At 72.5% G+C, this 56,430-nt stretch carries 48 protein-coding genes; 20 read left to right on the forward strand and 28 right to left on the reverse strand.

Translation table 11 applies throughout. The features are described 5' to 3' along the window. Nucleotides 1-109: 109 nt before the first annotated feature. Nucleotides 110-2,047: a multicopper oxidase family protein gene (locus tag ACWDVG_RS21210; protein WP_451700863.1), complete on the forward strand. Its 1,938-nt coding sequence runs from the start codon at nt 110-112 to the stop codon at nt 2,045-2,047. Between the two features lie 70 nt (nt 2,048-2,117). Here ACWDVG_RS21210 and ACWDVG_RS21215 read toward each other — a convergent pair whose 3' ends face one another. The 3 genes from ACWDVG_RS21215 to ACWDVG_RS21225 all read right to left on the reverse strand — a co-directional run bounded on the left by ACWDVG_RS21215 (nt 2,118) and on the right by ACWDVG_RS21225 (nt 4,106). Then, entirely contained in the window at nt 2,118-2,519 is a 402-nt protein-coding gene (locus ACWDVG_RS21215) for a GNAT family N-acetyltransferase (RefSeq protein ID WP_451700864.1), read from the reverse strand. Next, a complete protein-coding gene (purB, locus tag ACWDVG_RS21220) occupies nt 2,503-3,774 on the reverse strand; it encodes an adenylosuccinate lyase (protein ID WP_451700865.1) in 1,272 nt (423 codons plus the stop codon). Before purB ends, ACWDVG_RS21215 begins: the two co-directional genes overlap by 17 nt. A 68-nt stretch (nt 3,775-3,842) precedes the next feature. Then, on the reverse strand, nt 3,843-4,106 hold the full coding sequence (locus ACWDVG_RS21225) for a hypothetical protein (RefSeq protein WP_451700866.1): 264 nt from the start codon (nt 4,104-4,106) through the stop codon (nt 3,843-3,845). A 284-nt stretch (nt 4,107-4,390) separates the two neighbouring features. On the opposite strand from ACWDVG_RS21225, the gene ACWDVG_RS21230 reads away from it, so the two are divergent. Next, on the forward strand, nt 4,391-5,566 hold the full coding sequence (locus tag ACWDVG_RS21230; protein ID WP_451700867.1) for a glycosyltransferase: 1,176 nt from the start codon (nt 4,391-4,393) through the stop codon (nt 5,564-5,566). 237 nt (nt 5,567-5,803) lie between these two features. Here the strand turns inward: ACWDVG_RS21230 and ACWDVG_RS21235 are convergent, their stop codons facing one another. Both ACWDVG_RS21235 and rfbA read right to left on the reverse strand, forming a co-directional pair. After that, on the reverse strand, nt 5,804-6,880 hold the full coding sequence (locus tag ACWDVG_RS21235) for a nucleotide disphospho-sugar-binding domain-containing protein (protein WP_451700868.1): 1,077 nt from the start codon (nt 6,878-6,880) through the stop codon (nt 5,804-5,806). A gap of 80 nt (nt 6,881-6,960) precedes the next feature. Further along, nucleotides 6,961-7,830, reverse strand: coding sequence for a glucose-1-phosphate thymidylyltransferase RfbA (gene rfbA, locus ACWDVG_RS21240; RefSeq protein WP_451700869.1), 870 nt, complete (start codon nt 7,828-7,830; stop codon nt 6,961-6,963). A gap of 200 nt (nt 7,831-8,030) precedes the next feature. Between rfbA and ACWDVG_RS21245 the strand changes: the two genes are divergently transcribed. Then, complete coding sequence (locus tag ACWDVG_RS21245) at nt 8,031-9,029, forward strand: Gfo/Idh/MocA family protein (RefSeq protein WP_451700870.1); 999 nt, start codon at nt 8,031-8,033, stop codon at nt 9,027-9,029. Nucleotides 9,030-9,115: 86 nt separating this feature from the next. Here the strand turns inward: ACWDVG_RS21245 and ACWDVG_RS21250 are convergent, their stop codons facing one another. From ACWDVG_RS21250 to ACWDVG_RS21260, 3 genes are read right to left on the reverse strand one after another with little or no spacing between them, the layout of a single operon-like run. After that, nucleotides 9,116-9,721 (reverse strand): dTDP-4-dehydrorhamnose 3,5-epimerase family protein, encoded by a 606-nt coding sequence (locus ACWDVG_RS21250; protein WP_451700871.1) that lies wholly within the window; start codon nt 9,719-9,721, stop codon nt 9,116-9,118. 19 nt (nt 9,722-9,740) lie between these two features. Continuing rightward, nucleotides 9,741-10,418, reverse strand: a complete 678-nt coding sequence (locus tag ACWDVG_RS21255) for a sulfotransferase family protein (protein ID WP_451700872.1) — start codon at nt 10,416-10,418, stop codon at nt 9,741-9,743. An 18-nt stretch (nt 10,419-10,436) separates the two neighbouring features. Beyond that, nucleotides 10,437-10,883 carry a carboxymuconolactone decarboxylase family protein gene (locus tag ACWDVG_RS21260; protein ID WP_451700874.1) on the reverse strand — a complete coding sequence of 149 codons (447 nt, stop codon included), beginning with the start codon at nt 10,881-10,883 and terminating at the stop codon, nt 10,437-10,439. A gap of 170 nt (nt 10,884-11,053) precedes the next feature. On the opposite strand from ACWDVG_RS21260, the gene ACWDVG_RS21265 reads away from it, so the two are divergent. The 5 genes from ACWDVG_RS21265 to ACWDVG_RS21285 are packed head-to-tail and all read left to right on the forward strand — an operon-like array spanning nt 11,054 to nt 16,425. Further along, nucleotides 11,054-12,469 (forward strand): amidase, encoded by a 1,416-nt coding sequence (locus ACWDVG_RS21265; RefSeq protein ID WP_451700876.1) that lies wholly within the window; start codon nt 11,054-11,056, stop codon nt 12,467-12,469. A 2-nt stretch (nt 12,470-12,471) separates the two neighbouring features. Then, entirely contained in the window at nt 12,472-12,654 is a 183-nt protein-coding gene (locus tag ACWDVG_RS21270) for a hypothetical protein (RefSeq protein WP_451700877.1), read from the forward strand. A gap of 2 nt (nt 12,655-12,656) precedes the next feature. Next, nucleotides 12,657-14,162, forward strand: a complete 1,506-nt coding sequence (locus ACWDVG_RS21275; protein ID WP_451700878.1) for a glutamine synthetase family protein — start codon at nt 12,657-12,659, stop codon at nt 14,160-14,162. Nucleotides 14,163-14,206: 44 nt separating this feature from the next. Further along, on the forward strand, nt 14,207-14,542 hold the full coding sequence (locus tag ACWDVG_RS21280; RefSeq protein WP_451700879.1) for a 4Fe-4S dicluster-binding protein: 336 nt from the start codon (nt 14,207-14,209) through the stop codon (nt 14,540-14,542). Further along, the gene (locus ACWDVG_RS21285; RefSeq protein ID WP_451700880.1) at nt 14,539-16,425 is read left to right on the forward strand and encodes a hypothetical protein; all 1,887 of its coding nucleotides are present in this window, start codon (nt 14,539-14,541) and stop codon (nt 16,423-16,425) included. Before ACWDVG_RS21280 ends, ACWDVG_RS21285 begins: the two co-directional genes overlap by 4 nt. Before the next feature lie 68 nt (nt 16,426-16,493). Here ACWDVG_RS21285 and ACWDVG_RS21290 read toward each other — a convergent pair whose 3' ends face one another. The 6 genes from ACWDVG_RS21290 to ACWDVG_RS21315 form a co-directional block, all read right to left on the reverse strand. Beyond that, nucleotides 16,494-17,255, reverse strand: coding sequence for an antibiotic biosynthesis monooxygenase (locus ACWDVG_RS21290; protein WP_451700881.1), 762 nt, complete (start codon nt 17,253-17,255; stop codon nt 16,494-16,496). Between the two features lie 95 nt (nt 17,256-17,350). Next, nucleotides 17,351-18,826 carry an FAD-dependent monooxygenase gene (locus tag ACWDVG_RS21295; RefSeq protein WP_451700882.1) on the reverse strand — a complete coding sequence of 492 codons (1,476 nt, stop codon included), beginning with the start codon at nt 18,824-18,826 and terminating at the stop codon, nt 17,351-17,353. Next, nucleotides 18,813-20,003, reverse strand: coding sequence for an FAD-dependent monooxygenase (locus ACWDVG_RS21300; RefSeq protein ID WP_451700883.1), 1,191 nt, complete (start codon nt 20,001-20,003; stop codon nt 18,813-18,815). The genes ACWDVG_RS21295 and ACWDVG_RS21300 overlap by 14 nt, the downstream gene beginning before the upstream one ends. Continuing rightward, nucleotides 20,000-20,959 (reverse strand): aromatase/cyclase, encoded by a 960-nt coding sequence (locus ACWDVG_RS21305; RefSeq protein WP_451700884.1) that lies wholly within the window; start codon nt 20,957-20,959, stop codon nt 20,000-20,002. Before ACWDVG_RS21305 ends, ACWDVG_RS21300 begins: the two co-directional genes overlap by 4 nt. A 31-nt stretch (nt 20,960-20,990) precedes the next feature. Then, nucleotides 20,991-22,484 (reverse strand): FAD-dependent monooxygenase, encoded by a 1,494-nt coding sequence (locus tag ACWDVG_RS21310; protein WP_451700885.1) that lies wholly within the window; start codon nt 22,482-22,484, stop codon nt 20,991-20,993. A gap of 68 nt (nt 22,485-22,552) precedes the next feature. Beyond that, the gene (locus tag ACWDVG_RS21315; RefSeq protein ID WP_451700886.1) at nt 22,553-23,584 is read right to left on the reverse strand and encodes a methyltransferase; all 1,032 of its coding nucleotides are present in this window, start codon (nt 23,582-23,584) and stop codon (nt 22,553-22,555) included. 231 nt (nt 23,585-23,815) lie between these two features. On the opposite strand from ACWDVG_RS21315, the gene fabG reads away from it, so the two are divergent. Together fabG and ACWDVG_RS21325 are read left to right on the forward strand one after the other, a co-directional pair. Beyond that, nucleotides 23,816-24,601 (forward strand): 3-oxoacyl-ACP reductase FabG, encoded by a 786-nt coding sequence (fabG, locus tag ACWDVG_RS21320; RefSeq protein ID WP_451700887.1) that lies wholly within the window; start codon nt 23,816-23,818, stop codon nt 24,599-24,601. Nucleotides 24,602-24,653: 52 nt separating this feature from the next. Next, nucleotides 24,654-25,271 (forward strand): mycothiol-dependent nitroreductase Rv2466c family protein, encoded by a 618-nt coding sequence (locus ACWDVG_RS21325; RefSeq protein WP_451700888.1) that lies wholly within the window; start codon nt 24,654-24,656, stop codon nt 25,269-25,271. Between the two features lie 8 nt (nt 25,272-25,279). On the opposite strand, the gene ACWDVG_RS21330 is transcribed toward ACWDVG_RS21325, so the two are convergent. From ACWDVG_RS21330 to ACWDVG_RS21340, 3 genes are all read right to left on the reverse strand, one after another. Then, nucleotides 25,280-26,158, reverse strand: a complete 879-nt coding sequence (locus tag ACWDVG_RS21330) for an NmrA/HSCARG family protein (protein ID WP_451700890.1) — start codon at nt 26,156-26,158, stop codon at nt 25,280-25,282. Between the two features lie 93 nt (nt 26,159-26,251). Then, nucleotides 26,252-26,521 (reverse strand): acyl carrier protein, encoded by a 270-nt coding sequence (locus ACWDVG_RS21335; RefSeq protein ID WP_451700892.1) that lies wholly within the window; start codon nt 26,519-26,521, stop codon nt 26,252-26,254. Between the two features lie 36 nt (nt 26,522-26,557). After that, complete coding sequence (locus tag ACWDVG_RS21340; protein WP_451700893.1) at nt 26,558-27,328, reverse strand: SDR family oxidoreductase; 771 nt, start codon at nt 27,326-27,328, stop codon at nt 26,558-26,560. A gap of 179 nt (nt 27,329-27,507) precedes the next feature. Here ACWDVG_RS21340 and ACWDVG_RS21345 point away from each other — a divergent pair, with 179 nt between their 5' ends. The 3 genes from ACWDVG_RS21345 to hemG all read left to right on the forward strand — a co-directional run bounded on the left by ACWDVG_RS21345 (nt 27,508) and on the right by hemG (nt 32,096). Then, nucleotides 27,508-28,974, forward strand: a complete 1,467-nt coding sequence (locus ACWDVG_RS21345; RefSeq protein WP_451700895.1) for an FAD-dependent monooxygenase — start codon at nt 27,508-27,510, stop codon at nt 28,972-28,974. Nucleotides 28,975-29,018: 44 nt separating this feature from the next. Beyond that, a complete protein-coding gene (locus ACWDVG_RS21350) occupies nt 29,019-30,482 on the forward strand; it encodes an FAD-dependent monooxygenase (protein WP_451700897.1) in 1,464 nt (487 codons plus the stop codon). 129 nt (nt 30,483-30,611) lie between these two features. Next, complete coding sequence (gene hemG / locus ACWDVG_RS21355; protein ID WP_451700898.1) at nt 30,612-32,096, forward strand: protoporphyrinogen oxidase; 1,485 nt, start codon at nt 30,612-30,614, stop codon at nt 32,094-32,096. 189 nt (nt 32,097-32,285) lie between these two features. On the opposite strand, the gene ACWDVG_RS21360 is transcribed toward hemG, so the two are convergent. The 9 genes from ACWDVG_RS21360 to ACWDVG_RS21400 all read right to left on the reverse strand — a co-directional run bounded on the left by ACWDVG_RS21360 (nt 32,286) and on the right by ACWDVG_RS21400 (nt 43,861). Further along, nucleotides 32,286-34,037: an FAD-dependent monooxygenase gene (locus tag ACWDVG_RS21360; RefSeq protein ID WP_451700899.1), complete on the reverse strand. Its 1,752-nt coding sequence runs from the start codon at nt 34,035-34,037 to the stop codon at nt 32,286-32,288. Nucleotides 34,038-34,177: 140 nt separating this feature from the next. After that, nucleotides 34,178-34,639: a pyridoxamine 5'-phosphate oxidase family protein gene (locus ACWDVG_RS21365; protein ID WP_451700900.1), complete on the reverse strand. Its 462-nt coding sequence runs from the start codon at nt 34,637-34,639 to the stop codon at nt 34,178-34,180. Further along, entirely contained in the window at nt 34,636-35,781 is a 1,146-nt protein-coding gene (locus ACWDVG_RS21370; protein WP_451700902.1) for a threonine aldolase family protein, read from the reverse strand. The genes ACWDVG_RS21365 and ACWDVG_RS21370 overlap by 4 nt, the downstream gene beginning before the upstream one ends. Before the next feature lie 4 nt (nt 35,782-35,785). Then, nucleotides 35,786-37,210, reverse strand: coding sequence for an aldehyde dehydrogenase family protein (locus tag ACWDVG_RS21375; protein ID WP_451700903.1), 1,425 nt, complete (start codon nt 37,208-37,210; stop codon nt 35,786-35,788). Continuing rightward, nucleotides 37,207-38,310: a hypothetical protein gene (locus tag ACWDVG_RS21380; protein WP_451700904.1), complete on the reverse strand. Its 1,104-nt coding sequence runs from the start codon at nt 38,308-38,310 to the stop codon at nt 37,207-37,209. Before ACWDVG_RS21380 ends, ACWDVG_RS21375 begins: the two co-directional genes overlap by 4 nt. Further along, complete coding sequence (locus ACWDVG_RS21385; RefSeq protein WP_451700905.1) at nt 38,249-40,090, reverse strand: asparagine synthetase B family protein; 1,842 nt, start codon at nt 40,088-40,090, stop codon at nt 38,249-38,251. The genes ACWDVG_RS21380 and ACWDVG_RS21385 overlap by 62 nt, the downstream gene beginning before the upstream one ends. Beyond that, nucleotides 40,078-41,091, reverse strand: a complete 1,014-nt coding sequence (locus ACWDVG_RS21390) for an alpha/beta hydrolase-fold protein (protein WP_451700906.1) — start codon at nt 41,089-41,091, stop codon at nt 40,078-40,080. Before ACWDVG_RS21390 ends, ACWDVG_RS21385 begins: the two co-directional genes overlap by 13 nt. Then, complete coding sequence (locus ACWDVG_RS21395; RefSeq protein WP_451700907.1) at nt 41,088-42,494, reverse strand: MBL fold metallo-hydrolase; 1,407 nt, start codon at nt 42,492-42,494, stop codon at nt 41,088-41,090. The genes ACWDVG_RS21390 and ACWDVG_RS21395 overlap by 4 nt, the downstream gene beginning before the upstream one ends. Continuing rightward, nucleotides 42,494-43,861: a formylglycine-generating enzyme family protein gene (locus tag ACWDVG_RS21400; protein ID WP_451700908.1), complete on the reverse strand. Its 1,368-nt coding sequence runs from the start codon at nt 43,859-43,861 to the stop codon at nt 42,494-42,496. The genes ACWDVG_RS21395 and ACWDVG_RS21400 overlap by 1 nt, the downstream gene beginning before the upstream one ends. A gap of 333 nt (nt 43,862-44,194) precedes the next feature. Between ACWDVG_RS21400 and ACWDVG_RS21405 the strand changes: the two genes are divergently transcribed. Next, a complete protein-coding gene (locus ACWDVG_RS21405; RefSeq protein WP_451700909.1) occupies nt 44,195-44,998 on the forward strand; it encodes a phytanoyl-CoA dioxygenase family protein in 804 nt (267 codons plus the stop codon). Nucleotides 44,999-45,033: 35 nt separating this feature from the next. Here ACWDVG_RS21405 and ACWDVG_RS21410 read toward each other — a convergent pair whose 3' ends face one another. Further along, nucleotides 45,034-46,281: an ATP-grasp domain-containing protein gene (locus tag ACWDVG_RS21410; protein ID WP_451700910.1), complete on the reverse strand. Its 1,248-nt coding sequence runs from the start codon at nt 46,279-46,281 to the stop codon at nt 45,034-45,036. A 201-nt stretch (nt 46,282-46,482) separates the two neighbouring features. Here ACWDVG_RS21410 and ACWDVG_RS21415 point away from each other — a divergent pair, with 201 nt between their 5' ends. Both ACWDVG_RS21415 and ACWDVG_RS21420 read left to right on the forward strand, forming a co-directional pair. Beyond that, the gene (locus ACWDVG_RS21415) at nt 46,483-47,628 is read left to right on the forward strand and encodes an MFS transporter (RefSeq protein WP_451700911.1); all 1,146 of its coding nucleotides are present in this window, start codon (nt 46,483-46,485) and stop codon (nt 47,626-47,628) included. Between the two features lie 65 nt (nt 47,629-47,693). Beyond that, nucleotides 47,694-49,043 carry an activator-dependent family glycosyltransferase gene (locus ACWDVG_RS21420; protein ID WP_451700912.1) on the forward strand — a complete coding sequence of 450 codons (1,350 nt, stop codon included), beginning with the start codon at nt 47,694-47,696 and terminating at the stop codon, nt 49,041-49,043. Nucleotides 49,044-49,171: 128 nt separating this feature from the next. Here ACWDVG_RS21420 and ACWDVG_RS21425 read toward each other — a convergent pair whose 3' ends face one another. Then, the gene (locus ACWDVG_RS21425; protein ID WP_451700913.1) at nt 49,172-50,716 is read right to left on the reverse strand and encodes an alpha/beta fold hydrolase; all 1,545 of its coding nucleotides are present in this window, start codon (nt 50,714-50,716) and stop codon (nt 49,172-49,174) included. A gap of 164 nt (nt 50,717-50,880) precedes the next feature. On the opposite strand from ACWDVG_RS21425, the gene ACWDVG_RS21430 reads away from it, so the two are divergent. The 4 genes from ACWDVG_RS21430 (at nt 50,881) to ACWDVG_RS21445 (ending at nt 56,322) form a co-directional block, all read left to right on the forward strand. Further along, entirely contained in the window at nt 50,881-51,237 is a 357-nt protein-coding gene (locus tag ACWDVG_RS21430; RefSeq protein WP_451700914.1) for a VOC family protein, read from the forward strand. A 227-nt stretch (nt 51,238-51,464) separates the two neighbouring features. Next, complete coding sequence (locus ACWDVG_RS21435) at nt 51,465-53,840, forward strand: ATP-binding cassette domain-containing protein (RefSeq protein WP_451700915.1); 2,376 nt, start codon at nt 51,465-51,467, stop codon at nt 53,838-53,840. 128 nt (nt 53,841-53,968) lie between these two features. Beyond that, entirely contained in the window at nt 53,969-54,949 is a 981-nt protein-coding gene (gene rfbB, locus ACWDVG_RS21440) for a dTDP-glucose 4,6-dehydratase (protein WP_451700916.1), read from the forward strand. After that, complete coding sequence (locus ACWDVG_RS21445; protein WP_451700917.1) at nt 54,946-56,322, forward strand: NDP-hexose 2,3-dehydratase family protein; 1,377 nt, start codon at nt 54,946-54,948, stop codon at nt 56,320-56,322. The genes rfbB and ACWDVG_RS21445 overlap by 4 nt, the downstream gene beginning before the upstream one ends. Nucleotides 56,323-56,430 lie beyond the last annotated feature (108 nt).

Below are 56,430 nucleotides of genomic sequence, written 5' to 3' on the forward strand. Positions count from 1 at the left end.
CGAGCGAGAAGGCACCCTTGACCTGCGGAAGGATCTTCGCGGCGCCCTGTTCGACGGTGTGGAGCGGAGTTCGAGCCTCCACGGAGCGGGGTTCCCTACCGTCGGGCGAATGGAACCCACATATGACGACAATTCGGACCTGGCCGGGCTCAACCGACGTGCACTGCTCCGCGCCGGTACGGTCACCGGTCTCGGCCTCCTCGCCGCCTCCGTCCCGCTCCTCGGCAGGACCCCCGCCTCGGCCGCGCCGCCCGCGCCCGGCGGCCCCGAGCCCTCGGCCCCCGAGCTGAGGCTCACCAAGTTCAAGGACCCGCTGCGGATACCGCCGGTGCTCAGGCCCCGCGACAAGGGCGACCACGACGAGCTCACCGTGCGCCTGGTCACCGCCGACGTCACGCTGCACTCGGAGCTGCCGCCGGTGCCGATGTGGACGTACGAGGGCAGCTACCCCGGACCGACGATCGCCACGACCGCGGGCCGCCCGCTCCGGGTCACCTGGGAGAACCGGCTGACCGGCGGCCTCCCCGTCCGGGCCGTCGACTTCGGCGCCCCCAAGCCCTCCCCCGACCCGCTCTCCAACTACCCGGGCACCGCGGGCTGCCAGGAGGTGCCCGGCGTCGCCGACCTGCCGCCGTGGGTCGCCGTCCACCTGCACGGCATGCTCACCGGCGGCGGCAACGACGGCTGGATGGAGAACCTCATCGGGCCCGGCGACGTCCAGCTCAGCGCCTACCCGAACAAGCAGGCCGCGACGACGCTCTGGTACCACGACCACACCCACCACGTGAGCCGCTTCACCGTCTACGCCGGGCTCGCCGGCCTCTTCACCTCGCGCACCGAGGAGGAGCGGGCGCTCGGCCTGCCCGAAGGCGACCGGGACGTGCCGCTGGTCCTCAGCGACCGGAACTTCGACACGGACGACGCCGGCAACCTCCTGGGGCGCTCCGTGCACAAGGTGGAGATGGTCGGCCCCCAGCGGCTGATGCGCGCGCACGCCGCCCCGTACACCCTCGTCAACGGCGTGGTCTGGCCGTACCTGGAGGTCAAGCCGCGCGCGTACCGCTTCCGGATCGTCAACGCCGCGAACTCCCGCATGTACCGGCTGATGCTGCTCGCGGACGGCGTGCCGGTGCCCGGCGCGCTCCAGGTGATCGCCACCGACCACGGGCTGCTGGACCGGCCGGTCGCCGTCGAGGGCGCGCTCAACCTCTCCCCCGGCGAACGGGCCGAGGTCGTCGTCGACTTCAGCGCCTTCCGGGGCCGGACCCTCAAGCTCGTCAACACCTTCCAGGGCGTCGCGCCCGGCGCCTCCGACCGGAAGAACGACCTGCTGGAACCGGACGTCATGCAGTTCCGGGTCGCCGACCGGCGCCCGGACGCCGCGTACGCCCCGCCCGCCGTCCTCTCCTCCACGTTCCGCCGCGTCGGCCACGAGGAGCTGCCGCACGCGCACGCGCCCCGCTGGGTGCTCATCGCCGGGCCCAGCACCTCGAACGTGCCCGAGATGTGGGAGATGGAGGAGGTCGACCCGGCCGGACTCACCTTCCCCACGACCGGAATCGTGCAGATCACGGACGCCCAGGGGCGGCTGCGCACCCTGCGCAGGACGGCCTCGGCGTACGACGAGGGGCGGGCGTTCACCGTCGCCCACGGCAGCGTGGAGATCTGGAACTACCTCAACCTCACCGGCGCCCCGCACCCCATGCACATCCACCTGGCCCACTTCCAGGTGCTCTCGCGCGACCAGTACGACGTCACCGGCTTCGACCGCACGGTCCGCGGCACGGCCAGGCCGGTGGCCTTCAAGGCGTCGGTGCCGCTCGACGCGCACGAGACCGGCGAGAAGGACGTCGTCCGGGTGGGCACCGCCGGCCAGATCGTCCCCGGCCCGAACGGCACCCCGGGCGAGCTCGTCAGCGTCGCGGTCCGCTTCCCCGTCGTCGGCCGGGGCGTCCACCACTGCCACATGCTGGAACACGAACAGCACATGATGCGGCCCCTGGTGGTGAGCCCCCCGGCCCACCTGCACGCGGGCGGCCACCACTGACCCGCCCGTGAGAACGCCGAAGTGCCCGCGCCGAGGGGGGCGGCGCGGGCACTCGGGGTGTCCGCTCGGGTCAGGGGTTGAGGACCCAGGCGGAGTCGTGGGCGGTGAAGCCGATGTGCGGGTAGTACGCGGTGGCGGCGGGGGCCGAGAGCAGGACGATCTTGGCCTGCGGGGCCTCCTTGCGGGTCGCGTCGATCAGCTCCCGGCCGATGCCGGAGCGCTGGTGGGCGCGGACGACGGCGATGTCGGAGAGGTACGTGACGTACGCGAAGTCCGAGACGCTGCGGGCGATGCCGACGAGCTCGCCGTCGACGCGGGCGGTGACGACGAGGTTCGCGTTGCGGACCATCGCGGCCATGCGCTCGGTCTCGTCGACGGGCCGGCGCTCGCCGAGGCCGGACTCGCGGTAGACCCTCAGCACCTCGTCGAGGTCGAGGTCGGGACCGTTCTCCCGCTCAATGATCCAGCTCACGAAGGCGCTCCAATCGCTTGTAGATGACGTCATGGTGTACCAGGAAGCGCTCGGGTCCCGGTGGATCGGTGACCACGCCCTCGGTCCGCAGGAGCGTGAAGAAGTCCTCACCGTTCGCGGCGTCCTGGATCATCCGGTACGTCCGCTCGCGCTCGTGCCCGCTCTCCAGCAGGTCGGCGAGGACCGCCGAGCTGTAGGCGAGCCCGCCCGTGTGGTCGATCGCGGCGCGCATCCGGTCGGGGTGCACCTCCAGGCCGGCGACGAGGTCGGCCGCCGCGGTCACCTGGTAGTGCGCGACGGTGAACGCGTCGGGCAGGACGACCCGTTCGACCGACGAGTGGGACAGGTCCCGCTCGTGCCAGAGCGCCACGTTCTCCAGCATCGTGCCCGCGTAGCCGCGCAGCAGCCGGGCGAGGCCGGAGAGGCGCTCGCTGGTGGTCGGGTTCCGCTTGTGCGGCATGGCGCTCGACCCCTGGTAGGCGGCCGTGCGGGGCTCCTCCACCTCGCGGACCTCGCTGCGGGAGAGCAGCCGGACCTCGACGGCGATCTGCTCGACGCAGGCGCCGAGGACGGCTATCGCCTGGACGAGCTGGGCGTGCCGGTCGCGGGCCACGACCTGGCTGGGCGCCGGCTCCACGCCGAGGCCGAGGGTGTCGCAGACGTGCTTCTCGACGAAGGGGTCGATGAGCGCGTACGTGCCCACGGAGCCGGAGATCGTGCCGACGGCGACCTGGGCGCGGGCCTCTTCGAGGCGCTGGACCGAGCGGTCGATCGCGAAGGCGAAGCCGGCGAGCTTGTGGCCGAAGGTGGTGGGCTCGGCGTGCATGCCGTGGGTGCGGCCGATGCACGCCGTGTCCCAGTGCTCGACGGCCTTCTCGACCAGCACCGTGCGCAGCCGGCGCGCGGCGCCGGTCAGCAGGTCGCAGGCGCGGGCGAGGGTGTGCCCGAGGGAGGTGTCCACGAGGTCGTAGCTCGTCATGCCGAGGTGCACCCAGCGGGCGGAGTCGTCCGGCATGTCCTCGCAGAAGGCCGCGAGGAAGGAGAGGATCTCGTGGTCCCGCTCCCGCTCCAGCTCCGCGACGCGTGCCGCCGCCGGCACCCGGGCCCGCCGGATGTCCGCGAGGGCCGCCTCGGGGACCCTGCCGAGCAGCGCCTGCGCCTCGGAGGCCAGGACCTCCACCTCGGCCCAGGTGGTGTAGCGGGCCTGGTCGGACCAGAGTTCCGCCATCTCGGGCAGTGAATAACGGGCTATCACGAGCGTCCTACCTCCTCGGGGGGGATGGCCGCCGGCCCTCGCCGGGCGCGACGGCACGGCAGCGGTTCTCAGGCGACCTTGCGGACGATCTCCACGGAGCCGCCGTCGACCAGGGTCTTGATGCCCGCGTCGCCGCCGACGATGTCCATGTCCATGTCGTGCAGGCGGCCGAGGACCTCCTGGATGACCTTGTCCGTCTGCGTCTCCGCGGTGCCCTCCCAGACGAGGTCGGGGAAGACGGTCAGGTGCACCTTGTCGTTGCCCTGCGTGAAGATGTTGACTTCCATGATGTCCCGGAGAGCCATACGGGCGTTGTAGATGAGGTTGTTCATGACAGCCACCGTCTTTCGATATCCGCTTGTGCGCTGAAGGGCTTTTTCGCCGCACGTCCCGACCGATGATGGTCAGGGGCCGTGGGCGGTGACATCTTCGATGTTGCCATGCGGGACGGGCCGGTGAACCGGCCCCGGTGTTCACCCCGTTCAACTGCGCGGAATCCTCATTCGAACAACCCCTCGCTATTTCTCGTCGTTTGACAGGAAAACGCGGCGCTGGGGAACATCGAAAGCGTTCTCAATACGTCAGGCCGCGACTCACGAAAAGCATCCGGAGTGCCATGAAAATCCTGTTCGTCACCACAGGCAGCCAGGCCACCTACTACGCCGCCGCCCCGCTGGCGACGGCCGCGCGGAACGCGGGGCACCAGGTCATGCTGGCCGCCCACGAGCCGTGGGTGGAAACGGCTGAAGCCATCGGAATTCCCACGTTCTGCTTCACGGTCGACCCGATCCGCCACTTCATGCGGATCACGAACCCGGGCCGCGGCCTGCGGTTCCCCCGTGAGCTCGGCGACGAGGAGATGTTCGGCCAGGGCCGCGGCTTCGCCCGGATGGGCCTCGCGGGCGTCGAGTCCCTGCTCGGACTGGCCAAGGACTGGACCCCCGACGTGGTCGTCGGCAGCTCCCAGAGCTACGCGGCGATGCTGCTCGCCGCCCACCTCAAGGTCCCGTACGTCCGCCACGTCGAGTACCTGGGCATCCCGCTCACCGGCATCGACCCGGGCGCCGAGGCGGAGCTCCGCCCGGAGCTGGAGAAGCTGGGCGTGGACGGGCTCCTCAAGCCCGACCTGCTGCTCGACTCCACCCCGCCGTCGCTGCGTCCGTCGCACGACCCGGACGCGCAGTCGCTGCGCTGGATCCCGAGCAACCCGCAGCGTCGCCTGGAGCGGTGGATGTACACCCGCCCCGAGGGCCGTCGCCGCGTGCTGATCACGTCGGGCTTCCGCAGCCTGATGTTCCGCGACCCGGGCTGGTCGATGCCGCTGCTCGTCAACGAGCTGAACAAGCAGAACGCCGAGGTCCTGATCGCGGCGTCGCCGGGTGCCGCCGAGCGCTTCGGCTCGGAGCTGGGCGACGCGCGCGTCGGCTGGATCCCGATGGACGTCGCCGCCGCCACCTGTGACCTGGCGGTCCACCACGGTGGTGCCACCACGGCCACGACGCTGATGACCAACGGCGTGCCGCAGCTGATCATCCCGGAGAACCCGCCGGAGTTCCCGCCGAACTACCACCGCGAGGCCATCGCCAAGGCGATCAGCGACTTCGGTGCCGGCAAGACCCTGTGGCCGGTGGCCCAGGCCCCGGACAAGGCGCCGGGCGAGACCATCGCCGCCGCCTGCCGCGAGCTGCTCGACGAGCCCAGCTACACCGAGCGCACGCAGTTCCTGGCCAAGGAGATCTCGACCCTGCCGACGCCGGCCGAGATCATCCCCAAGCTGGAGGCCCTCCGCTAAACCCCCCGGCGGGTACGCCCTCCAGAACCACGCGCATCGCCCTGAGACCGACGGTCTCGGGGCGATGCGCGTTGTGGCGCACGGGGACGGGGGGCGGGGCCGGTGTACGGGGAGGTGTGCGGGGGCGGACGGGCGGCGGGGCCTGCGGTGCCGGGTCGCGCGGACGCGGCGGGGCACGCGGAACCGCCCCCGTACGGCGGTCCGTACGGGGGCGGCGGGCGGGGCGGCGCCGCGGGGTCAGCCCGCGACGAGGGCCTCAAGGTCGCGCAGGACCTCGCCGGGGGTGGGCAGCGCGGCGGCCTCGGCGGCCAGGGCGCGCGTCCGCTCGGCGTACCGGGTGTCGGCGAGGATCTCGCGGCAGCCGGCGGCGATGACCTCGTCGGGGTCCCGGCCCTCCTCCGGCCGGTGCTTGTCGACCATGATCGCGGCGCCCGCGCTCGCGACGGCCTCCGCGACGGCCTTGCCGTAGCCGTTGTCGGGGATGATCAGCTGCGGCACGCCCGAGTTGACCAGCGTCATCGCTGTGGTGGCGCCGCCGTGGTGGACGGCCAGGTCGCAGGTGGGGGCGACGACGTCGAGGGGGATCCAGCCGATGCGTACGTCGCCGAGCTCCGCGCCGTACTTCTCGGCGGCCTCGGGGAGCGCGGCGATGAGCACCTCGGCGCCCGTGGCGGTCAGCTCGTCGACGAGCCGGCGCAGCGAGCTGCCGGGGGTGTCGAGCATGAGGTTGCGGGTGCCGGCTGTGATGAGGGCGCGCTTGCGGCCCTCGGGCCGGGTGTACATCCAGGGCTCGACGCGGCGCTGGCTGACCCGCGGGACCCAGCGCATCGCGCGCGCGGCGGGGGCGCCCTCGGGGCGGATGGACGGCGGGCAGAGGTCGATGAAGAGGTCGGGCTCGGGGAGCTCGGTCAGGCCCAGGCGCGCCAGCTCGGGCCCGAGTTCGGCGACGGCGGCGCGGTCCCGGCGGGCCATGGGGGCGATGTGCCAGATGTGGCGGACGTACGGGACCTTCAGGCGGGCGGCGAGCACGCGCGGCACGTGGGAGAGGCCGCCGACGACGAGGTCGGGGGTCCAGGTCTCGGTGAGGGCGAGGAGGGCGTCGAGGCGGGCGGTGGCCGTCATGGACTCCTGGCCGTACCGCATGCGCTCGGGGGTGATGCAGACCGCGGGGAGGCCGACGGAGGCCGCGGCCGCCATGAGCGGCTCGTCGGCGGCGACCATGATCTGGTGGCCCGCGTTCCGGGCGGCGGCGGCGAGCGGGGCGACGCCGAAGACGGCCGCCTGACTGCCGCCGACGGTGAAGAGGATCTTCATGACGAGGGGCTTCTTCCGGTGAGAGGGTGGATTCCTTGGTTCCGCGTCGAGCTCGCGTCGAGCTCGCGTCGACTGCGGTCTCAGCCCGCCTGCGCCATTTCCATGATGTATTGGCCGTAGGCCGAGTTCGCGAGGCGGCTGCCGAGGCGGTAGCAGGCGTCGCGGTCGATGTAGCCCATGCGCCAGGCGATCTCCTCGAGACAGGCGATGCGCACGCCCTGGCGGTGCTCCAGGACCTGGACGTAGTCGCCGGCCTCCATGAGGGCGTCGTGGGTGCCGGTGTCGAGCCAGACGAAGCCTCGGCCGAGCGGGATGAGCGTGGCCTCGCCGCGCTCCAGGTAGACCCGGTTGAGGTCGGTGATCTCCAGCTCGCCGCGCTCGGAGGGCTTCAGCTCGCGGGCGTAGTCGACGACCTTGTTGTCGTAGAGGTAGAGCCCGGTGATGGCCATGTTCGTCTGCGGCTTGGCGGGCTTCTCCTCCAGCGCTATGAGACGTCCCTGGTCGTCGAGGGTGCCGACGCCGTAGCGCTCGGGGTCGCGGACCGGGTAGCCGAAGAGGACGCAGCCCTCGATGTCCTGGCCGGCGCGCTGGAGCATGGGGCCGAACTCGTAGCCGTGGAAGATGTTGTCGCCGAGGACGAGGGCGACGGAGTCGTCGCCGATGTGGTCGGCGGAGACGAGGAAGGCGTCGGCGAGACCGCGGGGCTTGTCCTGCTCCGCGTAGGTCAGGTTGATGCCGAGCCAGGAGCCGTCGCCGAGGAGGCGGCGGAACATCTCCTGGTCCTCGGGGGTGGTGATGATCTCGATGTCCCTGATCCCGGCCAGCATGAGGGCCGACAGCGGGTAATAAATCATCGGCTTGTCGTAAACCGGGAGCATTTGCTTCGAGACACCCAGCGTGATCGGATGGAGCCTCGTACCATTGCCGCCGGCCAGGATGATGCCCTTCACCGTCGCGCCTCCTCCGTTTTATTCGTGTCAATGTGAGCGGATGCCCGCACTTTATAGCGGGAGATCGAGCGGCCGAAAGTCGCGTTCGATTGCGTACCGGCCGTGCTATGGCGGGGTGTTGACAAACAAAGTGCCGCCTATCCACCCTGGCATCATCCCGATTCAGGCATGCGCATTCCTCTTGTCCTTTAGGTGGACCTGTGAACATCGAAGATCTGACACCCGACCTGGAATCCGAGCGGAGGGCCGGTATCGGCATCATCGGGTGCGCCGACATCGCCGTGCGCCGGGCGATCCCGGCGATTCGGAAGTCTCCGTTCGATCTCGTGGCGGTCGCGAGCCGTTCTCTGGCGAAGGCCGAGTCCGTCGCCGCCACCGCCGGGTGCGCGGCCGTCGAGGGGTACGAGCGGCTCCTCGAACTGCCGGGCATCGACGCCGTCTACGTCCCGCTGCCGAACAGCGAGCACGCCGAGTGGGCGCGCCGGGCGCTGGAGGCGGGCAAGCACGTCCTCATCGAGAAGCCGGCGGTGCCGAGCGCCGGGACCGCCCGCGGGCTCGTCGAGCTCGCCGAGGAGCGCGGTCTCCTCATCATGGAGAACTTCGCCTTCCTCCGGCACCCGCAGCACGACCGGGCGCAGGCCCTGCTCGCCGAGGGCGCCATCGGTGAACTCCGTGCCTTCAACGGCGTGTTCGGCATTCCGCCCACCGACCCGAACGGCATCAAGTACCAGGCGGAGCTGGGCGGCGGCGCGCTGTGGGAGGTCGGCTGCTATCCGGTGCGCGCGGCCCAGGCCTACCTGGGCGGCGGGACCGAGGTGCTGGGCGCGGCCCTGGAGTTCGACGAGAAGCTCGGCGTCGACGTCTCCGGTGTGGCGCTGCTGCGCGACGCCTCCGGCGTGACCGCGAACTGTTCCTTCGGGCTCTCGCACAGCTACCGCTCGACGTACGACCTCTGGGGCAGCGAGGGGCGGCTCACGCTCGAATGGGCCTTCACGCCCTCGCGCGACGCCCGGCCGGTGCTGCGCCTGGAGCAGCGGGACCGGGAGACGCGGATCATCGCGCCGGCCTCGGACCAGTTCCTCGGCGTCTTCAGCGCCTTCCACGACGCGATCCGCGACGCCGCGGCGCGCCCGGCGCACCACCGGGAGCTGGTGCGGCAGGCCGATCTGATGGCCCGGATCCGCGCGCACGCCGGGTGAGTCCGGCCCGTGCCACGGCGTACGAGAACGGCAGCCGGTGTCCGAGGACACCGGCTGCCGTTCTCGTGCGCGCGACGCGCGCGGGTTCAGTTGTTCTGCAGGACCCCGAAGGGACGCGGCTGGCACTGCTCGTAGGTGGGCAGCAGGCCCAGCGCGGCCGCCTCGGCCAGGGTGGGGGCGACGGCGTCCTTGTCCGAGCGGATCGGCGGCTCCTTCAGCTCCCACGGCAGGCCGATCTCCGGGTCGAGCGCGTCGACGTCGATCATCGTGCCCGGCACGTACTCCTGCGAGCAGAGGTAGCTCATGCACGTGTCGTCGGTGAGCGCCAGGAAGGCGTGGCCGATGCCGTCGGGCAGGTACACGGCCGTGCCCGTCTCGGGGCTCTGGTACGTGACGTCGTAGTGACCGAACGTCGGGGAGCCGACGCGGAGGTCGACGGCGATGTCGAGCGCGGCGCCCCGGACGCAGGTGACGAACTTCGCCTGGCCGGGCGGGACCTTGGTGCCGTGAATTCCCCGGAGCGTGTTCTTCTTGGACACCGAGTAGTTCACCTGGCGGACCGCGAAATCCCAGCCGGTGCCGGCCAGGATCGCACTTTCCCGTACCGATTCGAAGAAATGGCCGCGCCGGTCGCTCAAGGGCTCCGGTTCGACGCGGTAGGCGCCCGGGACCTTCATTTCCGTGATCAACACAGAATTGCTCCTCGCTGACTCATCCGGCGGCGGCCGGGGCGGCCGCGGCCGGGGCAGGGGCTCCGGCGGCCTGGGCGATCCGCTGCCGCATGGCCGCGGAGTCGTTGGCGTGCGGGAACTCCTCGTCGGGGACGTCGACGCCGAGGAATGCGCAGAGCGGCTCCCAGCCCTGGCGCACGTCGTAGACGAGGACGTTGTCGGCGCCGAGGGCGCGCACGACGTCCTCGTTGTGCCGGTGGTACGCCGCGACGGCGTGGTCCTTGTCCTCGAAGCGGCCCTCGAAGATGCCGTCCCAGACCATGGTGCTGACGACGCGCAGCAGCCGCTCCTGGCGGGAGCCGGGCTCCGGCGGGTGCTCCTTGCTGCGCAGCACGAACTGGTAGAGCGTGTCGTACGTGCTCCGGTACCAGCCCTCGGCGTCGCGGACCGTCACGATGACCTTGGCCTCGGGGAACGCCTCAGCGAGCTGCCGGTAGTAGACCGTGCAGGGACCGTCGACCGCGGAGGAGTAGCCGTCGAACACCGCCCGCCAGTCGGGGTTCTCCCCGTCGCAGACGATCCTCTCCCACTGCTCCAGGCGGGCGTCGTCGCCCACGATGTCGAACATGTGGAAGGAGGGCCCGAGACCGAGCCGGTCCAGGGCCACCTTCAGCGAGGTCGTGCCGGTCCTGCCCAGGCCGGCGTTGATGAGCTTCACGGCGGTGCATCCCCTTCGTCAGCGCCAGGCCGCGGGGGCCTGGTTGGTGGCGACGTTGACCCGGTTCCACAGGTTGACCAGGCCGACGTGCATGAGGAGCGCGCCGAGCTGCTCGTCGTTGAAGTACTTCGAGCACTCCTCCCACACCGCGTCCGAGGCCATGTCCTGCGGGTCGGTCATGAGGGTGACGGCCTCGGCCATGGAGAGGGCGGAGCGCTCGGCGTCGGTGAAGCAGGTCTCGGTGCGCCAGGTGGCGACGAGGGGCAGCCGGTCGTCGGTGCCGTTCGCCAGGCCGGCCCGGTCCACGAGGGTCCAGTCGCGGCCGTTGATCTCGCTGACGCGGAGCCGGATCAGGTCGAGGGTGGCCTGCGGGATGCCGACCTTGCCGATGACCTCGGTCAGGTCGAGCAGGGGCTGCAGGGCGCCGGGAACGACCAGGGAAGGGTTGTCCATCCGTGGAGCCATCGGGTCTTCTCCTGTGCGATATGTGTATGGGAATTACCTCGGAAACATGCTGCTCCGGGCCCTGTCACATTCGCAAGAAATGCCGTTCAACTGCGGATGGGGCGCAGATGTAACGCCCGCTCGCGAACCGTAAGTTGCGTGTAATTCGGGCGATGACTTGTAGTGGTCTCGTGTCAGAGTCCACAACGACCAAGAGTAGGCAGCCGGTCTGCCGCGGCATTCACGAAACACGGAAATTTCTTCTCGACGGCCATTCCACGGTCACCGGGCACGTCCTCGACGTCCTCGGCGCGATCCGTGCGGCGGACCCCGCCCTCGGGGCGTACGTCGAGGTCGCCGAGGCCCGCGCGCTGCGCGAGGCCGAGGCGGCCGACCGGCTCGTCGCCGCGCTCGGCCCGGCCGCGTTCCGCGGCCGGCCGCTGCTCGGCGTCACCGTGTCGGTGAAGGACCTCATCCAGACCGAGGGCCTCGCCACCCGGCGCGGGTCGCTGCTGCCGAACCGCCGCGAGGCCGCCGACGCGCCCTCCGTGGCGCGGCTGCGCGCGGCGGGCGCGATCGTGGTGGGCAAGACGACGACGTCGGAGTACGGCTGGAGCGCGAGCACCGTCAGCCGGGTCTCCTCCCCCACCCGCAACCCCTGGGCGCTCGACCGGACCGCCGGCGGTTCCAGCGGCGGGGCGGCGGCGGCCGTGGCGGCGGGTCTGTGCACGGCGTCGCTCGGCACCGACGGCGCGGGCTCGGTCCGCATCCCGGCCGCCTTCTGCGGCGTGGTCGGCTTCAAGCCCTCGTACGGGCACGTCCCCTACGTGCCACCGTGCCCGGAGCGGCTGTCCCACGTGGGGCCGTTGGCGCGGAGCGTGGCGGACGTCGCCGCGCTCATGGAGGTGCTGGCGGGTCCCGACCGCCGCGACCCGGACTCGGCGGGCGTCCCGTCGCCGCCCGCCCGGGCGGCCGGGCCGCTGCGCGTCGGCTGGATCGAGTTCCCCGGCACGTCCGGCCCGGTCCGTGACGTCACCGAGGGCGTGCTGCCGGTCCTGGCGGCGCTCGGCCACCGGGTCGAGCGGGTCGAGGTCCCGTTCCCCGATCCGTACGAGGCGCTGGTCGACGTGCTGGCCGCCGCGGACGCCCACGGCACCGCCCCGGAGGACGAGGTCCTCTGCGACGAGGGCCGGCTGGCCGTCGTCCGGTACGGGCGGTCGCTGGGCGCCGCCGCGGTGGCGCGGGCCGAGAACACCCGGCTCGCGCTGCGGGCGCGGCTGGCGACGGTGATGGACTCCTACGACCTGCTGGTCATGGCGACCGTGCCGATCGAGCCGTTCGCCGCCGAGGCGATCGCCCCGCCGTGGGCGGCCGATCCGGCCGCGCTGCGGTGGCTGTCCTGGTCGCCCGCCTCGTACCCCTTCAACCTCACCGGCCAGCCCGCCCTCTCGCTGCCCGTCGGCCTCACGCCGGCCGGGCTGCCGGTCGGGCTCCAACTCGTGGGCCGCGTCGGTGACGACGGCCTCGTGCTCTCGGCCGCCGAGCTGCTCGAGTCGGCTCTCGGCCTCTCCCTGACTCCCCCCGGCTTCCCAACGGAAGGAAAATGATCATGGTCTCCATGTCGTGGTTCCTGAACGGCGAAGAGAGCGGCGCCGGACGTCCCGCGTACGCCGCCGAGCGCACGGGCGGCCGGGGCGGCGACGACGACTTCGCGCTCTCGGCCGCCGGACTCTTCGAGACGGTCCTCGGCCTCACCCTGGCGCGCCCCCACCTCAGCACGGAAGGAAAGTGATCATGGTCTCCAGGTCGTGGGCCACGCTCGGCGAGGACACCGGGGTCGGACGCCCCTCGTTCGTCGCCGAGTTCGGGCTCTGGGACGAACGCCAGACCGCCGCGGCCGAGCAGGTCGAGCTCCAGCTCGACGAGGTCGACCTCGTCCGGGTCGTCTTCTGCGACCCGCACGGACTCGCCCGCTCCAAGACGGTCCCCGCGAACGTCTTCCGCTCGGTGCTGCGCAACGGCATGGACTTCAGCGCCGGGCCGTTCCTCTTCGACACCGGCCACGCGGTCGCCGTCGACTTCCTCCAGGACGCCGGCGTCGGCGTCGGCGAACTCCTCGGCGCGGGCGACTTCGTGCTCGTCCCCGACCCCCGTACGTTCCAGGTGCTGCCCCGGGAGAACGGCGCCCGCACCGCGTGGGTGCTCGGCGACGAGTACCTGCGCGACGGCACCCCGCACCCCCTGTCCGCCCGGGGCGTGCTGCGCCGCGTCCTCGCCGAGTACGAGCGCCACGACCTGTCGCCGGTCATCGGCCTGGAAGTCGAGTGGTACCTGACCCGGCTCACCGGCGGCCCCGTCGGCAACGAGGGCAACGGCTTCGGCGTCCAGGGCGCGGCCCCCGAGGTGGAGGCCGTCAACCCCGGCTACCAGTTCAACCTCGACAGCGCCTACGACTCCGTCGCCGACGTCGCCGACCCCCTGGCCGCGATGCTGGCGCGCCTCGGCCTGCCGCTGCGCTCCTTCGAGCACGAGTCGGGCCCCGGGCAGCTGGAGACCACCTTCAACCCGATGCGCGCGCTCGACGCCGCCGACGCGATGCTGCTGCTGCGCACCCAGCTCAAGCAGGAGTGCCGGCGGCGCGGCTACCACGCCTCCTTCATGACGCTGCCCCGCCTCGCGAGCTTCGACGCCAGCGGCTGGCACCTCCACCAGTCCGTCAGCAGCACCAAGACGCGCGAGAACCTGTTCGCCGAGGGCGACGGCCTCCAGGACGCGATCTCGGCCGACGGGCAGGCGTACATCGAGGGACTGCTCTCCCGCGCCCGGGAGTTCTGCCTGCTCTCCGTCCCCACCGTGAACGGATACCGGCGCCTGGCGCCCGAGTTCACGCTCGCGCCGACCACCGTCGACTGGCAGTTCGAGAACCGCAGCGCGATGGTCCGGGTGCTCAGCGGCGGCAGCTCGACCCATGTGGAGAACCGCATCGGCGAGCCGTGCGCCAACCCGTACCTCCTCATCGCCGCCCAGCTCCACGCCGGCCTCGAAGGGCTGCTCGCCGGGGTCACCTCCGGCGACGCCCCGCGCCCGGCCCTGCCCCGTTCGCTGCGCGAGGCGATCGACGCCTTCCGCGCCAGCGACAGCGCCGAGCGGCTGCTCGGCGCCCCGCTCAAGGCCTGCCTGGCCAAGCTGAAGGAGAGCGAGGCCGACCGGTTCGACGCCTGGTCCGCCACCGCGCCGCCCGAGGCCACCCCCGGCGCCGTCACCGAGTGGGAGCACCGCGAGTACTTCGGTGCCTTCTGAACCCGCCGCACCAGCCCCGCACGAGAGGAAGAGGTGAGCACACCATGCCGAAGGTGAAAGAGACTCCGCCGGGAGCCACCACCGCACGCGCCGAGCGGATCGCCGAGCGCACCCGCGACGAGAACTGGAAGAAGCCGCCGCGTCGCATCGAGACGTCCGAGTGCATCACGTGCGACACGTGCCTGCGCAGCTGCCCGCCCGAGTTCGGGGCGATCTTCGACGACGGGCTCAACGTCGTGATCGTGCCCGAGCTCTGCTCCGGCTGCCCCAAGTGCGTGATGGTCTGCCCGGTCGACTGCATCTACGTCGACGAGGAGTGGACGGCCACCGAGGCCCGCATGTGGGACCACATCGAACTTTCCGCCGGAGGAACCGCATGACCATCCCCACCGAGCCGGACCGCACCCTCCCCCGGCGGGAGGCCATGGCCAAGGCGCGGCAGAGCCGCCGGCCGAGCAGGCTCGGCAGCCCGGCCGGGGCCGCCGGCGAGCCCGACTACCTGACCGAGAAGGAGACCGGCTTCCCGGCGCTGCTCCGGCAGACCTGGCGGCGGGCGACCGACGCCCCCGACCTCGCCACGGCCGTGGACACGCTGCTCACCCTCGCCGGGCACGTCCCGGCCGACATCCAGCTGCGGGCGCTGCCCGTGCAGGACGAGACCGCGCTGAAGGTGCTGGTCGGCAGGAACTGGCGCAAGGACGGCCGGGCCACCGACCGGGCCGAGGGCGCGGCCACCGCGTTCCTCGGCGAGATCGGCCTCGACAAGAGCGGCCGCATCCTCGTGCGGGTGCCGTCGCGCGGCCCGCTGAGCGCCGGGGCGGACCTCGTCGACGGCGTGATCCGGGTGCCGTGGTCCGCCGAGGACCTCGCCGACTACCAGGTCGAGCTGGCCCTCGCCACCGACCGCTGGCACGCCTCGGTGCGGGAGTGCCGCAACTGGCTGCTGGCGGCCGGTGCCGGCGGCCGGCGGGCGATCCTGAAGGAGCTGACGGAGGCGGCGCTGCGCACGGCGCCGTTCATCCTGTACGCCGGCGAGCGGCAGTACACGAACTTCCGCGACCAGAACAACCTCACGGGCAAGACGCTGCGGCCGGGCCACCCGGACTGCGTGCTGAGCAGCCTCCAGTCGATCCCGCTGGAGCTGTGGGCGGACGGCGACGTCCTGCTCGTCGTCTGCCTGACGCTGCTCGTGCGCTCGGCCGGCTACGGCCGGATCGAGGAGGCCAACGGGACGCAGCTGACGCTCGACCACGTGGCCCTGCTCCTGGAGCGCACCCGCACCGCCTACAACGCGGCCGCCCCCGAGCTGCCCGCGGTGCCCGCCCCGGCCTCCCACGGCGTCCTCGCCCTCGGGGAGCTGGCGGACGCGCTGGCCGCCCGGCGCCGTGAGCTCATGGGCGGTTCGGTGCAGCTCTACCGGGAGATCTACGGACCGCTGATGCACAAGATCGAGCGGGTCGCCGGTCCCGTGAAGGACGACGCGGCCCGCCTGGAGGCGGCGCTGTGCGCCCGGCTGAGCGAGCGGCTGCCGGTCTCCGGCGGCACGTTCGCGGAGCTGTCCGCGGCCCTGGAGGCCGCTCCGGGCTGGCTCGCGGAGCCGCACGGCACCTTCGGCTCCGGCCTGGAGTCGCTGGTGTACGAGACGGTGGCGGCGGCCACGGACGTCTTCGACGCGGACTTCGCGATGAGCCGCGGCATGCGGTCGCTGCCCGCGCTGATCGAGGCGCTGCGGGCCGAGGCGTACCCGACGATCGCCGAGTGGGAGATCCCGCACTTCTTCTGCTGCGTGGTCCCCTCGGAGGAGTCCCGTCGGCTCTTCGGCGGCTCGGCGTCCCGTCTGGCCGACACCGCGTGGGCGATCTCCTCGCGCATGCAGTACAACTCCTGGCACTTCCTGGTGGGCAACCTGCCGAAGGTGCCCGAGATCGCCGCCCGCGACCACTTCGTGCCGCCGGCGATCCCGGACATCGCCTACTACTCCGACCAGCACCACAACGGCCACGTCGCGGCCCGGGTGCGGTTCACCGTCCGCAGCCCGCAGGCGGTGGAGGTCCTCGGCCGGCGCTTCAACGGCTTCATGGACCTGCGGCTGCTGCGCTGCGAGGGGCTGCCCTTCGACGAGCAGGACCTGCTGGCGGCCGACCGCACCTCGGCCTTCGTCGCGGGGGCGACGAGCCTGGCCGCGACGCTGGTCGCGGGCGGCACGGACATCGAGGTGAAGGCCTTCGACTCCGCGTGGCACTGGTCCACGATCGCCGAGTAGTTCCCCCGGAAAACCCGTAGGGCCCCTGGCTTTCGCCAGGGGCCCTACGGGTTTGGGGGGTGCGGGGATCAGACCGCGGCCGCGGCCTGCGCCGCCGGCTGCTCGGCGGAGCGGGTGTGGACGGCGCGGTAGCCGTTCCAGTCGGCGCTGGTGGTCAGGGCGTAGCGCTTCTCCTGGAAGGCGTCACGGGCCTTGATCCACTGGGCCTCGGGCTGGTTGCGGAAGGAGTCGTAGAACACCTTGCCGTCCCACTGCGAGTAGACGACGACGAAGTCGTTGTCGGTGCCGACGGTGGCCAGGGTGCCCTCGCCGCCGTCCAGGTTGCGGGAGCGGATGCCGCGCAGGATCGACTGCGAGCGGTAGCCGGGGACGTCCACCAGCCACTCGTGGGCGGCACCGAGCGTGTCGACCAGGGCGCCCTGCTGGTTCGGCTTGACGCCGAGGATCTCGATGACGGTGTAGTCGTCGCGCTCCGGCGAGACCTCGGTGGTGGCGCCCTCGTACTCGGGGTGGCGCTGGCTGAGCTCCACCTCGGTCTGCATCAGACGGACGTAGGTGGTGATCTCGCGGAAGACCGGGACGGTGTGGTGCTTGAACTCGGAGTCGTTGTAGCGGGACTCCAGATCGTCCATGCCGCGCCACTGGATGAAGTTGGCGGTGCCCGGGTTCTGCTCGCCGCGGTGGACGGTGCTGGAGATCCAGCCCGGGTAGGCGGCGACGTCCACGATCTTCTTCATCTCGTCGACGAGCGTGTCGACGCGGTCGCGGGAGTCGGTCTTGAAGAGGTTCAGGACGGTCAGGTGGCCGGCCTCGGGGCTGATGAACGGCATTGCTGCTCCTTGGAGAGGTGCGTACGGGTAAGGCGGTGCGTACGGGTAAGGGGGCGCCCCGCGGGGTACGGGGCGCCGGTGGTGCGAGGGCGTTGCTAGTTGCCGGAGGGGGCGCCGAACCAGCGGTTCAGGGCGTCCTGGAGGCCTTCGGCGCCGTCGGTGGCGATCCAGGCCGTGTAGCCGTCGGGGCGGACGAGGACCGCGTCGACCTCGGCGAGCGGGCCCTCGGGGCGGGCCTTGGCCGTGACGACGTCGACCCGGTCGGCCCACCCGGCGGCGGCCTCGGCGACGGCGGAGTCGCCGGCCAGGTCGAACACGACGGGGCGCCCGGTGTGCAGGGCCCGGTAGGCGGTCGTCTCGCCGTCCTCGCCGGTGAAGGCGAAGTCGGCCAGGCGGCGGCCGAGGAGCGGGTGCTCGCCGGCGCCGGCGTCGTACGTGATGTCGAAGCCGGTGACGAGGCCCACCAGGTGCTTGCGGACGTCCTCGTACGCGAGCAGCTCGGCGAAGACGGCGCGCATCGGGTCCATCTCGGGGCCGCCGAGGTACAGGCTGCGCTGGGCGAGCGTGTTGTCGATGATGCGGGCGGCGACCGGGCGGCGCTCGGTGTCGTACGTGTCGAGCAGGCCCTCGGGGGCGTGGCCCTTGAGGGTGGCGGCGAGCTTCCAGCCGAGGTTGACGGCGTCGCCGAGGCCGGCGCTGATGCCCTGGGCGCCGATCGGCATGTGGATGTGCGCCGAGTCGCCGGCCAGGAAGACGCGGCCCTTGCGGTACTCGGCGGCCTGGCGGCTGGAGTCGGTGAAGTAGCTGAGCCAGACCGGCTTGCCGGCGGAGATGTCGTCGCCGGTGACGCGCTTGAAGGAGTCGGCGACCTCCTGGAAGGTCGGCGGCTCGGAGGTCGGGCGGACGCCGGCGCCGCGCTCGAAGACGACGACGCGGGTGGTGTTCGGGCCGACGGGCAGGACGACGACCATGCCGGCCTCGCCGAGCTCGCCGGTGGGGCGCAGCCGCACCTGGACGTCGGTGACGTCGGCCATCAGCATCTCGAGGGTGGCGTCGTACCCGGGGAAGTCGATGCCGGACAGCTTGCGGACGACGCTGCGGGAGCCGTCGGCGCCGACCAGGTAGCGGGCGCGCAGGGTGCGCGGGCCCTCGGGGGTCTCGGCGGTGACCTCGACGCCCTCGGCGTCGTCGGTCAGGCCGGTGACCTCCCAGCCGCGGCGGATCTCGGCGCCGAGGCCGGTGGCCCACTTCGTGAGGTTGGCCTCGGTGAAGGCCTGCGGGACGCCGCGGACGCCGAAGTTGCCGCCGGGCACGATGGTGTAGTCGAGCGGCATGCCGCCGAAGTGGCCGAAGGGGATGACGCCCATCTCGCCGAAGGACTCCAGGAGTCCGCGCTGGCCGAACTCCTCCATGGTGCGGGCGGAGAAGCCGAGGGCGCGCGACTGGCGCATCGGCTGGGCGAGCCGCTCCAGCACGACGGCGTCGACGCCGGCGAGGCGGAGTTCGCCGGCGAGCATGAGTCCGGTGGGGCCGGCCCCCACGATGATCACGTCGGTGTCAAAGTCCTGCACTGTCGTTCCTGCCTTCCATGGGTGTCTCTTCTGCGGGAAGCCGGTTGTCGAGGTTGCTCGCCATCGAGGTCATATGGGCGCGGACCCGGTCGAGGCCGATCAGCTCGGAGAGGACCGCGCGCAGCGGTTCGGCCTCCGGGCCGTCGAGCATCAGTCGTTCCTGGGCCGCGACGTGGTGGAGGACCCGGGCCGCGGCGGGGTGCCGGGCCTCGTGGTAGCCGTCGAGAAGTCCGGGGGCGGCCCGGCCGTTCATGGTCTCGGCGAGTCTGGGTCCGAGGTCCACCGCGTCCTGGAGTCCGGTGTTGAGGGCCTGGCCGCCGACCGGCGGGTGCCAGTGGGCGGCGTCGCCCGCCAGCAGGACGCGGCCGCTGCGGTAGGTGTCGGCCTGTCCCTTGGCGTTGTCGAAGGCGTCGAGCCAGAGCGGGGTGCCGCCGGAGACGTCCTCTCCGGTGACCCGCCGCCAGGCGTCGACGACCTCGTCGAAGCGGGGCGGCCCGGATCGGGCGGGCACGGGCCCGCCGAAGGCGTGGACCATGATCCGGGTGACGCCGTCGCGGGTGGCGGCGACGGCGAAGCCGTCGGCGAGCCGCTCGAAGCGGCGGTCGCGGACGGTGAGTCCGGTGATGTCGGCGCGGAGCAGTTCCTTGTCCGCCGGGGTGGCCGTCACGGGGATGCCGGCCAGCCGGCGGACGGTGCTGTGGGCGCCGTCGCAGCCGACGACGTACGCCGCGCGGAGCTCCAGCGGCCCGTCGGGGCCCTGGATCCGGCAGCGGACGTGGTCGGGCCGCTGGGTGAGTCCGGTGAGTTCGTGGCCGCGGAGCGGGGTGATGCCCAGCTCCGCGGCGCGGGCGGCGAGGGCGGCCTCGGTGCGGTACTGGGGCACCTTCCAGTTCCCGGCGTACGGGCTGTCCACCGGGGTGAGGGCGAAGCCGAGGCCGCCGAAGTGGGTGCGGGGTTCGTGCGCGGCCCCGGCGAGGAGGGCGTCGAAGCCGCGCTCGTGGAGCAGTTCGGCGGTCCGGGTGGAGAGCTGGCTGGCCCGTGACTCGGTCATGGGCCGGGCCAGCTTCTCCACGAGGACCACGGGGACCCGGGCGCGGCCCAGCTCGCAGGCGAGCAGGAGCCCGACGGGGCCCGCGCCGACGATGACGACGAGGTCGTCCGCCCGGGTCGTGGTCACGACTCCGCGCCCCCGCCGGCGAGGGCCTCGGCGTGGGCCTTGGCGAGGCCGAGGGTGGCGAGGCTGTTGGTGCTGAGGGCGCTCTGGACGAACGCCGCGGCGCTCTCCACGGTGGCGTCCGCGCCGAGGACCCCGGTGACGTTCTCGGTGTTGATGCGGACGGTGTGGCGGGAGGTGACGGCGACGCCGCCGCCCTCGCGCTCCTCGATGAGCCAGCGGCCGGTGTGCAGGGTCATGAGGGCGGGCAGGACGATCTGCTTGTAGACGATCGTCGTGGCCGGGGTGCAGACGCGGACGGAGCGGGTGGTGTGGGTGCTGCCGTCCTTGGCGCGGGTGTCCATCTCCAGGATCTGCAGGCCGGGCTCGTCCTCGTCCAGCCGCACGCGCGAGACGTGCGGCAGGCGCTCCTGCCAGAGCTGGGCCTCGTTGAGGAAGTCGTAGACGTCCTTGCCGTGGCCGTCGACGGTGACGGTGTCCTCGAAGGTGATGAGCCGGTCGGGGCCGGTGGCCTCGGCGCTCGCCTTCAGGGCCTGGAGCTCGGAGCCGCTGTTGCGGTCGACGGCCTGCTGGATCCACTCCAGGTCGGCGGGGTCGTCGGTGGCGGCGTGGAAGTCGTGGAGCAGGCGGACGCGGCTGGTGTCGGCGGTGAGGGCCTCGACCACCCAGGCGCCGCCCATGCCGCCGACCGGGTGCTGCGAGCGCTCCTGACGGAACGTCACGGTCAGTTTCTCGGCGTCGTGTTCGCGCCGGGAGGTCCAGGTCTTGGCGGTGCCGTTGGCGGTCGCCCAGAGCCGGATCAGCTCGGAGTCGCCGTCGCGCTCCACGACCTCGGCGTGCACGGTCGGCGGGAAGGTCTCCGGCCAGCGGGTGACGTCCGCGACCAGCGCGTACACCGCTTCGGCGGGGGCGGAGACGTCGATGGTGTGCTCGGTGCGGTGGATCTCGTGCTCGGTCACGTGTGTTTCTCCTCGGGGTAGCGGGGCGGCCTCAGCCCTGGGCGGGCGCCGCGGCCTCGCCGAACCAGCGGCGCAGCGCGGCCTCCGGGCCCTCTGCGCCCGGTGCGGTCCAGGCGACGTAGCCGTCGGGGCGGACGAGCACCGACTCGGTCGGGGCGTCGCCCTCCTCCGGTCCGGCGGGGAACGTCCGGACGCGGACCACGTCGACCCGGTCGGACCAGCCGGCGGCGGCCTCGGCCACCCGGCCGGTGGCGTCCGCGGTGATCAGCACGCCGCGGGCGCCGTGCAGCAGCCGGGCGATCCGGTCGGTGCCGCCGTCGGCGAGCTCCAGCTCGCGGTCGGCCATCCGGGCGCCGAGCAGCGGGTGCGCCGGGCCCTCGGGGCCGGCGCCGCCGACCTCGTAGCGGATGTCGAAGCCGCTGACCATGCCGGACATGTGCCGGGCGGCCGCCGGGATCGCGAGGATCTCGGCCATGACGCTCCGCAGCGGCCGCACGGAGCTGCCGGTGAGGTTGAGCGTGCCCTGGGCGAGGGTGCCGCGCAGGACGCGGGCGCCCACCGGGTGGCGCTCGGAGTGGTACGTGTCGAGCAGGCCCTCGGGGGCCCGCCCGGCGATCGTGGCGGCCAGCTTCCAGCCGAGGTTGTACGCGTCCTGCACGCCGACGCTCAGGCCCTGGCCGCCGGCCGGCAGGTGGATGTGCGCGGCGTCGCCGGCGAGCAGCACCCGGCCGCGCCGGTACTCGGTGGCCTGGCGGGTGGCGTCGGTGAAGCTGCTCACCCAGCGCGCCTCGCCGTGGTGGATGGAGTCGCCGGTCAGCCGCTGCCAGGCGTCCGCGACCTGCTCGAAGGTGACCTCGGCGCGGTCCGGCGGGGTGCCGTTCTCGCAGACGATGATGCGGGTGTAGCCCTCCTCCAGCGGCGCGGCCATGACCATGCCGTTGGGGAAGAGTTCGCCGATCATGCGGGGCTTGATGTCGGCGCCCTTGACGTCCGCGAGGTACATCTCGCGGGTGGCGTCGGAGCCGGCGAACTCGAAGCCGGCCAGGCGCCGGACGGTGCTGCGGCCACCGTCACAGCCCACCAGGTAGCGGGCGGTGTGCTCCTCGTCCCCCTCCGGGCCGGTGACCGTGACGGTGACGCCGTCGGCGGTCTCGGTGAAGCCGGTGAACTCGTAGCCGCGGCGCAGGACGGCGCCGAGCTCGACGGCCCGGTCCTCCAGCATCTCCTCGATCTTGTACTGGGGGGCGCCGCGGACTCCGAAGTGCGAGCCCTCCAGGATCCCGTAGTCGATCGGGATGCCGCCGAAGTGTCCCTGGCGGGTGATCTCGATGTTCTCCAGGCGGTCGAGGATGCCGCGCTGCTCGAACATCTCGGTGGCGCGGGCGGTGAAGCCGATGCCGCGCGACTCCCAGCTCCGCTCGGCCCGCTGCTCGAAGACGACGACGTCGGCGCCGCCGAGGCGGAGCTCGGCCGCGAGCGTCAGCCCCGCGGGCCCTGCCCCGATAACTATGACATCGGTATTCATGACTTCCTGTCCTGAGCCTCGACTTCTGCGATGGGAGGGGGACCGGCCGTACGCCTGGGCGGGACGCCTCAGACGGTCGGGACGGCCTCGATGATGGAGATCGGCGCGGAGGTGGGCACGGCGCGCGTCAGCGTGAAGCCGGCCTTGGCGAACAGCTCGCGGTACTCCTCGAGGGTGCGCTCCTGGGCGCCCAGCATGAGCATCAGCCAGAGGTCGATGGCCTGGCCGAGGTGGTGCTCGTTGCCCTCCGGGAGGACGTACTCCATGACGAGCAGCTTGCCCTCGGGGCCCATCGCCTCGCGGGCGTTCTTCAGCGCCGTGATCGCGTCGGCCTCGGAGAAGTCGTGGATGATGTGCTTGAAGAGGTAGGCGTCGCCGCCGGTGGGCAGCTTGTCGAGGTAGCCGCCGTGCTCGATGGTGAAGCGGTCCGCGACGCCCGCGGCCTCGAAGTACGCCTGGGAGTCGACGGTGGCGACCTCGGAGTCGTAGAGCACGCCCTTGACGTTCGGCGCCGCCTGGAGGATGCCGGCGAGCAGGTTGCCGCGGCCGGCGACGACGTCGACGACGGTGTTGAACTGCGAGAAGTCGTAGGCGGCGACGAGCGGGGCGGTCTCCGACTCGGAGAGCCCGCCGAAGGCGTGGAAGAAGACCTGCGCGTACTCGGGGTTGGCGTGGAAGAAGTCCAGGGCGCCCATGCCGCGCAGCTTGGGGAGGTTCGGCTCGCCGGTCTCGACGGCGGTGAAGAGGTGGCCCCACTCCTCGTGCAGGAACGGGTGGCTCATGAGCAGCGCGAAGCCGCGCATCGAGTCCGTCGCGTCCTCGCGGAGCTTGTCGGAGAGGGCGGTGTTCTCGAAGGCGCCGTCCTCGCGGACCGCGAAGACGCCGTGGCCGGCGAGGGCGCGCAGGACGCGGCGGGTCGACTTGGCGTCGGCGCCCACGCGCTGGGCGATCTCCTCGACGGGGAGCGGGCCGTCGGCGAGGACGTCCGCGACACCGAGCTTGGCCGCGACGGAAAGGGCCTGGGTGATGACGGCACCCTGAATGAGATTGAGCAGCGCGTACGAATCGGACTGGTCGCGGACCTCGGGCGTTGCGGACATGACTTTCCTTTCGGAGCGCCTTTTCGTGGATTCCTGGACGATAGGTCGGCTCTTCCGGGGCCCGCAACCATGCTTTTTTGAAATTGTTGACTCGAACGTTCAACCGGCGAATCCGTGCGGTTGAACGCCGCTCGGACTCCAACTCACCTCCACTCCTCCTCGACCGGGAATCCGGGCTCTCTTGCCAGGTTGTTCCGGCACCACATACACCCCGAGAAGGAGCAGGCGGAAATGGCGGACAAGGGACAGCAGGTAGCGCTGATCACCGGCGGCACGAGCGGAATCGGTCTGGCCGTCGCCGAGAACTTCGCGCGCCAGGGGCACAGCGTCTTCATCTGCTCGCGCAACCCCGAGAACGTCACGGAGACGGTCGAGAAGCTCCGTGCCGAGGGGTACGACGTGGACGGCCTGGCCGCCGACGTCGCCAAGCCGGAGGACGTGACCCGTCTCGTCGAGGCGGCCGTCGCGCGCTACGGCAGCATCGACATCCTGGTCAACAACGCGGGCCGCAGCGGTGGCGGCGTGACGGCGGAGATCTCGGACGAGCTCTGGAACGACGTCATCAACACCAACCTGACCAGCGTCTTCCTGGTGACCCGCGCGGTCCTCACCACCGGCGGCATGCGGGACAAGACGAGCGGCCGGATCATCAACATCGCCTCCACGGCCGGCAAGCAGGGCGTCGTCCTCGGCGCCCCGTACTCGGCCTCCAAGCACGGCGTCGTCGGCTTCACCAAGGCCCTCGGCAACGAGCTGGCCCCGACCGGCATCACGGTCAACGCCGTCTGCCCCGGGTACGTCGAGACGCCGATGGCCCAGCGCGTCCGCCAGGGCTACGCCGCCGCCTACGACACCTCCGAGGACGCGATCCTCGAGAAGTTCCAGTCCAAGATCCCGCTCGGCCGCTACTCCACGCCCCAGGAGGTCGCGGGTCTCGTCGGCTACCTCGCCTCCGACACCGCCGCGTCCATCACCTCCCAGGCGCTCAACGTCTGCGGCGGCCTCGGCAACTTCTGACCGCACCCGCCGAGACCGCAGCGACGACAGCACCGACATCAAGGAGGCCGACGTGCCGCACACCACCCCGACCCCGGTGGACTTCTGGTTCGACCCGACCTGTCCCTGGGCCTGGCTGACCTCCCGCTGGGTCCTGGAGGTCGCGGCGCACCGGCCCCTCGATGTCCGCTGGCGCGTGATGAGCCTGACGGTGCTCAACGAGGGCCGCACCGACCTGGACGAGCGCTGGCACCGTGACCTGGCGCTGCGCATGGAACCCGTGCGGGTCTGCGCCGCCGCCGAGGAGCGGTACGGCTCCGGGGTGCTGGGCCGGCTCTACACCGAACTCGGCACCCGCTTCCACCTCGACCGGGCGCCCAAGGAGCGGGCCACCTACGCGGCGGCGCTGGCCGCCGCGGGCCTCGATCCCGGCCTGGCCGACGCGGCCGGGTCCGAGGCGTTCGACGGCGCGGTGCGCGCCTCGCACGACGAGGGCATCGGCCGCGTCGGCACCGACGTGGGCACCCCCGTCCTCGCGGTGGGCGACGTGGCGTTCTTCGGTCCCGTGGTGACTCCCACCCCGAGGGGCGAGGACGCGGTGCGGCTCTGGGACGGCGTCCTCGCCGTGGCCGGGACCGACGGTTTCTTCGAGCTCAAGCGGACCCGCACCCGCGATCCGCTCTTCACCTGAGGGCCCGGTCAGTGGTGCGCCCCGACCGTCGGTGCGGTCCAGTTCTCGGCCAGCCAGCTCTCCAGGGAGACCAGGTCCGGCCGGTTCTCGCGCAGCGCGGGCAGGTCGGCGCGGTAGCCGTCCCGCTCGAACCAGTCGAACATGTTGGCGAGGTCCTCGCGGGCCGCGCGCAGCGGTTCGATCGGCAGCTGCTGGAAGCGGGTGGGGACTCCGGAGACCGCCTCGAAGGCCGCCGCCATCTGCGGTCCCGTGAGGTCGTCGCCGGCGATCTCCACGGTCCTGCCGAGCCAGCCCGCCGGGTCGTCGAAGGCGTCCGCCGCGAAGACCCCGATGTCGCTGGTCGCGATGAGCTGCACGGAGGTCTCCGGGTCCAGCCACATGGCGAGGACGAGGCCGTCCGCCACCGGGCGCGGGGCGATGTCCAGCAGGATGTCGTGGAACATGACGGGCCGCAGCACGGTCAGCGGCAGGTCGAGGGTGCGCAGGTACTCCTCGATCCGCAGCTTGCTCTCGAAGTGCGGGACCCGGGTGTCGCGGTCCGCGCCGCCGACCGAGCTGTACACGAAGTGCTTCACCCCGGCCCGTACGGCCGCGTCGGCCACCGCCCTGCCCTGGCGCTCCTCGGCCTCGCAGCCGCCGGGGCCCCGGAAGGTCTGGACGCTGAACACGCCGTGGACGCCGTCCATGGCCGCCGCGAGCGAGGCCTCGTCGTCCATGTCCCCGCGGACCAGGACGGCGCCCGCCTCCGCGAGGGCCTTCGCCTCGTCCTTGGCCGGGTCACGGACCAGGGCGCGCACGGAGTGCCCGCGCCGGAGCAGTTCGCGGGCCACCGCCCCGCCCTGCCGGCCGGTACCGCCGAGCACCAGGATCGTCTCTTCAACCGCCACTGTCTGTCTCCATGTCTGTGGTCCGCCGGTTTCCCGTCCGGCGCGACGTCGGGTCGTGGGGGCCGCCGCGTGCGGGCGGTCTCCCCCGGGGGGTCAGGCCGCCGACAGCACCTTGAGCTGCAGCAGCGAGTTGACGAAGTCGACGAGCTGCCGGGCGGTGTGGATGTCGCCGAGCTCGTCCTCGCAGAGTTCGACGCCGAAGTCCCGCTCGAGACGGCTGTACGTCTCCAGGAGCGCGAGGGAGTCGTAGCCGAGCTCCTCGAAGGCGCGGTCGGGCGCCTCCTCGAGCGAGAGGGCCTCCTCGTCCTCGCCGGCGCACTGGGTCATGATGGTCTGGAGGTCAGCGATCGTGATCTGCTGCAAGGCCGTTCCTCTTTCTGTGTGGATGGGCGTTCCGCGCTACCACGGAACGGGTCCCTCGTCCGCCAGGCAGGCGCCCGACGGGCCGGTCTCGTCCAGGAGGGCGAGCCGGACCGCGATCCCGGCGCCCTCGGCGGGCGTCCGGTGACCTCGGTGGTGGTTGATGTCGGTGGCCACCACTCCGGGGAGGGCGGCGTTGACCTTGACGGGGGTGTCGCGCAGCGCCTTGGCGTAGGCGACGGTGACGGCGTTGAGCGCGGTCTTCGAGGACTGGTAGGCGATCATGTCGAGGCCCGCCAGCGGCGATTCCGGGTGGGAGTTGAGCGTGAGCGAGCCGACGTGGCTGGACAGGTTGACGATCCGGCCGGCCGGGGAGCGGCGCAGCAGCGGCAGCATCGCGCCGGTCACGGTGACCACGCCGAAGACATTGGTCTCGTAGACCTCCCGCAGGTCGGCGGCGGTCGCCTCGGCGGCCGTGCCGGTGAAGCGGCCGGCGATGCCGGCGTTGTTCACCAGGACGTCCAGGCGTCCGTACCGCCGCTCGATCTCGGTGGCGGCCGCGGCCACGGAGGCCGGGTCGGTCACGTCGATCACCAGCGGGTGCGCGGTGATGCCCTCGGCGGTCAGGGTGTCGGCGGCCTGCTTGCCGAGCACCTCGTCGCGGGCTCCGACGAAGACGACGGTCCCCCGCTCACCGAGCTGTCGCGCGACGGCGAAGCCGATGCCCTTGTTGGCGCCCGTGATGAGGGCGATCCTCTCGACCGGCACGTCTCTTCCTCTCGCCCTTTTCTCGGGGACCGAATTGCTCATGCATTGAAGGTAGTAAGTGGCAAAACCCCGGAGCACCTCCGACATTGCCATCGGGTTCAGCGTTCAACCGTTCAATATCGGCGTTCAAGCAGGCTCATTCCGCAGTCGAACGCCATTCCCTCGCGCGCGCGTATTCCTTTCATTGCGACCGAACAGGGCGCTCGGTAGCTTCCCCTCACATGGAAAACATTGACGTCATCGTCGTCGGAGCCGGTCCGGTCGGCCTGATGCTGGCCGGAGAACTCCGCCTCGGCGGAGTGGACGTGGCCGTCTACGACCGGTCACCCGCCCCCTCCGGGGAATCCCGCGCCCTCGGCTTCAACCGGCGGGCCGCCGAATCGCTCGCCCAGCGCGGCGTGCTCGACCGCCTCGGGGCCTTCCGCTGGGGCCCGATGGGCCACTTCGGCGGGGTCCGCTTCGACCTGGGCATGCTCGACGAGGACCACAGCGGCGTCCTCGGCCTCTCCCAGGCCCGCACCGAGGAGGCGCTGGCCGGCTGGCTCGCCGACCTCGGCGTGCCGGTGCTCCGCGGCCGCGAGGTGACCGGGCTGCGCGAGACCGGGGACGCCGTCGTCGTCGCGTACGAGGGCCCGGACGGGCCGGGCGAGCAGACCGCCGCGTACGTCGTCGGCTGCGACGGCGTGGGCAGCGCCGTCCGGCGGCTCGCCGGCATCGCGGCGCCCGGCTGGGCGGCCACCCGCGGCATGTACACGGCCGAAATCACCGGGGTACGGCTGCGCCCGCGCCCCATCGGCGAACGGCTGCCGGGCGGCAGCATGGTCGTGTGCACCCCGGTCGGCGAGGACCGCTACCGGGTCGTCGTCCACGACCTGTCGCTGCCCGCGGACCCGGACACCGAGGCGCTGACCTTCACGGAGGTCGCCGACGCCTGGCAGCGGCTCACCGGCGAGTCGATCCACGACGCCGAGCCGCAGTGGCTCTGGGCGACCGGCAACTCCGCAGCGCTCGCGGAGGAGTTCCGGCGCGGCCGGGTCCTGCTCGCGGGCGACGCCGCGCACGAGATACCACCGCTCGCCGCATGGGGACTGAGCGCCGGCCTCCAGGACGCGGCGAACCTCGGCTGGAAGCTGGCGGCCACCGTCAAGGGCTGGGCGCCCGAGGGACTCCTCGACACCTACGACGCCGAACGGCGCCCCGTGGGGCGCGAGTTGATCCGCAACGCGCGCGCAGCCGGGAAGATCTACCTCGGCGAGGAGGCCATGGAGCCGGTCCGCGAGGTCCTGGGCGAGCTGCTCTCCCACAAGGACGCGGCGGAGCAGGTCGCGGGGATCGTCAGCGGCCTCGGCATCCACTACGACCTCGCCAAGGGCGACCACCCACTGCTCGGGCTGCGCCTGCCGCCCGAGCGCCGCGTCGTCCTCGCCGACGGCACGCAGACCCGGGTCGCGGACCTCCTGCACGCCGGTCACGGCCTGCTGATCACCGCGGACCCGGCCCTCGCCCGCACCGCCGAGGGCCTCGACGACCGCCTCGACGTCGTCACCGGCACCTGGGCGGAGGCCCCCGAACCCGCCCTCGACGCCGTCCTGGTCCGCCCCGACGGCTACGTCGCCTGGACATCCCCCGGCACCGTCGACGCACTCACCGACGCCCTCGCCCGCTGGTTCGGCACCGCAGCCCGATGACCGGCGACACCCGCGGAACCCCGCGACCGACAAGGAGCACACGCATGTCCAGGGATGTCATCGTCGTCGGAGCGGGCCCGGTCGGGCTGATGCTGGCGGGCGAACTCGCGCTCGGCGGCGCCGACGTCGTCGTGTACGAACGGCTCACCGCACCCGCCCGCGAGTCCCGCGGCGCCAGCTTCACCAAGCGCACCGCCGAATGCTTCGACCAGCGCGGACTGCTCGGCGGCCTCGGCCCCACCGAACCCGCCGACGCCCACTTCGGCGGCGTGCCCATCGACCTGGAGCCGCTCGCCGAGGACCACTACGGGCACCGCGGCGTGCCGCAGTTCCGCACCGAGCGGATGCTGGAGGAGTGGGTGACCGGCCTCGGCGTGGAGATCCTGCGCGGCCACGAGGTGACCGCCTTCGAGGAGTCCGCCGAGGCCGTCACCGTCTCCTTCACCGGCCCCGACGGGCAGCCGGGCGCGGAGACCGCCGCGTACGTCGTCGGCTGCGACGGCGGCCGCAGCTCCGTCCGCAAGCTGGCCGGGATCGACTTCCCCGGCACCGAGGGCACCCGCGGCTTCCTCACCGCCGACGTCACCGGGATCGAGACCCGCAAGCGGCGCATCGGCGAGAACCTGCCGGGCGGCAGCATGATCATGGCGATGGACCTGGAGAACGGCGTCACCCGGGTCGTCGTCCACGAGGCCGGCACGCCGCCGCGCGACCGCGCCTCGCTCACGTACACCGACCTCGCCGACGCCTGGCAGCGGCTCACCGGCGAGTCCCTGCACCACGGCGAGTGCCGCTGGATCAGCTGCTTCACCGACGCCTCCCGTGCCGCCGCCACTTACCGGCGCGGCCGTGTCCTCCTGGCGGGCGACTCCGCGCACATCCAGCCGCCGGCGATGGCCCAGGGCCTGAGCGTCGGCGTCCAGGACGCCGTCAACCTCGGCTGGAAGCTGGCCGCGACGGTGACCGGCCGGGCGCCGGAGGGGCTCCTCGACACCTACGACGCGGAGCGCCGCCCGATCGGCGAGCAGCTGGCGCGCAACGCGCGGGCCGCGATCGAACTGCGGCTCACCGGCGAGGACATGGACCCGGTGCGGGAGATCGTGGGCGAGCTGGTGCGCCACGAGGGGGCCGCCGAGCACCTGGCGGGGATGCTGAGCAACCTCGGCGTCCGCTACGACCTCGCCAAGGGCGACCACCCGCTGCTCGGGCTGCGCCTGCCGCCCGAGCGCCGCGTCGTCCTCGCCGACGGCACGCAGACCCGGGTCGCGGACCTCCTGCGCACCGGCCGGGGCCTGCTGATCACCGCGGACCCGGCCCTCGCCCGCACCGCCGAGGGCCTCGACGACCGCCTCGACGTCGTCACCGGCACCTGGGCGGAGGCCCCCGAACCCGCCCTCGACGCCGTCCTGGTCCGCCCCGACGGCTACGTCGCCTGGACCTCCCCCGGCACCGTCGACGCACTCACCGACGCCCTCGCCCGCTGGTTCGGCACCGCCGAGCAGCGCTAGGAGATCGGTCCAGTCGGTCTCGACCGGGGTTCCGGGAACCCCGTCGAGACTGCCGACACATCTGTCCCGGGGCCGATCCGCGGCGCCCGGGGCGGCTTACGACACCGTAACCATGAAGGAGCTGGTGGAATGGCTGGCAGCGAACGGGATCAGGCGACCGGCACGCCGCACGTGGTCGTCGTCGGAGGTGGCATCGCGGGCCTCTCGGCCGCGTTCCATCTGCGGAACGAGCCGGTGCGGGTCACGGTCCTGGAGGGGGCGGACCGGCTCGGCGGCAAGCTGAAGGTCTCCGAGGTGGCGGGGGTCGCCGTCGACGAGGGCGCGGAGTCGCTGTACGCCAACCGCCGCAAGACCACCGGCCTGATCAAGGACGCCGGGCTCGGCGACCGGATCATGTCGGCCGGGGTGACCGCCTCCGCGATCTGGAGCAGGGGCGAGATCCGGCACCAGCCGGACCGCCAGTTCATGGGCGTGCCCTGTGACCTGGACGACCTGGCCCGGTCCGGGGTGCTGTCCGAGGAGGGCGTCGAGCGGGCCCGGCAGGACCTGTTCCTGCCCCCCTTCGACCGCCAGGGCGACGTCTCCGTCGCCGAGTTCGTCGGCGGCCGGTTCGGCCGGGAGGTCGTGGACCGCCTCGTCGAGCCGTTCCTCGCGGGCGTGTTCTCCGGCCGCGCCGAGGACCTGTCCTTCGAGGCCACGCTGACCCCGCTGGCGAAGGCCTCCCGCCACCAGGCCTCGCTGGCCGACGCGGCGGGCGCGCTGGTGCCGGTGCTCGCCCCGGGCGAGAAGCCGCCGCCGGTGAGCGTCGCCACCCTGGACGGCGGCTTCGGTTCACTGCCGGCCGCCGTGGTGGAGGAGACGCTGAAGGCCGCGCCCGACACCGTCTTCCGTACGGACGCCCCGGTGCGCGAGCTGGCGCGGAGCGCGGGCGGCTGGCGGCTCACGGTCGGCTCGGCCGGGGCGCCGGAGCTGATCGAGGCGGACGCGGTGGTCATCGCCACCCCGGCGGGACCGACGAGCGGCCTGCTCGCCGGCGTCCCGGGGACGGGCGCCGCCGTCGCCGCCCTCGACGAGGTGCGGTACGCGAGCGTCGCGGTCGTCACCCTCGCCTACCCGAAGGCCGCCTTCCCGGGCGGCGGGCTCTCCGGCCGGGGCTACGCGGCCTACCGGGTGCCCGCGGTGGAGGGGAAGCTGGTCAAGGAGGTCACCTTCACCACGGTGAAGTGGCCGCACCTGGCCGGCGAGGTGGAGATCGTCCGCTGCTTCCTCGGCCGGTTCGGCGAGGAGCGGATCCTCGGCCGCGACGACGCCTCGCTGGTGGCGGTGGCCGCGGCGGAGCTGGCCGAGGCGACCGGGGTGACCGGCGTCCCGGTCGAGTCGCGGGTGAGCCGCTGGCAGGACGCCCTGCCGCAGTACACCGTCGGCCACCTGGACCGGGTGAACCGCATCCGGGAGTCCGTGGCGACCCAGCCCGGCCTCTCGGTCTGCGGCGCGCTGTACGACGGTGTGGGCGTCGGCGTCTGCATGGCGACCGCGCGCAAGGCCGCCGACGAGGTCCTGTCCTGGCTGGCGAAGAAGGACGGCGCGGCGACCTCGGTCGCGGCCGGCGTCTGAGGGACTCCGCGGGGAACTCCGCCCGGAACGGCTCGTCGTTCCGGGCTTCCTCATGTCCGGAGACGGACGGGAGACCCCGACGACGGCAATGACAACGGCAACGACGACACCGACACCGACACCGACACCGACGGCAACGACGACGGCCGTACCCCGAGGGGTACGGCCGTCGTCGGTTGCGCGCGGGCGTCAGCGGTCCAGGAGGGCCGCGAACACCTCGGCGAGGACCTGCTCCGGGTCCTCGGCGCCCTCCGTGCGGCGCCAGGCCACGTGCTGGTCCGGGCGGACCAGGAGTGCGCCCGCCTCGCCGGTGCCGCGGACGGCCGCCCAGCCGCCGTCGACGTCGGCGTACGCGCCGCCCTCGCCGATGACGACCGTGGTGAGCGGCACGGAGAACTTCTCCGCGACCCGCGCGGCCGCCTCCGCCCACGGCTCGCCCTCGGCGCCGGTGAACAGCGTGAAGCCGCCGGTGCCGGTGAGGTCGAGGGTGGACAGGCGCTCGCCGTCCCGGGTGACCCAGGCGTGCGGCAGCCGGTGTCCGGGGCGGGACGTCGGCGTGTGCTCGTTCCGCATCGGGACGCGGACCGGCGGCTCGGTGCCGTCGGGGACGACGACGCCCTGCTCGTACGCGAAGCCCACCTCCATGTCGAGCGACTGGCAGCCGCCCCGGTGGGTGTGGAAGATCTCCAGGGCGCGCGCCCGCACGGTGTCGCCGAGCGGCGACGGGTCGAAGTAGGCCTCCAGGCGCTGCCCGCGGCGGCCCGCCGGGATGTTGTGGCCGGCGCCGATGGCGTCGATGACCGTCTGGTGGTGCTGGGCGGCGGAGACGGCCCAGTCGACGTTCTGGCGGCCGATGGGGCGGCGCTCGGCCTCGTAGGTGTCGATGAGGCTCTCGGGCGCCTGGCCGCTGAGGACGGCGGCCAGCTTCCAGGCGAGGTTGTGGGCGTCCTGGATGCCGGTGTTGAGGCCGAGGCCGACGGCCGGCGGCTGCTTGTGGGCGGCGTCGCCCGCGATGATGACCCGGCCGACGCGGTAGCGGTCGGCGAGGATGGCGTCCACGATCCAGTCGGTGACCTTGTGGACGGTGATCTCCAGGTCCGGGATGCGCAGCAGCTCGCGGATGCGGGGGACGACGGTCTCGGCGTTCCAGCGTCCGGGCGGGCCGGGGGCGAAGTGCAGGCCCCACTGCTCGCACTTCTTGCCCCAGCTCGGGCCCATCTCGATGAGGTTGCTGGAGAGGTCGGGGTCCTCCGGGCTGAGGAAGTGGGTGATGAGGGTGCCCTCCTCCCACCACTCGGACAGGTCCGCGGAGAAGTACGCGGTCGTGGTGTTGACCAGTCCGGGCGGGCCCTCCATGCGGATGCCGACCTTCGGGCCGACGAACTTCCCGCCGTCGGCGCCGATGAGGTACTGGGCCCTGACCGTGGTGGTCTCGCCCGTCTCGACGTTCCGCATCTCGGCGAGGACGTGGTCGCCCTCGTCGGAGAAGGTGGTGATCTCGTGGCCGAAGAGGACGCGGCCCGGGTTCCGCTCCTCGGCGTGGCGCTTGAGGATCGGCTCCAGCCACATCTGCGGCAGCTTGGCGGGCAGGACGGGGCCGACCGCCGCGTACGTCTCCGTCAGCTCGCCGCCGCCGAAGGCGTCCATCTCGTGGATGAGGCGCCGGTCCATGGGCCCGTCGCCCGCGAGCGTGGTCATCCAGCGGACCTTGCCGAACAGCTCCAGCGGAGCGGCCTCGGCGAACACGTCGTCGGCGACTCCGTGCTGACGGAAGATCTCCATCGTGCGCTGGTTGAGGTAGTGAGCCTTCGGAATCCTCGACGTCTCCGGGTGCCGTTCCACCAGCAGATGATCGACGCCCTGGTCGGAGAGGAAGACGGAGGCGGACAGACCGCATCCGCCGCCGCCGACGATCAGGACCGGAACCTCGATTGCTTCCATGTTCGCCCTTCCAGAAATGACGGATGCCTTGCCCGCGCAGCCTGCCAAGGCGCTCTGCACGGCCGGTCGAGAACGGCTGGACTCCGCCTCCCCGGTGGGGGCGACGGAGTCCTGGGCCGTACGGGAAGGGCGGCGGCGGCTCAGCCGAGCCAGACGCCGTCCCGCATGAGGCCGCGGCCGGCCAGCTCGTTGGCCTCGCGCCAGGCCTGCACGCGCTGCGGCCGGATGCGGAAGTACTGGTAGGGCTCCTTCAGTTCGCGCGGGTCGAAGCCGGTCTTCGCCGCGAAGGCGTCGCCCGTCTCCCGGCCGAGCTCCTCGGTGTCGACCGGCTCCGCGACGCCGTCGACGATGACCACGTCACGCGTCGGGCCAAGGCCGACCCGCACCCGGCCGTCGGCGAGCAGGTTGCGGCCGGTGATCGAGGACCGGGGCGTCGACACGAGGATCGTGGAGCCGTCCCAGAGGAACGAGAGCGGGATCAGGTGGACCCCGGCGCCGTCGGCGCCGGAGGTCGAGACCCACAGGTCGATGTCGTTCTCCAGGCGGGCGCGGGTGTCCTTCAGCCGCTGCTCGCGCGTCCTGGGTGCCGCCGCGTCGGTCATGTTTCCTCCATCGCTGTCAGGGAGCCTCCCCGGCCGGGGAGTTCTCCGTCGGTCCCGGGCCGGGACGGGGGGACGGCGGCCGCCACGGCCGCCAGCGCCGCCACGGCCTCGCGCACACTGATCATGTCGTGTGCCCGGTGCGTCACGAAGCGCACGTGTCCGTTCGGGAGCGGCAGGACGCGCACGCCGTGGACGGCGAGACCCGCCGCGCAGGCGCCCGGGGCGAGCCCGGGGACCCGCGCCATCACCATGTTCGTGGGGTGCGGCGGGCGCGGCACCTCCACGCCGGGCACGGACCGCAGTCCGTCGGCGAGCGCCGCGGCCGTCGCGTGGTCGGCGGCCAGTTCCGGCAGCCGCCCGAGGGCGACGAGCGCGGGGGCCGCGACGACGCCGGCCTGGTGCAGGGAGCCGCCGAGCCGGCCGCGCAGGTCACGGGCGCGCGCCACGTAGGCGGCGGTGCCGCCGAGCAGGGCGCCGAGGGGGGCGCCGAGGCCCTTGGAGACGGAGAAGGCGACGCTGTCGGCGGGCGCGGCGAGCGCGGCGGGCGGGACGCCGAGGGCGACGGCCGCGTTGGCGAGTCGGGCGCCGTCGAGGTGGAAGTGGGCGCCGTACCGGTGGGCGAGGTCGGCGACGGTCCGGGTGGCCGCCGCGTCCAGGGCGTTGCCGGAGCGCATCATGCTCGTGTTCTCCAGGGAGACCACGGTGGGGCGGCCGGCCGCGGCGGCGAGGAGCACCTCCAGGGCGTCGAGGTCGAGGACCCCTTCGGCGTCCTGCCCGATCGTCAGGGTCTCCAGGCCGCCGAACCGCCGCAGCCCGTCGGCTTCGAGGAACCCCATGTGGCTGTCGGCGCCGACGACGAGCCACGGGGTCTCGGTGCCGGTGCCGGTGCCGGTGCCGGTGCCGGTGCCGGGGTGCGCCGCGAGGGGGGCGAGGAGGTTGGCCATGGTGCCGGTCGGCAGGAACAACGCCGCCTCGGTGCCGAGCAGTTCGGCGGCGCGGGCTTCGAGCGCGGCGACGGTGGGGTCGTCGCCGTACACGTCGTCCCCGACCTCCGCCGCCGCGGCCGCCGCGCGCATGCGGGCGTCGGGGAAGGTGCGGGTGTCGCTGCGGAAGTCGAGCCGGGGATCGTCGGTGCCGTCCATCGGGCTACCGTCCCGGCCGGTGGGCGACCCAGACGGCGCGGGGCCTGGTGTAGGCCTCCACGGCGTGGATGCCGAGCTCGCGGCCGTAGCCGGACCGGCCGAGGCCGGAGACGCTGACGGTCTCCTCGGTCTCGCCCCAGGTGTTGATCCACACCATGCCGGCGCGCAGGGCGCGGCCGAAGCGCTCGACCCGGCCGGCGTCGGCGGTCCAGACGGAGGCGGACAGGCCGTACGCGGTGTCGTGGGCGAGCGCGAGGGCCTCGGCCTCGGTGTCGAAGGCGGCGACGGACAGGACGGGCGCGAAGACCTCCTCGCGCCAGGCCCGGGTGTCGGCGGGCGCGGCGTCGAGGACGACGGGGTGGACGTAGAACCCGCCGTCGAGGTCGTGGCGTACGGAGTCGGCGCCGGGCGGCAGGATCACGCGCGCGCCCCGCTCGCCGGCCTCGGCCACGATCGCGGCGGTGCGGTCGACGGCGGCGCGGCTGATCAGCGGGCCGAGGTCGGTGGCCGGATCCTCGGGGCGGCCGACGCGGAGGTCGGCGGCGAGGGCGGCGACGCGTGCGACGAACTCGGCGTGCACGGCCCGGTCGACGACCAGCCGGGTGCCGGCGACGCACATCTGGCCGGTGTTGCCGGTGAAGGCGGTGACGACGGCGCGGGCGGCGGCGTCGAGGTCGGCGTCGCGGAAGACGACGACGGGGCTCTTGCCGCCGAGCTCCAGGGAGACCGGCTTGAGGCCGTCGGCACAGCGGCGGGCGACGTCGCGGCCCGCTGCCGTGGAGCCGGTGAAGGAGACCATGCCGACGGCGGGGTGGTCGCAGAGCAGCCGCCCGGTGCCGGCGCCGCCGTACACCGCGGTGAGGACGCCGTCGGGCAGGAGCCCGTCGGCGGCGCGGTCGACGAGGCGGCGCAGGGACAGCGGCGTCTCGGGCGCGGGCTTCACGACGACCGTGTTGCCGTACGCGAGGGCCGCGGCGATCTTCCAGACGGCCAGGAGCAGCGGGTAGTTGTTGGGGGCGACGGCGGCGACGACGCCGACGGGCACCCGGTCGGTGTAGGTGCGCATGCCGGGCCCGGCCGGATGGGTCTCCCCCACCGGGTAGCGGGCGGCGGCGGCGAACCAGTCGACGACCCGGGCGGCGAAGTCGACCTCGCCGAGGGCGCGCGCGGTGGGCTTGCCGGCGGTGCGCCGCTCCAGGGCGGCGAGTTCCGCCCGGTCGTCGCGGATCAGGGCGGCGAGCCCGTGCAGCAGGGTGCCGCGCTCGCCCGGTGCGGTGTCCTCCCAGCCGCCGTGGAACGCGGCCTCGGCGCGCCGGACGGCGGCCTCGACGCCGTCCGCGCCGGTGTCGGCGACGCGCGCGACCTCCCGTCCGGTGGCGGGGTCGAGGACGGCGCGCGCGTCGGGGGCCGCGTCCACGACGGCGGTCATCCCAGCACCTCCGCGCGGCCGGCGAGGCGCAGCCCGGCGTCGAGCGCGGTGACCAGGGCGAGGAAGGCGTCGCGGCCGAGGGCCGTGCCCGCGCTGCCGAGGAGCCGGAGGTCGTAGCCGTCGGGGTGCTGCCACCAGGCGTCGCAGGCGCCGTAGGCGGCGCTGAGGTGGGCGAGGTGGAGGGGGCGGTCGCCGGGGAGGGTGTGGAGTTCCTCGGTGGCGGGGTGCTTGTCCCGCCGCGGGGGGAACTCCAGGCGGCCGCCGCCGGTGCGCTGGGCGGTGAGGCGCAGTTCGTCGCCGGTCGGCGTGGTGTAGACGACGTCGAGTTCGCGGACGTCGGCGCCGTTGCCGAAGGTGGCGGCGCTGTCGGCGTGGAAGTCGCCGACGGCGAGGGGCACGCCCTGCTCGGTGAGGAAGGCGGTGAGCCGCTCGGTGGGGATCCAGTCGCCCTCGTGCTGCTTGTCGCGGCGGTGGAAGTGGTACGGGCCGGTGGGCACCGAGACCATGTCGGCGGGGTGTCCGGCCCAGTAGCTCAGCTCGGAGAACGGCGTGGCGAGGATCCGCGGCACGGCGTCGGGCACGGCCGGGCGCAGCGCGGCGAACAGGGCGACGAGCTCCTCGTCGGAGAACTCGCCCTCCAGGACCGACAGTTCGACGGTGGTGCCGGCGAGGCGGGCGCTGCCGGCCCGGTGCCCCATGTAGTCGGTGCCGAGCCAGGCGACCCGGCCCTCGCCGATCTCGTACGGGTGGGTCTCGCCGCCCCACAGGCAGGGGTGGTCGGCGGCCGGGAAGGCCCAGTCGTACAGGAACTGCTTGAGGCGCAGGCGGCGGCCGCCGCCGGAGATCTCGGTGCGGTACCCGGCGGGGTTGGCGTCGCTCCAGGGCGTGCGGCCCTCGGCCTCGACGCGGCCGGGGGGCGCCTCCCGGCGGAGGGTGCCGACGCTGGTGCCGCAGCCCTCGGGCAGGGCGGTGGGCCGCCACAGCACGAAGTTGCACCACTCCTGGGCCCGCTCCTCCTCGATGACCGGGGGGACCGGGTCAAGGTCGGACGCGTTCGCCAGGACCTGCGGGCGCCAGCGCGGGACGGAACTGCTCACCATGACTCCTCGGTTCGGTTCTGAACTCCGCGAGGTGGTCGAGCCAGGCGGAGGTGGAGGCCAGGAACATCCATTCGCCGACGCCGAGTTCGGCGCGGAGTCCGGCCGGGACGGGCGGCAGCCCGAAGGGGGTGCCCATGCCGTCGGCGAGTTCGGTCAGCCGGCGGACGTAGCCGGGGTCGGCGGGGCTGGGGAAGCCCTGCTTGCGGCGCAGCCGCACGGACTCGGGCAGCAGGTCGCCGAGGGCGGCCTTCAGCAGGCCCTTGTGGGTGCCGGGCCTGTTGGTGTCCTTCAGGTGCTCGGGGCAGCGGAAGGCCAGCTCGGTGAGGGTGACGTCCTGGAAGACGGGCCGGTCCTCCAGGGTGAAGGTCGCGGAGGTGACGTCGACCATGTCGTTGACGTACACGAGGAAGCGCCGCATGAGGTGGTGCCGGCCGCGCTTGAGCGGGGACGCCGTCTTGAGGGTCCGGTACTCGTCCATGGTGCGGGCCCAGACGCGGTCGGTGACCTCGGTCATGTCGACGCCGAGCTCGTGGGCCATCCAGCTGACGAGCTGGGCCCAGACGGGCCGTTCGTCGGCGTGCAGCCGGTGCGTGAGGTAGTGCCGGCCGTGGATGTAGGTGGGGGCGAGGGGGTCGACGACGGGGAAGTAGCGGCCGTCCTGGTAGCCCCAGAGCTCGTCGGCGCCGTGTCCGGAGTAGACGACCACGTTCCCGTCGGCGGCGATGGTGCCGTACAGGTGGTGCATGGCGAGTTCGGCGCCGTGCAGCAGCGGCCGCATCAGCCGGGTGGGCAGGACGGGGACGAGTCCGGCGGCGGTCTGCTGGTCGAGGTCGCAGACGGTCAGCGGGACGCCGAGGCGTTCGGCGGCCTCGGTGGCGTACGCGACGTCGTCGCCGGAGCCGCCGATGCCGTCCTGGTAGCGCAGGACGTAGCCGTCGAGCGGGGTGCCCCGGGCGGTGAGGCCCGCGACGATCGCGGTGCTGTCGACGCCGCCGCTGAGGACCGCGGCCCGGGGCACGTCGGAGACGGACCGCTGCTCGACCGCCCGGTCGAAGGCGGCCCTGATCTCCTCGGCCTCGATCGGCTCGTCGACGGAGACCGGCTTCCAGTAGCGGTGGGTCCGCAGCTGCGGCCGGTCGATGATCATGTACTCGGCGGGCTGGAGCGACCTGACGCCGCGCAGCCACGTGTGGTCGTCGGCGGCGTCCATCCGGATCCAGGAGCGCAGCACGAACTCCTCGGGCTCCACCTCCGCCTTGAGCAGGCCGGTGCGGAGCAGGACGCCCTGTTCGGAGGCGAAGATCAGGCCGCCGTCGACGTGGGCGTAGAAGAGCGGCTTGACGCCGAAGTGGTCGCGGGCGAGGACGACCCGGCCGGTGGTCGTGTCGTGCCAGGCGAGCGCGAACATGCCGTCGAGGGGCCGCAGCGCCGGGCCGGGCTCGTCCTCGCGGCAGACCTGCTGGAGGACGAACTCGGTGTCGCAGGTGGTGCGGCGGGGCCAGAGCGGCGGGGCGGGCGCGCGCGAGCCGTACACCTCGCCGTTGTGGACGAGGACGATCCGGCCGGTGGGGTCGGTCATGGGCTGGTCGCCCGCGTGGGAGCGGTCGCGGATCGCGAGGCGGGTGGCGCAGAGCATGACGGTGCCGCACTCGGAGACGTACGGGGCGCAGGAGCCCTCGCCGCGGTGGGCCATGGCCCGGGTCATGGTGCGGCCCAGGGCGTCGAGCCAGGCCGCGTCGCGCCGGCCGTCCAGGCTGACGAAGCCCGCTATACCGCACACGTGCCGACCGTCCTTTCCGTCCAGACGGCCTTCAGTCCGGCGAGGGCGTCGGTGAAGACGTGCTCGATGCCGTGGTGGCCGCCCTCGTGCTCCCGGTAGTGGTGGGGCACGCCGTGGGCGTCGAGGGCGGCGTGCAGGGCGCGGGCGCCCCAGTGCATGCCGTACTCGTCGCGCTCGCCGACGCTGAGGTGGAGGTGGTCGAGGCGGCCGAGGGCGTCGGCGTGGTCGGCCAGCATCCGGACGGGGTCGTGGGCGAGCCAGCGCCGCCACACCTCGTCGCGGAACACACCGGTCTCCGGGTCGCAGGGCAGCGCGTCGGAGGGGCTGGTCCAGGGGTCCTCGGCGTAGCACATGCCCATGGCGACGATGCTCATGGCGACCATGAACGGCACGTCGATCGGGCCGGTGGCGCGGCGGGCGAGGAGGGCGTCCATGCCGCCGGCGGCCCGGATGGTGTCGAGGGTGCGCGGGAGGAGCGGCAGGTAGCTGTGCTCGAACCCGGCGTCGGGCGAGCAGGCGACCACCGAGCCGAAGAGGTCGGAGGTCATGCCGGCGACCAGCGCGCCGTAGCCGCCGCTGGACTTGCCGCCGACGGCCCGCCAGTGGGGCTCGGGCCGGGTGGCGAACCGCCGGTCGACCTCGGCGACGACCTCGGCGAGGTGGGCGGCGTAGCGGCCGGAGGAGGCGGAGTCGATGTACTGGGAGCCGCCGTACGCGGTGGTGCCGTCGGGCACGACGAGCAGGGCGGGCGGCACCCGGCCGTCCGTCATGGCCGCGCGCAGCCCGTCGGCGACGGAGGTGCCGAAGGCGAGGGCCCGGCCGGAGAGGCTGGGGTGGGCGCCGAAGCCGGGCAGCCAGTAGACGACCGGGAACGGGCGGACGCCGTCGTACCCGGGCGGCAGGTGCACCTCGACGCGGCGGACGTGCGGGTCGCCCAGCGGGTTGTCGCGCAGGGCGTCGCTCTCGTGCGTGAACACGACGGTGGTGGGGGTGTCGCTCATGCGCGGCTCGCCTCCCGGAGTTCCCGCTCGACGTGGCGGGTGTAGTACGAGGGGTGGTGGAAGACGGCCGACAGCAGGACCCCGTCGCTGGCCCACAGGCCGAAGGAGCTGCCGAAGAGGAGGTCGGCGGCGAGCATGGCCTCCAGGGTGCTCGCGGCGGTCTCGGTCCACCCCTCGGCGCCGGTGACGTGGTCGCGGGCCGGGCCGGGGCCCAGCTCGACGACGCGGCCGGCGACCGGGTCGAGGAGGTAGGAGGTCTCGCGGCCGTCGTCCTCGTACAGCGAGACGACGTGGCGGCCGGCGCCGTCGTCGAGCGCCCGGTACCAGTAGTCGGTGGCGACGAGCAGGTCGAGGAGTTCGCGGAGCATCTCGTCGGCGCGGCGGGTCTGCTTGCCGACCTTGTCGAGGGAGGCGTCGAACGGCGGGACCTCGGCATCGGGGTCGAGCCGCACCGCCGCGTACACCTCGTCGAAGTCGTACGCGTCGGGGGCGACGGGCCCCTCGACGAGCCCGGCGCGGCCGTCGGCGACCTCCAGGACCTGGCCGGGGCCCCAGAGGAGTCCGGCGCGGCCCCGCTCGGTGAGGCGCGCGAGGGCCTCGGCCGGGGTGAAGGGGAACATGGTGCGGTTGCACCAGTCGTAGTCGCGGTCCGTGTCGCCGCTGACGCGCCAGCCGAAGGAGGACGGCACGGTCAGGGCGGCGGGCAGGGAGTCGACGTACCGGTCGAAGTTGGCGACGGCGCGGGCGCGCACGCCCTCCGGGTCCGTCAGCGGGCGGCGCTCGGTGAGGACGCCGGGCGGCGAGATGCTGTGCGTGGGCACGAGCACGACGTCGAGCCTCGGCGCGTCGTCGCGGGCGAAGGCCTCCACGGTCGCGTCGTGCAGGAGCGCGTCGCCACAGACCATGACGGCCGCGTCGGCGGTCTCCACGAGCACGCTCATCTCGGGGAAGGAGACGGCGGACGGGAAGGTCCGCAGGGTAGCCCCGCCCAGGGTGACGGTGTCGCCGGGGGTCACCGGGTGCAGGCGCTCGAAGCCGAAGCGGCGCAGCGTCCAGGAGATCGCCTGGTGGCCCAGGCCGGAGGCGGTCAGCGTCGGCGGCACCGGGCCGGCCGGGTAGACGCAGGTGACGCCGGTGCTCTGGCGCGGGCTGTCGTCGAAGTCGACGTCGGCGCCGTCCGCGAGCAGGCCGAGCGAGGGGTAGTGGTGGTGGTCGAAGTGGTGGTGGCTGAGGACCACGTAGTCGACGCCCTCGTCGAGGACCCGGCGGACCAGGTCGTCCTCCAGGGGCGGGTGGTGCTCCCAGAAGCGGTCGAGGCGCTGGGTCAGCCACGGGTCGAAGAGGATCCGCTCCTGTCCCGTCTCGACGAGGACGGCCGCGTGGCCGAGGGAGGTGAGGCGCATTACTTCCCCGCCTCGTACACGCAGCGGAAGCCGACCTCCATGTGCCGGTCGGTGATGAGGTCCTTGCCCCGGTAGAAGGTGGTGAGGCAGGCCGGCGGGGAGGTGAACGTGCCGCCGCGCAGCACGTGGAACGCCTCCTTGCGGTTCATGAAGTCCAGCGGGTGGCGCCCCTTGAAGAAGGGGTCCATGTCCTCACCGGTGTAGAAGTTGGTGCGGGTCAGCTCCCAGACGTTGCCGGACATCTGGAGGACGCCGTACGGGCTCGCGCCCTCGGGCAGCGCGTCGGCGGCGAGCACCGGGTGGGCCGGGTTCTCGCCCTGCTCGATGGTGACGAGGAGCGCTTCGAGGGAGTCGAGGTCGGCGACCGCCTGGCCGAAGGAGCGCTCGACGTAGTTGACCCGCTCGGGGTCCCACTCGTCGCCCCACGGGAAGCGGCGGCCGTCGACGCCGCGGGCGGCCTTCTCCCACTGGACCTCGCTGGGCAGCTTGCCGCCGGCCCAGGCGGCGAAGGCGTACGCGTCGTACCAGTCGATGCCGACGACGGGCATCTCCGGGGCGTTGAAGCGCGGGTCGTGCCAGTGCGCGGGGCGGTGCGAGCGCTCCAGCGGCTGGTCGGGGTGGTCGAACTCGCCGGACTCGCCGACCTCTTCGAGGAACTCGCGGTAGCGGGCGTTGGTGACGGTGGTCCGGTCGATGAGGAACGCGGGCACGTCGACGGCGCGCAGCGTGGTGTCGTCCGTCGCCATGCGGAAGGCGTCGGGCTGCTCGTCGGCGCCGATGATCGCCGGTCCGGCGGGGACGAGGACGACGTCCTGGTGGCGGCGGGGGCGCTTGCGGGCGGCGGCGACGCGGGCGCGCATCTCGGAGAAGTACTCGTCCTCCAGGCGGCGCAGCTCGGCGGGGTCGCGGGTGCCGAAGACGGCGATGAGGGCGCGCTTGGTGAGGGCGGCGCCGCAGCCGACGGGCTTGCGGGCCCAGTCGGAGCGGGTGAAGTTGCTGGGCCAGCCGGAGATGCGGATGAGGTCCGGGACGGCGGCGGCGATGCGGTGCTCGGTGATGACCTTGAGCGCGGTGAACGCGACCCAGTCGACGGTGTCGTGGGTCGCGGCGGCCACGGCGGTGTCGGCGGCCTCGTCGCCGGCGTGGTGGGCGGCGAGGAGGCGGACGGCGCCGGCGCGGACCGGCCACTCGGGGTGGGAGACGGCGATGCTCGCGAGGAGCGGGATGCCGTCGGCGGTGCGGCCCTTCTCCTCGGCCAGTGCGACGACGCGCTCGACCGACGCCCAGTAGCGGTCGTCGGTGGAGTCGTCGATCACCAGCATGTCGGCGGGAATGTCGATGACTTGTGAAACGCGATTGCCTACCATGTCAACCTCTCTCGGACGACGTGCCGCCCGTACGGAATCGAATTCCATACGGGCGGCGCGGAACGCGTCATGCGTGTGTGATTCGCTGGGGTCAGCGAATTACCACTTGCTGGTCTCCTGCTGCGCGTCACGGGTCTCGATGAAGTCACGGTCGTTCATGGGTCACTCCTTCTTCTCGGGAATTCATGGGGTCGGTCGACCTCATGGCCAAGGAGCTTACGCAGCGGCCGGACCGGGCGGCAACGGACCGAAAAGGAAGCGGTTGAACATGAACGCCGCCCGATACGTCCGGGTAGGTTCGCGACGATCCGAACCGGAGAAAGGGAGGAAAGAATGGTGGACATCCACGCCCATTCCCGAGAGATACGGGAGAACGGATTCGTGCGGCTTCCCGGCCTGGCCGTCGGCGACGACCTGGCGCGGCTGCGGCGCGCCGTGGGCCGCCTGGAGGAGCTGGCCCGCGACCGTACCGCCTCGTCCGGGGACTTCGTCCTGGAGGCGCCGGGCATCGGCGGCTGGGCGGCCTGGCAGCAGGGGGCCGGGGCGCTGCCGGGCGTCCTCAGGTCGGCCGACCGCATCCATGTGCACGAGCCGGAGTTCGAGGCCGTGCAGCGGGAACTCGGCCTGGCGGAGGGCCCGGTCCGGCGGGCGTCCGGCACGACGGGCACGCTGGTCAACTCGTTCCTGTGGGCGAAGCCGCCGGTGGTGGGCTCGGCGAAGCCCTGGCACCAGGACATGGCCTTCGCGCCGCCCGGCTTCCGCGCGGACGACCAGGGCATCGTGACGATCTGGGTGGCCCTGGAGGCCGCGACCCCGCGCAACGGCTGCCTGGAGTTCATCCCCGGCTCGCACGTGCTCGGCCTCTTCCCGCACACCGGGGACCGGGAGCGGCTGCCGGGCGAGCCGCCGCTGGAGGGCGCGGTCGAGCCGCACGTGGCGGACGAGCACCTGCCGCGCACGGCCGACCCGGTCGCGATGCCGCTCGAACCGGGGTCGGCGGTCATGTTCGACGGGATGGTGCTGCACCGTTCGGCACCCAACACGACGGCGTCGGAGCCGCGCACCGCCGTCAGCTTCGTCTACAAGGTGCCGCGGCCGGCCTGGACGCGGATGGAGCCGGCCGCCGCCCTCGTGTGACGTTCGACTGCGGCGGGGCGGCGGTCGAACGCTCCTCAGGAGCCGGTCGCGGCCCCGTCGAGCGCGTAGAACGCGGCACCGTCGAGGTGCCGGATGGTGTTGAGGTCGCGCTGCACGACCTCGTCGAGGTCGTGCAGCAGCGTCACGATGACCGGGAAGGTGAGGTCGTCGACGGTCCGCCGGATCTCCTCGCCCGGCCGGACCAGGGTCGCCAGGGCGTGGAAGCCCTCCAGGCGCTCGATCTCCTCGATGCCTCGGTAGCCGGCGAGCACGCCCTCGACCGGCGAGACCATGCCGTAGATGGCGGCGTACCTGCGCACCTCGTACGGGGTGCCCGCCCGCGCGTGGAAGCGCTCCGGGCGCAGGATCGCGTCCACGGTCCACTCCAGTTGCGACTCGCCGATGCCGAGGCCCGCGGCGGCGGGGATGCCGCCGCCCGCGATCCGGGCGCCGACCTCGACCAGGCAGGGCCCGGTCGGGGTCATGCGGATCTCCAGGTGGGCGGGGCCGTGCTGGATGCCGAGGGCGTCGAGGACGCCGAAGGCGTAGGCGGTGAGCGGCTCGACGACCCGGCTGCCGGAGTCGATGAGGGAGAGGGCGTCGCACAGGTCGACGATCCCGTTCCGGCTGACCCGGCCGGTGCGCCAGACGTCGCAGACGTGGTGGCGGCCGTCGCGGCTGACGGTGTTGACCATGTACTCGGTGCCGGAGAGGTACTCCTGGGCGACGGCCCCGCGGTTGGGCTGGGAGAAGACGTCCTCGGCGTCGGCGAGGGCGCGGAAGGCGGCGACCGACTCCTCGGGGGTGTCGCAGAAGGAGACGCCCTGGCTGCCGGCGCTGCGCGGCGGCTTCACGACGACGCGGCCGCCGAGGTCGCGGTGCCAGGCGGCGAGTTCGTCGGCGTCGGTGGCCCACAGCTGGCGGGCGGCGCGCAGGCCCGCGGCGCGGACGGTCTCGATCATGAGGTGCTTGTCGCGGCGGGCGGCGCTGAGGCCGGTGCCGTTCCCGGGCAGTCCGAGGCGCTCGGCGAGCAGGTCGGCGAGTTCGACGCCTATCTCGCCGCCGGACATCACCGCGATCGGCGCGTAGGCCGCGACGGCCCGTGCGGTGGCGTCGAGATCGCCCTCGTGGACGAGGTCGGCGACGAAGTCCTCGGGCACGTGGGGGGCGGAACGGTAGACGGGCGGAATGTCGGGCGTGCTCTGCACACGGACGAGGGAGCACCCTTGCTCAAGGAATTCGAGAACGAGCGAGCGGACTCCGGCATAGGCGTCGACCAGCACGATGCACGGGCGGCCGGCCTGGTCGGCGGAACGGGCGGGGACACTCTGGTCAGTTGTCGGGTCAGTTGTCGTCATATGTTCAACGATAGACAGAGTCACCGCTCGCCGAAATCCGTTCACCTCTGCCATCCTCCAGCCCCTGGAGGATTACCGATGACACTTTTTCCCGCCTCTCTCCGTTCACCCCACTGCACTCCCGCATTGCTGTTCGTCAACACGTGCGGGAGTTTTCTCGTTCTGGTCAGCCTGTCCACCCACATCGGCTCGGCCACCGGTTCCGGACTTCTCGCGGGCGCCGTTCTGAGCGCCCCCTGGCTGCCCGCGCTGCTGCTCGCCGCGCCGCTCAACCGGCTGCTCGCCGGGCACGCCCCGGAGCGGCTGGTCCGGATCGCCGAGGCGGCGAGCCTGCTGCTCACGGCGGCGGCCCTGGTGGTGCCCGGCGGCGCGTTGCTCGCCGTCGCCACCTCGCTGATCGCCGTCCGCGGCTTCTTCGAGGCGGTGACCCGCTCGGCCACCTCGGTCGTCCTGCGCGGCACGGTCCCGGCGGAGCGGCTCGACCGGGCCAACACGTACGCGGAGATCGGCAAGTTGACCGGGGTCAGCGTCGGTGCCGCCCTCGCGGGACCGGCCGCCTCCGTCCTCTCCCTGCGCGGGCTGATCGCGCTGAACGCGGCGACGCTGCTGCTCTCCGCGCTCCTCGCCTGGGCGCTGCCGTCCTCGGCGCGGGCGGCGGAGGAGGGCGAGGGCGCGCGGGCGAAGGGCGGTGCCCGGCTGCGCGTCGAGGACCCCGCGCTGCGCCGGCTGTTCGCGCGCTTCCTGCTGGTGGCGTTCTGGCAGGGCTTCCACACCGTGGCCGTCACGGTGATCCCGCTGCACCTGCTGGGCGGCGACACCCGGCTCGTCGGCGTGTTCGTCGCGGTCTCGGCCGTCGCGATCTTCGCCGGGTCGCTCGCGGCGCTGCCCGCCCAGAAGTACCTGGACCACGTGCCCGGATCGGTGTGGGTGGTGCTGCCGATGGCCCCGCTGCTCGCGGCCGTCCTCGCGGCGAGCACCGTGCCGACGCTGGCGCTGTACGCGGTGTTCCTCGTGCTCTTCGAGGTTGCCTTCGTCCTCCACAACAACCGCGTCCTTGCGGCCGCCTCGGCCGAGGAACTGTCGTCGGTGGTGACGCTGCGGGCGACGCTGCTGCCCTCGGGCGTGGCCGTGTCGATCCTGGTCATGGGCGCGCTGAGCGATCTGGCGGGGCCCGTACCCGCGGTCCTGGCCGTCGTCGTCACCACGCTGGTGGTCACCGCCGCGACCGGCACCACGCGGCAAACTCGGAGAAGACCCGTACCCGACGCCTGACCAGGATGGCAGGGGCCGACATGCGGGGCGCACGCCCCGCTTCCCCTGACCGAAGGAATCCCGTCGTGCGCGTTCTCATCGTCCCGTTCCCGTGGAAGACCCACCTCTTCAACCTGGTGCCGCTCGCATGGTCGTTGCAGACCGCGGGACACGAGGTGCGCGTGGCCGGCTGGCCCGACCTCCTCGACGCCGTCACGAGCGCCGGGCTGATGGGGGTGGGCGTCGGGCCCGGTGAGACCGCCCAGGAGCGGGAGGCGGGCGACCGGCGACAGCAGCGGGAGCGGAAGGCGGCCCCGCCGGTGCGCGGGGGCGGGCCGGCGGGCGCCGGGGGCCTCGACCCGCTGTTCGACGTACGGCCCGACCGCGAGCGGCTGGGCTGGGATCAGGTCACGCGGGTCTTCGACGACCTGGTGCTGCCGCAGGCGCGCCGCTCCAACGACTCCATGATGGAGGACGTGGTCGAACTGGCCCTGGAGTGGCGGCCGGACCTGGTGCTGTGGGGCGCGAAGGCGTTCGCGGGCGCCGTGGCCGCCGCGGCCGTGGGCGCGGTGCACGCCCGGGTCCTGTACTCGGTGGACGTCTACACCCGGATGCGCGAGGACTTCCTGCACGCCAAGGCGCAGCGGCCGCCGGAGGACCGGCCCGACACCCTGCAGGAGTGGCTGACGGGCTGGGTCGAGAAGTACGGCGGCACGTTCTCGGAGGACCTGGTGAACGGCCAGTTCACGATCGACCCGCTCCCCGAGGCCTTCCGGCCGGATCCCCGGCCGACGACGCTGCCCATGCAGTTCGTCCCGTACAACGGGCGCACGGTCGTGCCGCGCTGGCTCTCCGAGCCGCCCCGCGCGCCCCGGGTCCTGATGACCTTCGGCGACACCGTGAACGACGGCCCGGTGCGGCACCTGCTGCCCGTCGAGCGCATCCAGGAGATCCTGGACTCGGTGGGCGACCTGGACATCGAGCTGGTGCTCACGCTGCCCCGGCAGTCCCAGGAGGAGCTGACCCGCGTCCCGGCCAACACCCGTCTCGTGGACTCCGTGCCGCTCTCGGAGGTCCTGCCGACCTGCTCGGCGATGGTGCACCACGGCGGGACCTGGTCCTTCGGCTGCGCGCTGCGGTACGGGGTGCCCCAGCTGCTCGTCAGCCGGGCCTTCGACGTACCGCTGAAGCTCCAGTGCCTGGAGCGGACCGGCGCCGGGCTGTCCATGAAGCCCTCCGACGTGGACGGTCCCGCGGTGCGGGCCGCGCTGCTGCGGCTCCTGGAGGACGAGACGCTCCGGGCCAACGCGCGGCGGCTGCGCCAGGAGGTCCTGGCCATGCCGGCGCCCAACGAGCTGGTGCGCACCCTGGAGGGCCTGGTGCTGGCCCACCGGGCGGTGGCCCACCGGGCGGTCGCGGCTCCCGCCGCGCGCTGACCCGGCGGAAGCGGGCCCCGCACCTTGCTCGTGCGGGGCCCGCGGTGTGTCCCGAGCCGTACCGGGCGGAAGCCCGGTCGACGGTGGCGCGGTTCACGGGGGGTCGGCCCGGTGGGCCGGTGACCGGATCAGGCGGTGGGAACCGGGTCCGGAGCCGCCTGGCAGGTCGCGTCGGCGCCCCACGCGGAGGACGGCCGGGTGCCGTCGCGCAGGTAGTTGCTGACATGGGTGTTCAGGCAGGCGTTGTTGTTCGCCGACAGGGCCGCGCCGACGCTGTGGCCGCCCTGCTCCAGGATGAGCCGGGAGTTCGGGAACAGCATGTGCGTCTCGTAGGCGCCGAGGAGGCCGTGCGCGGTGTCGAACTGCGGCTGCACGATGAGGACGTCCACGGTGGAGTTGCCGACCTGCTGCGGCGTCTGGGACGGCACGGGCCAGAAGGCGCAGGGCGCGGTGTACCAGGCGTTGGTCCAGGTCAGGAACTTGGCGCCGACGGCGTGCTGGGCGGAGTAGGCCGCGCTGTAGGCGGACCAGCCCTTGGGCCAGGGGCCGTCGGTGCAGTTGACCGCGTTGGTCATGGTGTGGCGGTTCTGGTGCGGGAAGCCCGGGTCCGAGAAGTTCGCCTTCAGCGACGTGGGGTCGTTGTTGACGACGAAGTCGGAGAGGATCTTCGCGCGGTTGAGCCAGATCCAGTGGCGGTAGACGACCGGCTCGAAGACGTCGGCCCACTCGGCCGGGCCTATCTTGCCGTCGACGGGCGCGGTGCGGAGCCGGTTCTGGCCCTCGTAGTACTTCGCCTCGACCTGGGCGGCGGTGGTGCCCAGGTGGTAGACGTTGTCGTACTTGGCGACCCAGGCGAAGAAGATGTCGGCGTTCTGCTCCGACGTGAAGTTCTTGTTGAACTGGTTCGCGAAGCCGACGCCGCTCGGGCTGACCACGCTGTCCAGGATGAGCCGCTGCACGCGGGTCGGGTACATGGAGGCGTAGACCGAGCCGAGGTAGGTGCCCCAGTCGGTGCCGAAGAAGGTGATCTTCTCCTGGCCGAGGGCGATGCGCATCTGGTCCAGGTCGCGCGCGGCGTGCTTGGTGGTCATGTGCTTGAGCACGTCGCCGTACTGCTGACCGCAGCTCGTGGCGTACGCCTTGGCACGCTCGACCCAGGCCTGCTCGGCGGCCGGCGAGTTCGGAACCGGGTCCGGCTGGGCCTGGCCCGGGTTGATGTACGAGGGGTCGCAGACGAGCGCCGGCTCGCTGGCGCCGACGCCGCGCGGGTCGAAACCGATGAAGTCGTAGGCGGTGCCGACGTCGGTGGCGAGGCCGGTGGTGCCCTTCGCGTACCGCGTGGGCAGGTCACGGCCGATGCCGCCGGGCCACTGGCCGCGGTTGAGGATGACGACGCCCTTGTAGTCGGCGTCCGGGACGGTGTGCTTGGCGCGGGTCAGGGCGAGCTTGATCTTCTGGCCGGCGGGGTTGGCGTAGTCGAGCGGCACCTCGACCGTGCCGCACTCCAGGCCCTTGAGCATGGCGCCCAGGTTCGGGTCGTTCTCCGAACACGGAGCCCAGGCGATGGTGCCGGCGGTCGGCGTGATCGTCGCCTCCGCGGCGGCGACCGGGGTGAGGGTCGGTCCCACCAGACCGGTCACGATCACTGTCGTGACCAATGCGAGCTTCTTCACGTGATTCCCCTTCTGAATACAACGCGCTCGCAGCCTGACAACGGGGCCTCCATTTCCGGTCAACCCTGGCTGGAATGCCACTGGAGGTGAGCACGAACGGAGAAGCGCCAGGTCGGGGGATTTCCCTAGCATGCAAAAACAAGATCCCGACCCCAGGAGTGATCATGGCTGACTCTGCCATCCAGGGAATCAAGACCGTGCTGCATCCCGTCAAGGACCTGGCAACGGCCAAGAGCGTGTACACCGCCCTGCTCGGCATCGAGCCGCAGACCGAGTCCGACTACTACATCGGCTACGACATCGCAGGTCAGCACATCGGCCTGGTGCCCGGAGCCGGTACGCAGGGCATGTCCTCGCCGGTCGCCTACTGGCACGTCCCGGACATCGAGGCGAAGCTGGCGGAGGTCACGGCGGCCGGCGCCACCGTCCAGAACCCGGCCGCGGACGTCGGCGGCGGCCGCCTCGTCGCCACCGTCACGGACGCGGACGGCAACGTCCTCGGCCTGCTCCAGGACAGCTGACGGCGGCCGAGGCGCGCGCTCCTCGAATCCCCCACGACATCTCCTCGATTCCCGACCGAATCCCGCTCGAATGCCGGTCGATTGCCGGTCAATCCCCGATCGACTTTCGGTCGAATCCGCCGTGAGCCCCGCTCGACTTTCCCTCGAGCGGGGCTCGAGGCGTAATCGAGCGGGAATCGAGCGCGCCACGTCACCCTCGCCGGAGAGCCGCAGCGAGGGAGACACCCATGAGCCAGGAATCCGCCCCCGTCCACCGCCACGACCGGATCCGGGTGCACGGGGCGCGCGTGAACAACCTCAAGGACGTCGGCGTCGAGATCCCGAAGCACCGCCTCACGGTCTTCACCGGCGTCTCGGGCTCCGGCAAGAGCTCCCTCGTCTTCGGCACCATCGCCGCCGAGTCGCAGCGCCTAGTCAACGAGACGTACAGCGCCTTCGTCCAGGGCTTCATGCCGACGCTCGCCCGCCCCGAGGTCGACGTCCTCGAAGGGCTGACCACCGCGATCGTCGTCGACCAGCGGCGCCTCGGCTCCGACCCGCGCTCCACCGTCGGCACCGCCACCGACGCCAACGCGATGCTGCGCATCCTCTTCAGCCGGCTCGGCATCCCCCACATCGGCCCGCCCAGCGCCTTCGCCTTCAACGTCCCGCGCCGCACCGCGAGCGGCTCCATGAACGTCGACAAGGGCGGCGGCAAGCGGATCACCGTCCGCAAGGCCGTGTACCACGGCGGCATGTGCCCGCGCTGCGAGGGCCGCGGCACCGTCTCCGACATCGACCTCACCCAGCTGTACGACGACACGCGGGCCATCGGCGACGGCGCCTTCACGATCCCCGGCTGGAAGCAGGACAGCTTCTGGACCACCCGCGTGTACGCCGAGTCCGGCGTCCTCGACCCCGGGAAGCCGATCCGCGAGTTCTCCGCGCGCGAGATGCGGGAGTTCCTCCACGGCGAGCCCCGCAAGGTCAAGGTCGACGGGGTCAACCTCACCTACGAGGGCCTGCTCCCGAAGATCCGGAAGTCGATGCTCGCCAAGGACCGGGACTCCCTCCAGCCGCATGTCCGGGCGTTCGTGGACCGGGCCGTCGCCTTCACCACCTGCCCCGACTGCGACGGCACCCGGCTCGCCGAGGAGGCCAGGTCGTCGAAGATCCACGGCGTCTCGATGGCCGACGCCTGCCGCATGGAGATCAGGGACCTCGCCGCCTGGGTCCGCGGCCTCGACGAGCCCTCCGTGGCGCCGCTGCTCACCACACTGCTCCACACCCTGGAGTCGTTCGTGGAGATCGGGCTCGGCTACCTCTCCCTGGACCGGCCCGCCGGCACCCTGTCGGGCGGCGAGGGCCAGCGCGTGAAGATGATCCGCCACCTCGGCTCCGCGCTCACCGACACCACGTACGTCTTCGACGAGCCGACCACCGGACTGCACCCGCACGACATCGCCGGCATGAACGAGCTGCTGATCCGCCTGCGCGACAAGGGCAACACCGTCCTCGTCGTCGAGCACAAGCCGGAGACCATCGCCATCGCCGACCACGTCGTCGACCTCGGCCCCGGCGCCGGCGCGGCGGGCGGCCAGGTGCTGTACGAGGGCCCGCTCGACGGGCTGCGCGCGAGCGGCACGCCGACCGGCCGCCACCTCGACGACCGGGCCCGCCTCAAGGAGACCGTACGGAAGCCCGAGGGCGTCCTGGAGATCCGCGGGGCCGCCACCCACAACCTGCGGAACGTCGACGTCGACCTGCCGCTGGGCGTGCTCTGCGTGGTCACCGGCGTCGCCGGCTCCGGCAAGAGCTCCCTCGTCCACGGCTCGGTCGCGCGCCGGGAGGGCGTCGTGGCCGTCGACCAGTCGCCGATCAAGGGCTCCCGGCGCAGCAACCCCGCCACGTACACCGGTCTCCTCGACCCGATCCGTACGGCCTTCGCCAAGGCCAACGGCGTGAAGCCGGGCCTCTTCAGCGCCAACTCCGAGGGCGCCTGCCCCACCTGCGACGGCGTCGGCGTCCTCCACACCGACCTGGGGATGATGGCCGACATCGCCACCACCTGCGAGGACTGCGAGGGGCGGCGCTTCGACGGCTCCGTCCTGGAGCACCTCTTCGGCGGCCTCGACATCAGCGAGGTCCTCGCGCTGCCGGTCGACGAGGCCCTGGAGTTCTTCGGCGCCGAGGGCACCCGGGTGCCCGCCGCGCAGCGCGTCCTCCAGCGGCTCTCCGACGTCGGCCTCGGCTACCTCGCCATCGGGCGGCCGCTCACCACGCTCTCCGGCGGCGAGCGGCAGCGGCTGAAGCTCGCCACGCACCTCGGCGGGAAGGGCGGCGTGATCGTCCTCGACGAGCCGACCTCAGGACTGCACCTCGCCGACGTGGAGAAGCTGCTGCGGCTGCTCGACCGGCTCGTGGACGCGGGCAAGTCCGTGGTCGTCATCGAGCACCACCAGGCGGTCATGGCGCACGCCGACTGGATCGTCGACGTCGGCCCCGGGGCCGGCCAGGACGGCGGCCGGATCGTCTTCGAGGGCACCCCGGCCGAACTCGTCGCCACCCGGCCTACGCTTACCGGTGAACACCTCGCCGCCTATGTCGGGGCGTTCAGCGGTTGAACCGGCAATCTGAAAGATGCCCCTGTTCAGACGCTTCTCTAGCGTGAATTGGACGGCACCCCCACCCCTCAGCGAAAAGGGCACAGGAACATGTTTCGACCGTGGAATTCCGACAGCGATGTGATCTCATGAGAATCCTCGTCACCGGCGGCGCCGGATTCATCGGCTCCCACTACGTACGGACCATGCTCGACGGGGGATACCCGGGGTACGAGGACGCGCACGTCACCGTCCTCGACGCGCTGACCTACGCGGGCAACCGGGAGAACCTCCCCGCCCGGCACCCGCGGCTGACCTTCGTGCACGGCGACATCCTCGACCGTGACCTGCTGCGCAGCGTCCTCGAAGGCCAGGACGCGGTGGTCCACTTCGCGGCGGAGAGCCACGTCGACCGCTCCATCGAGAGCGGCGCCGCCTTCGTCCGCACCAACGTCGAGGGCACCCAGGCCGTCATGGAGGCCGCGCTCGCCACCGGCGTCGAGCGGGTCGTCCACATCTCCACGGACGAGGTGTACGGCTCCATCGACGAGGGATTCTGGACCGAGGAATCGCCCCTCCTCCCGAACTCCCCGTACGCCGCCTCCAAGGCCTCGTCCGACATGATCGCGCTGGCCTATTTCCGCACCCACCGGCTGAACGTCTCGGTCACCCGCTGCTCGAACAATTACGGGCCCTATCAGCACCCCGAGAAGTTCATTCCGCTCGCCGTCACCCACCTCCTCGAAGGCCGCCGCATTCCCGTCTACGGGGACGGGCAGCAGATCCGCGAGTGGCTGCACGTCGACGACCACTGCCGTGCCGTGCAGCGGGTGCTCACCGGCGGCCGCGCCGGCGAGGCGTACAACATCGGCTCCGGCTCGGCCGTGCCGAACCTCCACCTCGCCCACCGGCTCGTCGAACTCTGCGGCGTGGGCCTCGACATGATCCACCACGTCACCGACCGCAAGGGCCACGACCGCCGCTACGCCCTCGACCAGAGCAAGATCGAGCAGGAGCTCGGCCACCGGCCGCTCACCCCGTTCGACCGCGGCCTCGCCGAGACCGTCGCCTGGTACCGGGACAACCCGCAGTGGTGGAAGCCCGTCAAGGAGAGCGGAGGCCGGGCATGAGCACCCAGACGCGCCTGGTCCCCCGCTCGCGCGCCGGGATCACCGAGCGGCTCGCCCTCTCGGCGGCCACGACCCGGGGCTCCCACGTCTCCACCTCCGAGGCCCTCGGCTGGCTCGACTTCCACCGGGTGACCTGCGGGACGCAGATCCGCCGGATCCCCTTCGCCGAGCTCGACAACTGGTCCTTCGCGCCGGACACCGGCAACCTGCGGCACAGCAGCGGGGCGTTCTTCACCGTCGACGGCCTGCACGTGGTCCGGCCGGACGCCGAGTGGCAGCAGCCGATCATCGTCCAGCCGGAGATCGGCATCCTCGGCATCCTCGCCAAGGAGTTCGACGGGGTCCTCCACTTCCTCATGCAGGCCAAGATGGAGCCCGGCAACCCCAACCTGGTGCAGCTCTCGCCCACCGTGCAGGCCACCCGCAGCAACTACACCAAGGCCCACGGCGGCGCGGCCGTGAAGTACCTGGAGCACTTCCTGGAGCCGGACCGGGACCGCATCCTCACCGACGTCCTCCAGTCCGAACACGGCGCCTGGTTCTACCGGAAGCGCAACCGCAACATGATCGTCGAGACCGACGAGGACGTCCCCGTCGAGGAGGACTTCCGCTGGCTCACCCTCGGCCAGATCGTGGAGCTGCTCCGCCTGGACAACGTGGTCAACATGGACGCCCGTACCGTCCTCGCCAGCGCGCCCATGGCCGCGGAGGAGGCCGGCGCGCTCTCCTCCGACGCCGAACTGCTCGCCTGGTTCACCGGTGAGCGGGCCCGGCAGGACGTCCGCACCCGCCGGATGCCGCTGCGGGAGATCTCCGGATGGCGGCGCGACGCGCACTCCATCCGCCGCGAGGACGACCGCTTCTTCCGGGTCGTGGCGGTCTCCGTCGAGGGCGCGGGCCGCGAGGTCCGCGGCTGGACCCAGCCGATCATCGAGCCGGTGGGCCCCGGCGTCTGCGGCTTCGCGTACCGCGTCTTCGACGGCGTCCCGCACGTCCTCGTGCACGCGCGCGTGGAGGGCGGCTTCCTCGACACCGTCGAGCTCGCGCCGACCGTGCAGTACGTGCCGTCCAACTACGCGCACCTGGCGGCCGACGAGCGGCCGCCCTTCCTCGACCTGATGGTGAACGCAGCGCCGGAGACGATCCGTTACTCCGCGATCCACTCGGAGGAGGGCGGCCGGTTCCTCGACGCCGAGAGCCGCTACCTGATCGTCGAGACCGACGAGGCCACCACCCCGGCCGAGGCGCCGCCCGGCTACCACTGGGTCACCCCCGGCCAGCTCAACTGGCTCGCGGGACACAGCCGTTACGTCAACGTCCAGGCGCGCACCCTGCTCGCGGTCCTCACCACCGCGGGCCCCGGAGCGTTCTGACCGCGGGAGCCGTACGACCACGGGTCGCCCCCCCACGAGAAGGGCCCCGGAGCTCGACGCTCCGGGGCCCTCGCGTTTGCCGCTCTCGTGAGGTCCGGAAGCAGCACA

This window comes from Streptomyces sp. NPDC003327 (assembly GCF_053589515.1).

Excerpts from the sequence above, each read along its gene's own strand:
- ACWDVG_RS21445 (WP_451700917.1), top strand. The coding sequence starts at position 54,946 with ATGAGCACCCAGACGCGCCTGGTCCCCCGCTCGCGCGCCGGGATCACC.
- ACWDVG_RS21375 (WP_451700903.1), bottom strand. The coding sequence starts at position 37,210 with ATGACCGCCGTCGTGGACGCGGCCCCCGACGCGCGCGCCGTCCTCGAC.
- ACWDVG_RS21285 (WP_451700880.1), top strand. The coding sequence starts at position 14,539 with ATGACCATCCCCACCGAGCCGGACCGCACCCTCCCCCGGCGGGAGGCC.
- ACWDVG_RS21390 (WP_451700906.1), bottom strand. The coding sequence starts at position 41,091 with ATGAGCGACACCCCCACCACCGTCGTGTTCACGCACGAGAGCGACGCC.
- ACWDVG_RS21270 (WP_451700877.1), top strand. The coding sequence starts at position 12,472 with ATGGTCTCCATGTCGTGGTTCCTGAACGGCGAAGAGAGCGGCGCCGGA.
- ACWDVG_RS21360 (WP_451700899.1), bottom strand. The coding sequence starts at position 34,037 with ATGGAAGCAATCGAGGTTCCGGTCCTGATCGTCGGCGGCGGCGGATGC.
- ACWDVG_RS21370 (WP_451700902.1), bottom strand. The coding sequence starts at position 35,781 with ATGGACGGCACCGACGATCCCCGGCTCGACTTCCGCAGCGACACCCGC.
- ACWDVG_RS21405 (WP_451700909.1), top strand. The coding sequence starts at position 44,195 with ATGGTGGACATCCACGCCCATTCCCGAGAGATACGGGAGAACGGATTC.
- ACWDVG_RS21315 (WP_451700886.1), bottom strand. The coding sequence starts at position 23,584 with ATGTCCGCAACGCCCGAGGTCCGCGACCAGTCCGATTCGTACGCGCTG.
- rfbB (WP_451700916.1), top strand. The coding sequence starts at position 53,969 with ATGAGAATCCTCGTCACCGGCGGCGCCGGATTCATCGGCTCCCACTAC.
- ACWDVG_RS21430 (WP_451700914.1), top strand. The coding sequence starts at position 50,881 with ATGGCTGACTCTGCCATCCAGGGAATCAAGACCGTGCTGCATCCCGTC.
- ACWDVG_RS21350 (WP_451700897.1), top strand. The coding sequence starts at position 29,019 with ATGTCCAGGGATGTCATCGTCGTCGGAGCGGGCCCGGTCGGGCTGATG.
- ACWDVG_RS21210 (WP_451700863.1), top strand. The coding sequence starts at position 110 with ATGGAACCCACATATGACGACAATTCGGACCTGGCCGGGCTCAACCGA.
- hemG (WP_451700898.1), top strand. The coding sequence starts at position 30,612 with ATGGCTGGCAGCGAACGGGATCAGGCGACCGGCACGCCGCACGTGGTC.
- ACWDVG_RS21365 (WP_451700900.1), bottom strand. The coding sequence starts at position 34,639 with ATGACCGACGCGGCGGCACCCAGGACGCGCGAGCAGCGGCTGAAGGAC.
- ACWDVG_RS21400 (WP_451700908.1), bottom strand. The coding sequence starts at position 43,861 with ATGGTAGGCAATCGCGTTTCACAAGTCATCGACATTCCCGCCGACATG.
- ACWDVG_RS21345 (WP_451700895.1), top strand. The coding sequence starts at position 27,508 with ATGGAAAACATTGACGTCATCGTCGTCGGAGCCGGTCCGGTCGGCCTG.
- ACWDVG_RS21275 (WP_451700878.1), top strand. The coding sequence starts at position 12,657 with ATGGTCTCCAGGTCGTGGGCCACGCTCGGCGAGGACACCGGGGTCGGA.
- ACWDVG_RS21280 (WP_451700879.1), top strand. The coding sequence starts at position 14,207 with ATGCCGAAGGTGAAAGAGACTCCGCCGGGAGCCACCACCGCACGCGCC.
- ACWDVG_RS21260 (WP_451700874.1), bottom strand. The coding sequence starts at position 10,883 with ATGGCTCCACGGATGGACAACCCTTCCCTGGTCGTTCCCGGCGCCCTG.
- ACWDVG_RS21225 (WP_451700866.1), bottom strand. The coding sequence starts at position 4,106 with ATGAACAACCTCATCTACAACGCCCGTATGGCTCTCCGGGACATCATG.
- ACWDVG_RS21290 (WP_451700881.1), bottom strand. The coding sequence starts at position 17,255 with ATGCCGTTCATCAGCCCCGAGGCCGGCCACCTGACCGTCCTGAACCTC.
- ACWDVG_RS21235 (WP_451700868.1), bottom strand. The coding sequence starts at position 6,880 with ATGAAGATCCTCTTCACCGTCGGCGGCAGTCAGGCGGCCGTCTTCGGC.
- ACWDVG_RS21340 (WP_451700893.1), bottom strand. The coding sequence starts at position 27,328 with ATGAGCAATTCGGTCCCCGAGAAAAGGGCGAGAGGAAGAGACGTGCCG.
- ACWDVG_RS21435 (WP_451700915.1), top strand. The coding sequence starts at position 51,465 with ATGAGCCAGGAATCCGCCCCCGTCCACCGCCACGACCGGATCCGGGTG.
- fabG (WP_451700887.1), top strand. The coding sequence starts at position 23,816 with ATGGCGGACAAGGGACAGCAGGTAGCGCTGATCACCGGCGGCACGAGC.
- ACWDVG_RS21395 (WP_451700907.1), bottom strand. The coding sequence starts at position 42,494 with ATGCGCCTCACCTCCCTCGGCCACGCGGCCGTCCTCGTCGAGACGGGA.
- ACWDVG_RS21380 (WP_451700904.1), bottom strand. The coding sequence starts at position 38,310 with ATGGTGAGCAGTTCCGTCCCGCGCTGGCGCCCGCAGGTCCTGGCGAAC.
- ACWDVG_RS21230 (WP_451700867.1), top strand. The coding sequence starts at position 4,391 with ATGAAAATCCTGTTCGTCACCACAGGCAGCCAGGCCACCTACTACGCC.
- ACWDVG_RS21310 (WP_451700885.1), bottom strand. The coding sequence starts at position 22,484 with ATGAATACCGATGTCATAGTTATCGGGGCAGGGCCCGCGGGGCTGACG.